Annotated in this window: 46 protein-coding genes and 1 pseudogene (2 of these 47 only partly in view); 37 read left to right on the top strand and 10 right to left on the bottom strand. The window is 29.9% G+C overall.

Going from position 1 to position 57,671, the window contains the following annotated elements; genetic code table 11:
• The 13 genes and pseudogenes from IPM32_12985 to IPM32_13045 all read left to right on the top strand — a co-directional run.
• Positions 1 to 267, top strand: the 3' portion of a protein-coding gene (locus IPM32_12985) for a YjbQ family protein (protein MBK8946165.1). 153 nt of this gene lie to the left of the window's left edge; 267 of the gene's 420 nt are visible here — the last part of the coding sequence; its start codon lies off the left edge, out of view; its stop codon occupies positions 265 to 267.
• A gap of 72 nt (positions 268 to 339) precedes the next feature.
• Positions 340 to 1,194, top strand: coding sequence for a hypothetical protein (locus IPM32_12990; protein MBK8946166.1), 855 nt, complete (start codon positions 340 to 342; stop codon positions 1,192 to 1,194).
• Between the two features lie 143 nt (positions 1,195 to 1,337).
• Entirely contained in the window at positions 1,338 to 2,291 is a 954-nt protein-coding gene (locus IPM32_12995; GenBank protein ID MBK8946167.1) for a YafY family transcriptional regulator, read from the top strand.
• A 41-nt stretch (positions 2,292 to 2,332) separates the two neighbouring features.
• Positions 2,333 to 2,971 (top strand): GyrI-like domain-containing protein, encoded by a 639-nt coding sequence (locus IPM32_13000; protein ID MBK8946168.1) that lies wholly within the window; start codon positions 2,333 to 2,335, stop codon positions 2,969 to 2,971.
• Between the two features lie 63 nt (positions 2,972 to 3,034).
• Entirely contained in the window at positions 3,035 to 3,502 is a 468-nt protein-coding gene (locus IPM32_13005) for a DinB family protein (GenBank protein MBK8946169.1), read from the top strand.
• 186 nt (positions 3,503 to 3,688) lie between these two features.
• Positions 3,689 to 4,561, top strand: a complete 873-nt coding sequence (locus IPM32_13010) for a DUF72 domain-containing protein (GenBank protein MBK8946170.1) — start codon at positions 3,689 to 3,691, stop codon at positions 4,559 to 4,561.
• A gap of 92 nt (positions 4,562 to 4,653) precedes the next feature.
• A complete protein-coding gene (gene tcmP / locus IPM32_13015) occupies positions 4,654 to 5,745 on the top strand; it encodes a three-Cys-motif partner protein TcmP (GenBank protein ID MBK8946171.1) in 1,092 nt (363 codons plus the stop codon).
• A complete protein-coding gene (locus IPM32_13020) occupies positions 5,739 to 6,476 on the top strand; it encodes a phage Gp37/Gp68 family protein (GenBank protein ID MBK8946172.1) in 738 nt (245 codons plus the stop codon). Before tcmP ends, IPM32_13020 begins: the two co-directional genes overlap by 7 nt.
• 186 nt (positions 6,477 to 6,662) lie before the next feature.
• Positions 6,663 to 6,914, top strand: coding sequence for a septation protein SpoVG family protein (locus IPM32_13025; protein ID MBK8946173.1), 252 nt, complete (start codon positions 6,663 to 6,665; stop codon positions 6,912 to 6,914).
• 121 nt (positions 6,915 to 7,035) lie between these two features.
• Positions 7,036 to 7,568 (top strand): annotated as a pseudogene (locus tag IPM32_13030) (transposase).
• Between the two features lie 78 nt (positions 7,569 to 7,646).
• Positions 7,647 to 8,837, top strand: a complete 1,191-nt coding sequence (dinB, locus tag IPM32_13035) for a DNA polymerase IV (protein ID MBK8946174.1) — start codon at positions 7,647 to 7,649, stop codon at positions 8,835 to 8,837.
• Between the two features lie 101 nt (positions 8,838 to 8,938).
• Complete coding sequence (locus tag IPM32_13040; GenBank protein ID MBK8946175.1) at positions 8,939 to 9,421, top strand: transposase; 483 nt, start codon at positions 8,939 to 8,941, stop codon at positions 9,419 to 9,421.
• Between the two features lie 98 nt (positions 9,422 to 9,519).
• Positions 9,520 to 11,184 (top strand): DNA polymerase III subunit alpha, encoded by a 1,665-nt coding sequence (locus IPM32_13045; GenBank protein MBK8946176.1) that lies wholly within the window; start codon positions 9,520 to 9,522, stop codon positions 11,182 to 11,184.
• Between the two features lie 79 nt (positions 11,185 to 11,263).
• Here the strand turns inward: IPM32_13045 and IPM32_13050 are convergent, their stop codons facing one another.
• The gene (locus IPM32_13050) at positions 11,264 to 12,940 is read right to left on the bottom strand and encodes a hypothetical protein (protein MBK8946177.1); all 1,677 of its coding nucleotides are present in this window, start codon (positions 12,938 to 12,940) and stop codon (positions 11,264 to 11,266) included.
• A gap of 218 nt (positions 12,941 to 13,158) precedes the next feature.
• Here IPM32_13050 and IPM32_13055 point away from each other — a divergent pair, with 218 nt between their 5' ends.
• Positions 13,159 to 13,575 carry a DUF2141 domain-containing protein gene (locus IPM32_13055; protein ID MBK8946178.1) on the top strand — a complete coding sequence of 139 codons (417 nt, stop codon included), beginning with the start codon at positions 13,159 to 13,161 and terminating at the stop codon, positions 13,573 to 13,575.
• Positions 13,576 to 13,615: 40 nt separating this feature from the next.
• Here IPM32_13055 and IPM32_13060 read toward each other — a convergent pair whose 3' ends face one another.
• The 5 genes from IPM32_13060 to IPM32_13080 all read right to left on the bottom strand — a co-directional run bounded on the left by IPM32_13060 (position 13,616) and on the right by IPM32_13080 (position 18,694).
• Entirely contained in the window at positions 13,616 to 14,473 is an 858-nt protein-coding gene (locus IPM32_13060; protein ID MBK8946179.1) for a type 1 glutamine amidotransferase, read from the bottom strand.
• A gap of 3 nt (positions 14,474 to 14,476) precedes the next feature.
• A complete protein-coding gene (locus IPM32_13065; GenBank protein ID MBK8946180.1) occupies positions 14,477 to 15,229 on the bottom strand; it encodes an HAD family hydrolase in 753 nt (250 codons plus the stop codon).
• Between the two features lie 16 nt (positions 15,230 to 15,245).
• Positions 15,246 to 16,397 (bottom strand): iron-containing alcohol dehydrogenase, encoded by a 1,152-nt coding sequence (locus IPM32_13070; GenBank protein ID MBK8946181.1) that lies wholly within the window; start codon positions 16,395 to 16,397, stop codon positions 15,246 to 15,248.
• 25 nt (positions 16,398 to 16,422) lie between these two features.
• Positions 16,423 to 17,814: an aldehyde dehydrogenase family protein gene (locus IPM32_13075; protein MBK8946182.1), complete on the bottom strand. Its 1,392-nt coding sequence runs from the start codon at positions 17,812 to 17,814 to the stop codon at positions 16,423 to 16,425.
• A 79-nt stretch (positions 17,815 to 17,893) separates the two neighbouring features.
• Positions 17,894 to 18,694, bottom strand: a complete 801-nt coding sequence (locus tag IPM32_13080; protein ID MBK8946183.1) for a MurR/RpiR family transcriptional regulator — start codon at positions 18,692 to 18,694, stop codon at positions 17,894 to 17,896.
• 569 nt (positions 18,695 to 19,263) lie between these two features.
• On the opposite strand from IPM32_13080, the gene IPM32_13085 reads away from it, so the two are divergent.
• The 12 genes from IPM32_13085 to IPM32_13140 all read left to right on the top strand — a co-directional run bounded on the left by IPM32_13085 (position 19,264) and on the right by IPM32_13140 (position 39,455).
• Positions 19,264 to 21,792, top strand: a complete 2,529-nt coding sequence (locus IPM32_13085) for a metallophosphoesterase (protein MBK8946184.1) — start codon at positions 19,264 to 19,266, stop codon at positions 21,790 to 21,792.
• Between the two features lie 92 nt (positions 21,793 to 21,884).
• A complete protein-coding gene (locus tag IPM32_13090) occupies positions 21,885 to 24,206 on the top strand; it encodes a T9SS type A sorting domain-containing protein (protein ID MBK8946185.1) in 2,322 nt (773 codons plus the stop codon).
• Positions 24,207 to 24,323: 117 nt separating this feature from the next.
• Positions 24,324 to 27,248, top strand: coding sequence for a TonB-dependent receptor (locus IPM32_13095; protein MBK8946186.1), 2,925 nt, complete (start codon positions 24,324 to 24,326; stop codon positions 27,246 to 27,248).
• 19 nt (positions 27,249 to 27,267) lie between these two features.
• Positions 27,268 to 30,243: a hypothetical protein gene (locus IPM32_13100; GenBank protein MBK8946187.1), complete on the top strand. Its 2,976-nt coding sequence runs from the start codon at positions 27,268 to 27,270 to the stop codon at positions 30,241 to 30,243.
• A gap of 20 nt (positions 30,244 to 30,263) precedes the next feature.
• On the top strand, positions 30,264 to 30,788 hold the full coding sequence (locus tag IPM32_13105; protein ID MBK8946188.1) for a hypothetical protein: 525 nt from the start codon (positions 30,264 to 30,266) through the stop codon (positions 30,786 to 30,788).
• A 19-nt stretch (positions 30,789 to 30,807) separates the two neighbouring features.
• Positions 30,808 to 31,860 (top strand): PorV/PorQ family protein, encoded by a 1,053-nt coding sequence (locus tag IPM32_13110; protein ID MBK8946189.1) that lies wholly within the window; start codon positions 30,808 to 30,810, stop codon positions 31,858 to 31,860.
• Between the two features lie 210 nt (positions 31,861 to 32,070).
• Positions 32,071 to 33,372, top strand: a complete 1,302-nt coding sequence (locus IPM32_13115) for a hypothetical protein (protein MBK8946190.1) — start codon at positions 32,071 to 32,073, stop codon at positions 33,370 to 33,372.
• 13 nt (positions 33,373 to 33,385) lie between these two features.
• Complete coding sequence (locus tag IPM32_13120; GenBank protein ID MBK8946191.1) at positions 33,386 to 34,705, top strand: T9SS type A sorting domain-containing protein; 1,320 nt, start codon at positions 33,386 to 33,388, stop codon at positions 34,703 to 34,705.
• Between the two features lie 99 nt (positions 34,706 to 34,804).
• The gene (locus IPM32_13125) at positions 34,805 to 35,158 is read left to right on the top strand and encodes a hypothetical protein (GenBank protein MBK8946192.1); all 354 of its coding nucleotides are present in this window, start codon (positions 34,805 to 34,807) and stop codon (positions 35,156 to 35,158) included.
• 45 nt (positions 35,159 to 35,203) lie between these two features.
• Positions 35,204 to 35,662, top strand: coding sequence for a hypothetical protein (locus IPM32_13130; GenBank protein MBK8946193.1), 459 nt, complete (start codon positions 35,204 to 35,206; stop codon positions 35,660 to 35,662).
• Entirely contained in the window at positions 35,662 to 37,875 is a 2,214-nt protein-coding gene (locus tag IPM32_13135) for a TonB-dependent receptor (GenBank protein ID MBK8946194.1), read from the top strand. The genes IPM32_13130 and IPM32_13135 overlap by 1 nt, the downstream gene beginning before the upstream one ends.
• Before the next feature lie 62 nt (positions 37,876 to 37,937).
• Complete coding sequence (locus tag IPM32_13140; GenBank protein ID MBK8946195.1) at positions 37,938 to 39,455, top strand: hypothetical protein; 1,518 nt, start codon at positions 37,938 to 37,940, stop codon at positions 39,453 to 39,455.
• A gap of 7 nt (positions 39,456 to 39,462) precedes the next feature.
• On the opposite strand, the gene IPM32_13145 is transcribed toward IPM32_13140, so the two are convergent.
• Positions 39,463 to 41,814: a TonB-dependent receptor gene (locus IPM32_13145; protein MBK8946196.1), complete on the bottom strand. Its 2,352-nt coding sequence runs from the start codon at positions 41,812 to 41,814 to the stop codon at positions 39,463 to 39,465.
• 153 nt (positions 41,815 to 41,967) lie between these two features.
• On the opposite strand from IPM32_13145, the gene IPM32_13150 reads away from it, so the two are divergent.
• From IPM32_13150 to IPM32_13175, 6 genes are all read left to right on the top strand, one after another.
• The gene (locus IPM32_13150; GenBank protein ID MBK8946197.1) at positions 41,968 to 42,588 is read left to right on the top strand and encodes a TetR family transcriptional regulator; all 621 of its coding nucleotides are present in this window, start codon (positions 41,968 to 41,970) and stop codon (positions 42,586 to 42,588) included.
• A gap of 17 nt (positions 42,589 to 42,605) precedes the next feature.
• On the top strand, positions 42,606 to 43,640 hold the full coding sequence (locus IPM32_13155; protein ID MBK8946198.1) for an efflux RND transporter periplasmic adaptor subunit: 1,035 nt from the start codon (positions 42,606 to 42,608) through the stop codon (positions 43,638 to 43,640).
• Between the two features lie 9 nt (positions 43,641 to 43,649).
• A complete protein-coding gene (locus tag IPM32_13160; protein ID MBK8946199.1) occupies positions 43,650 to 46,739 on the top strand; it encodes an efflux RND transporter permease subunit in 3,090 nt (1,029 codons plus the stop codon).
• The gene (locus tag IPM32_13165; protein ID MBK8946200.1) at positions 46,729 to 48,039 is read left to right on the top strand and encodes a TolC family protein; all 1,311 of its coding nucleotides are present in this window, start codon (positions 46,729 to 46,731) and stop codon (positions 48,037 to 48,039) included. Before IPM32_13160 ends, IPM32_13165 begins: the two co-directional genes overlap by 11 nt.
• Before the next feature lie 132 nt (positions 48,040 to 48,171).
• Positions 48,172 to 48,579 carry a TerB family tellurite resistance protein gene (locus IPM32_13170; GenBank protein MBK8946201.1) on the top strand — a complete coding sequence of 136 codons (408 nt, stop codon included), beginning with the start codon at positions 48,172 to 48,174 and terminating at the stop codon, positions 48,577 to 48,579.
• Between the two features lie 29 nt (positions 48,580 to 48,608).
• Complete coding sequence (locus tag IPM32_13175) at positions 48,609 to 49,190, top strand: thioredoxin family protein (protein ID MBK8946202.1); 582 nt, start codon at positions 48,609 to 48,611, stop codon at positions 49,188 to 49,190.
• Between the two features lie 4 nt (positions 49,191 to 49,194).
• On the opposite strand, the gene IPM32_13180 is transcribed toward IPM32_13175, so the two are convergent.
• Positions 49,195 to 49,464, bottom strand: coding sequence for a DUF4342 domain-containing protein (locus IPM32_13180; GenBank protein MBK8946203.1), 270 nt, complete (start codon positions 49,462 to 49,464; stop codon positions 49,195 to 49,197).
• Between the two features lie 95 nt (positions 49,465 to 49,559).
• Between IPM32_13180 and IPM32_13185 the strand changes: the two genes are divergently transcribed.
• The 3 genes from IPM32_13185 (at position 49,560) to IPM32_13195 (ending at position 52,883) form a co-directional block, all read left to right on the top strand.
• Positions 49,560 to 49,946, top strand: a complete 387-nt coding sequence (locus IPM32_13185) for a hypothetical protein (GenBank protein MBK8946204.1) — start codon at positions 49,560 to 49,562, stop codon at positions 49,944 to 49,946.
• Between the two features lie 127 nt (positions 49,947 to 50,073).
• Positions 50,074 to 51,933 (top strand): hypothetical protein, encoded by a 1,860-nt coding sequence (locus IPM32_13190; protein MBK8946205.1) that lies wholly within the window; start codon positions 50,074 to 50,076, stop codon positions 51,931 to 51,933.
• 65 nt (positions 51,934 to 51,998) lie between these two features.
• The gene (locus tag IPM32_13195; GenBank protein MBK8946206.1) at positions 51,999 to 52,883 is read left to right on the top strand and encodes a cation transporter; all 885 of its coding nucleotides are present in this window, start codon (positions 51,999 to 52,001) and stop codon (positions 52,881 to 52,883) included.
• A 7-nt stretch (positions 52,884 to 52,890) separates the two neighbouring features.
• Here IPM32_13195 and IPM32_13200 read toward each other — a convergent pair whose 3' ends face one another.
• On the bottom strand, positions 52,891 to 54,696 hold the full coding sequence (locus IPM32_13200) for an L-fucose isomerase (GenBank protein ID MBK8946207.1): 1,806 nt from the start codon (positions 54,694 to 54,696) through the stop codon (positions 52,891 to 52,893).
• A 52-nt stretch (positions 54,697 to 54,748) separates the two neighbouring features.
• A complete protein-coding gene (locus tag IPM32_13205) occupies positions 54,749 to 55,768 on the bottom strand; it encodes a LacI family DNA-binding transcriptional regulator (GenBank protein ID MBK8946208.1) in 1,020 nt (339 codons plus the stop codon).
• Between the two features lie 263 nt (positions 55,769 to 56,031).
• On the opposite strand from IPM32_13205, the gene IPM32_13210 reads away from it, so the two are divergent.
• Together IPM32_13210 and IPM32_13215 are read left to right on the top strand one after the other, a co-directional pair.
• Entirely contained in the window at positions 56,032 to 56,601 is a 570-nt protein-coding gene (locus tag IPM32_13210) for a D-sedoheptulose 7-phosphate isomerase (GenBank protein ID MBK8946209.1), read from the top strand.
• 11 nt (positions 56,602 to 56,612) lie between these two features.
• Positions 56,613 to 57,671 carry the 5' portion of an HAD hydrolase-like protein gene (locus IPM32_13215; protein ID MBK8946210.1) on the top strand. It continues 834 nt past the right edge of the window, so only the first 1,059 of its 1,893 coding nucleotides appear in the window; the start codon lies at positions 56,613 to 56,615; its stop codon lies off the right edge, out of view.

Raw genomic sequence — 57,671 nt, forward strand, 5'->3', positions numbered from 1 at the left:
AACGAAAATGTATCGCCGGATGTTCGCAGAGATATGGAAAAATATTTTAATAATATTGTTTCGGAAAAAATTTCTTATTTTGAACATACTTATGAAGGCGCAGATGACATGCCAGCACACATAAAATCTTCATTGCTTGGACCATCGCTTACAATTCCAATAACAGATGGAAAATTAAATTTGGGTACTTGGCAAGGAATTTATCTTTGTGAGCACAGAGATTACGGCGGCTCAAGAAAAATTGTAATTACTTTAATGGGAGAATAATTTCCATCGATTTTGTTATAAAATTGTGATACTTTTATTTTAATTGTCTTCAAAAAAGAAAGTATTTATAAAATGAAAAAAATATTATCAATTTTTATCACAGTATTTTTATTTGCTAATGTTAACAAATCTTTTGCTCAATGTTCAGATGCCGGAGTTTGTCAACTTAGCTTTGAGCATGAAGAATCTAATAAAAACTATAATGTTGGAGTTTCTTACTCTTTCGGATCAAGCGGTAAGGATGATGATGTAAAATTTCATTCCGCCAAGTTAAACTTTTTCTATCAACCATTTCGCAATACAAAATTAACAGTAATACTACCTTATAATATGCAATCCGGACCATTAGGTGATGTAAGTGGAATAGGCGATTTAATTTTAAGTTTTACCCAAAATATTTTTAGTGATAGAATCCAATCAGCTTCTTTTACCTTTGGCGGAAAAATTGCAACCGGTGACGATAATAAAAAAAAATTACCTCAGATTTATCAAAGTGGATTAGGTACTAATGATTTGTTGCTTGGATTAAATTACTCAAATAGAAATGTTATGCTGGGATTAGGTTACCAAGTTGCCGGAAATAGAAATGATAATTCCGTTACACGCTTAGAACGCGGTGATGATTTTATTGTAAGAGGAAGTTACATTTTTGAGTTTGATAACTTTAATATTTCTCCGCAATTATTATTGATTAAGAGAATTGGTAAATCGAGTGTTTTAGATTTAACAGCTGCTGAAGAAAAATTTATTGAGTTGGAAGATAGTGATCAACTTCAAATTAACTTTCTTGTAAATACCGATTATGAAATTAATAAAGATATGATTATAACAGCAGAAATTGCATTTCCATTTCTAAAAAGAGAAATAAATGTTGATGGTTTAACCAGAGCTTTTTCTGTTGGGATTGGAGTGAATTATTTATTCTAAATATTTACACAATTCATATAATTTTATAATTCCGGTTGCTGTGCACTCCACCGTCAAACATGTTTATCGAAGTTTAACGGAATCTCAATATTAGATAACCCAACAATAACTTCGTTATATAAAATTCAAAAAATAGGCAATCTATGCGCATAGACAGAATGCTTGCGATAACTGTAATTCTTTTAAATCAAGATAGAATCTCTGCCAGAGAATTAGCCAATAGATTTGAAGTTTCGGTAAGAACAATATACAGAGACGTAGATGCAATAAGTATGGCGGGAATTCCAATTACATCTTACTCCGGCAAGCAAGGCGGATTTGGAATTATAGATAGTTTTAAACTCGATCGTCAATTACTTACGATGAAAGACCTTCTATCAATTCTATCTGCTCTCAAAGGAATAAATGTAACTTTGGAAGATAAGGAACTTGATTCGGCAATTGAAAAAATTACATGTTTAATTCCGGATAACAAAACACATTTGCTTGAAGATCATATGCAGCATATCTCAATTGATATTCTTCCTTGGGGATATCAAAAAACTCAACAAAAATATTTGAAATGTATTCACAATTCAATAACTGAAAATAAATTAATTGAGTTTCAATATGAAAATTCAAAAGGGGAAATTAGAAAAAGAAAAGTTGAACCAATGACATTAATATTTAAAGGTTATGCATGGTATTTATTTTCCTACTGTCTTTTCCGTAATGATTATCGCTTGTTCCGTTTATCTAGAATAAAAAATGTTGATATTTTAGATGAAACCTTTGTAAGAAAAGCAAAAACATACAAAGAGTATTTTAAGGAATCTTATCAATCAGCAAAGTTAGTAGATGTTGTTTTAAAATTTTCCAATAAGGTTAAGCAAAAAGTAATTGAGTATTTCGGAGAAGAAAGAGCGGTTATTCAAGAAGATGGAAATATTATAGTAAAGTTTACATATCCTGAGGATGATTATATTTATTCAATGATATTAGGATTTGAAGAGCATGTAGAATTGATTGAACCATATAATATGAGAATGAAATTAAAAGAAAAAACAGAAAAAATTTTAAGTAATTACAAACATGACATAATGGTGTCAAAATCTTGATATATATTTTATTATATAATTGAACAATTTGAGGAATAACCATGAAACATGAATGGAGGAAAAAAGAAAAAGAATTTTACCTACCAAAGAATAAACCTGAAAATATTCAAATTCCGGAATTTAAATTTTTCACCATCGAAGGAAAGGGAAATCCGAACAGTGAAAAATTTTCAAATTATATTGAAGTATTGTATTCACTTTCTTATGCAGTAAAAATGAGCTATAAAAAAGGGATTGAACCGACTAATTATTTCCATTATACAGTTTATCCGCTTGAAGGAATTTGGGATATAAGTGAAAATGCAAAACAAAATTTTAATGGTAAAATTGATAAAGACGAACTTCTATTTAAATTAATGATAAGACAACCGGATTTTGTTAATGAAGAATTTGCAATGATAATTTTGGAAGAAACGAAAAAGAAAAAAACAAATGAACTTTTGAATAATATAAAATATGAAAAAATTAATGATGACAATTCCGTTCAAATGATGCATTTAGGCAGTTATGATAATGAAGCAGACAGTTTTAAAAGAATGGAAGATTTTGCTGCAGCAAACAATCTTAAAAGAGTATCAAAAGTTCATAGAGAAATATATTTAACGGATCCACGAAAAACCTTACCTGAAAAATTAAAAACAGTATTAAGATTTAAAGTTGAAAAAATTATTAAAACATGACACAATGGTGTCACGGCCATAATTTATTTTTGAAAATCACTTTTAACAAAATGAGGAGTTATAATGAAAGAAGGATTAATTTATGAATTGGAATCCCAAAAAAATTTTTTCTTAAAAACAGTTGAATGTTTAGATGAAAATGATTCATCATTTAAACCGCAAGAAGAAATGTACACCGTTGCTCAACATGTTGGACATACAGCAGAAACAATTGATTGGTTTTTTGATGGTGTTTTTGGTGAAAACGGATTTAATATGAATTTTGAAAATTATGCAGAATACATGAAAAAGTATAAATCATTTGATGAAGCAATTCAGTTATTAAATGATGCAACAGCAAGAGCAATAGAAAAAATTAAAAGTTTATCGGAAGCAGAATTAATGGAACCAATTACCGGAGAAGTTATGAAAGGCGCACCCAAAATGGCAGTAGTTGGCGGAATTACAGATCATACTGCACATCACAGAGGAGCATTGGCGGTTTATGCTCGCTTATTAAATAAAGTTCCCCAAATGCCTTACGGCGGTTAATTCTTTTTTCATTCCGGTTCCGTCATCCGTTAGTTAACGGAGGCGGATACCGGAATCTTAAAAACTAAAAATCATTTATCATTTCCGCTCGTCACTGAGCTTGCCGAAGTGAAAGCGGGAATATATTTACTTTTGATATTGTTGTATTCTAAATTAAGTTAGTGCCTCAAAAATTATTTATAAAATATGCAAACCCCAAAACTCTACGTTGGTACAGCCGGCTGGTCTTATAAAGATTGGGTGCCAAACTTTTATCCATGCGAGCAATCAAAAGAACTTAGCTGGCTTACATATTATTCGCGTTACTTTAATATGGTGGAAGTTAACTCAACTTACTATACATATTTAGCTCCGGGAATTGTTAATGGCTGGCTTCGACAAACAGAAAATGCGGATGAATTTTTATTTACCATAAAACTTCATCAAGATTTTACACACAAAAGACAATACGGGGATGAACAAATAAAAGCAGTTCAACAAAATCTTAATATTCTAAAAAATGCAGAACGTTTTGGCGGATTGCTGCTTCAGTTTCCGTACTCGTTTGATTTTAATGATGCCAACATTGATTATTTACGTGAGTTAATACATAAATTTGAAGTTTACGAGAAATTTGTTGAAGTAAGACACAAATCTTGGAATAACAAAAATGCAAAGACAATAACTTTCTGCACAATTGATCAGCCGCAAATTGGCGAAGCAATTGAGTTTAAACCAATTGTGGGAAACAATTCTGCATATATTCGTTTTCACGGAAGGAATGAAGAAGCATGGAGAAAGTCATTAGGTAATTTCGGCAAGAAACAAAGTTACGAAGAACAAAGCGCACGTTATGAATATTTATATTCTCCGGGAGAGTTAGCAGAAATTGATCAAAAATTAAAAGAAGTTTATGATAAAGTAAAAAAAGTTTTTGTCGTTATGAATAACCATCCGCATGGAGATGCAGTTGCAAATGCATTTGAACTTCTTCACCTTTTGAAAGAAAGAGCAAAAATTAAAATGCCGCCTACAATTGTAAAAGCTTACCCGAGGTTAAGAGATATTGTTGCAAACTAATTTTTATTAAAATATACTCAATTGTTATAAGTTGAATTTGAATTATCTAAGTAAAGTTTCTTATTTTAATGTATAATAAATTGAGAGATGTTATGGCAAACAATGACTTTTTTATTGAACCTTTTGATGACGGGACAAAAGTTAAACTTGCCGTATTCAAAGAATATTTAAGAGAATGGTTACCAACATTTACAAAAGGCAATGAAGTTAGTTGGAAAGAAATTTATATTTATGATTTTTTTGCTGGGGGTGGTAAAGACTCTGAAGGAAATTATGGTAGTTCTTCAATTATTATAAATGAATTAAAAAATTATTATGATGCTATAATTGAAAGAAAAATAAAAATTAATGTTTTATTTAATGATATTAATAGTAAACGAATTGATGAATTAAGAGAATTTGTTAATTCCATAGAGCCGAATGCCCCGTATAATATTACTTATTATAATAAAGATTTTAGGGCTTTGTTTGAAGACTTATATAGCGAAATAATTCTTAAGAAAGATACTCCTAGATTAATGTTTATTGATCAGTTTGGAATTAAGAATGTAACAAATGATTTGTTCATACAACTCACTTATTTAAAGCGAACAGATTTTTTGTTTTTTATATCATCATCATTTGTTAGAAGATTTAGTGAAAACAATGAGTTTACAAAGTATTTGAGTATAAATAAAGAAACATTTATTGACTCGGAACCTTTACACAGTCATAGAATCATTTGTAATTATTATAAAAATTTAATTGGTAATAGAGAATATTTTATAGCTCCATTTTCTATCAAAAAGGGATCAAATATTTATGGTTTAATATTTGGATCTTCTCATTCATTAGGTATAGAAAAATTTTTAAGAGTTGGTTGGGGGATAAACCCTACTACAGGAGACGCAAACTTTAATATTGATGAAGAATTAATTGCTGATGGTATTTTTTCATTATTTTCTGATGATAACAAGCCCAAAAAGTTAAAATATTTTGAAAGTATTTTGAAAGAAAAAATTATAAATAAATCTCTTTCTACAAATAAACAAATTTATTATTTTGCTTTTGATTATGAATGTCTTCCTAAACATGCCAATGTAGTAATAAAGCAATTAATTAAAGATAATGTGATTAGACCTATTAAAATGGCTTCACAGAGGATTCATAAATTAAAAGAAGAAAAAATTGAAATTATATCATGAAAAAAACTAAAATTGAATGGACGGAAGAAACTTGGAATCCCACAATAGGATGTACAAAAGTTAGTGCTGGCTGTAAATTCTGTTATGCAGAAACAATGGCAAATCGCTTACAAGCAATGGGAACTTCCGGTTATGAAAATGGATTTAAGTTTTCTTTAATGCCGGAAAGACTTGAACAGCCTTTCAAAAAGAAAAAGCCGACAAAATATTTTGTAAACTCTATGAGCGATTTATTCCATGAAGAAATTCCCAAAGAATTTTTAGATAAAATATTTGATGTAATTGAAAAAACACCTCAGCATATTTATCAAATTTTAACTAAACGTGATAAAAGAATGTTAGAGTATTTTCAAAATAAATCTGTACCTAAAAATGTTTGGCTTGGCGTTACCTCGGAAAATAGAAAAGACGGTTTGCCAAGAATTGATATTTTACGTAAAATAAATGCTTCTGTTAAATTTCTTTCAATTGAACCACTTCTAGAAGATTTAGGCAAAATAAATCTTAAAGGAATTAATTGGGTAATTGTAGGAGGCGAAAGCGGATACAAAGCGCGACCAATGAAAGAAGAATGGGCAATTAATATTAAAGATCAATGTGAAAAAGCAAATGTGCCGTTTTTCTTTAAGCAATGGGGAACTTGGGGTGCAGATGAAATCAAAAGAAATAAGAAAGCAAACGGAAGAAAACTTCAAGGAAAACTTTGGGAAGATTATCCCAAAGTTGCCTAACTCATCAAAGAATACGAACTAAGCAATTTTTTATATTTATTTTGATAATATCAAAATTCAAAATAAATTATTGTAAATTAATGCAAATCTAATTAGTTTAAAATTATATAAATTCATTTAAGGGGGAATTATTAATGATTAGATTGCCATTTATCGGCATATTTATAAAACAAACGGAGAGAGAAAATGAAAATCAACAGAATGAACCCTTATAATGGTAACAGTAAAACTGCTGCTTTTTTCGATTTGGAAACGGATGAAGGAATTGTAATTAAAGGTTTTACTTTGGTAAAAAGTTCAAACGGACTTTTTGCAAGCGCCCCGAGTGAGAAAGGAAAAGATGGAAAATATTACGATAAAGTTTTGCTAACGAATGAATTAAAAAATCAGTTGAATGATATTGCTGTTTCACATTATAACAATCTCCAAAATAATTAAATTATTCTCAATGCCTCGACTTTGTTCAACATAAATTAATTTCATCCCGAGTTCGTCTACTTATAGACGGGAAGTCGAGGATATTATATTGAATTTTACATTTCTTTTATTGCTTAGTTAAATGTCTGAAAAATATCTGAATAAATATCGTATTTCATCAGCAAGATTTGGTTCTTGGAATTATGCACAAAACGGATATTATTTTGTAACAATTTGTACAGATAGAAAAGAAAAATATTTTGGCGAAATTATAAATTCAGAAATTTCATTAAGTAGAATAGGAAAGATTGTTGAAAAATATTGGAAAGAAATCCCGCAACATTATCCATTTGTTAGTTTGGATGCGTTTATTATTATGCCAAACCACATTCATGGAATAATAATAATTGATAAAACTGTAGAGACGCAAAATTTTGCGTCTGTACAACATGATGATAATGTTAATAAATTTGGTCCGCAGTCTCAGAATTTAGGAGCTATAATCAGAGGATTTAAAGCTGCTGTTAAAAATATGCAGTTATTAATGGTATTCAATTTTCTTGGCAACCAAGATTTTATGATCGTATCATAAGAAATAAACGTGAATTATTTAACATCAGAAAATATATTATCTACAACCAGAACAAATGGGAAGATGACGAATATTTTTTATAATTAATTTTTATTTTTTCCTTTTTGCTTCTTTGTTTGACGTTTCACTTTTCACATTTCACATTTCATTTTTAACTATTCATGCGCACAATATTTCATTTAGATCTTGATTCATTTTTTGTTTCCGTAGAAAGAATACTTAATCCTTCATTAATTGGTAAACCGGTTATTGTTGGTGCCGATCCTCAATACGGAAGAGGAGTTGTTGCAGCTTGTTCTTACGAATCAAGAAAATATGGGGTGCATTCCGGAATGCCGATTAAACAAGCTTACCAGCTTTGTCCCAAAGGAATTTATATCAATGGAAGTCATGGTGAATACAGCCAATATTCAAGGGCGGTTAAGCGGATTTTGGAAAATTATGCTCCATTAATTGAGCAAGCTTCGGTTGATGAATTTTATATGGATTTTACCGGCACAAAAAATATTTATGGTTCAATGTATATGCTGGCAGTTAAAATCCAAAAGGAAATTGAAGCTAAACTTCAGCTGCCAAGTTCAATTGGAATTGGAAGCAACAAAACAATTGCAAAAATTTGTTCTGATTATGCAAAACCAAAAGGTGTAACTTATATTGTACCGGGAATGGAAAAGGAATTTTTATCGCCTCTTCCAATTGAAACAATTCCTGGTGTGGGAAAAAAAACTCTACCGGACTTGCATTTAAAAGGAATTTATAAAATTGGCGATATTACAAAACTTTCGGAAGATTATTTGATTGCGGCGTTTGGTAAATACGGCTCGGTACTTTGGAAAAAAGCCAACGGTGAAGGAAGTGAATTTCTCAATCCGCCAAGTGAAAGAAAAAGTGTTTCAAAAGAAAGAACTTATGGCAAAGATGAAAATAATAGAAAGGAAGTTGAGCAGACACTTTTTAAACTATCCGGACAAGTAAGCCAATTAGTGCGCAATAACAATTGGCAAACATCTACAATCAGCATTAAGTTGCGATATTCCGATTTTGTAACTTTAACACGTGCAAAAACAATAAAGTCAACTGATGATGATAAAATAATTTATGAAACTGCTTTAAAACTTTTACACAAAGCAGATACGCGAAGAGTAAGTATTCGTTTAATAGGAATTCATCTTACCAATTTTAATGAATTTGCCGAACAAGAAGAAATTTTTGAAAACGAAGAAATCAAAAGAAAAAAAATGTTTAGAGCAGTTACAAAAATTCGTGATAAATTTGGTTATGCTTCAATTCAATTAGGTGGGATTTTAACAAAGAAAAGAAACGTAGAAGCTCATTATTTTGGGATGAGGTAGAAATAAATAATAAACAAATATTTTAAAACGTAGCCTCAGGCTTTAGCCTGAGGAAAATATTTACAAATATTCCGCAAGCTAAAGCTTGCGTCTACAGAAAAATGAAAAGAAAGATAATAAGGGAAAAGCAGCATAGGCTGCCAAAAGAAATTTATATTGGAGAAAAAGCTGTTGCTTTTACAATTTGCATTAAAAATAATAAAAGACTATTTACTACGGAGAAAATCTACAAAGTATTTGAGAAAGAGTTATTAAATGCACTTATTGAGAATAATTGTTCGGCTTATGTTTATTTGTTTATGCCAGATCATTTGCATTTGATTATCAAGGGAGAAAACGAAAATTCAAATATTAAAAAAACGGTTGAATTATTTAAACAGAAAACGGGTTTTTGGTTAAGTAATAATCTTCCGTATATCAAATGGCAAAAAGATTATTATGATCATATCATTAGAAATGATGAGGATATACAAAATCAAATTAGATACATTTTGAACAATCCAGTTAGAGCAAATATAGTTGAAAATTTGAAAGAATATAAATTTAAGGGATCAACAATTTTTAATTTAGAAGAATGGGAATAATATATCACAAAAAATATTTAACATATAGCCTCAGGCCTTAGCCTGAGGAGAAGCTCACAAATATTCCGCAAGCTGAAGCTTGCGGCTACGAAACAAACATGACTCTCCACATTCACTCAAATTACTCAATTCTTGAAGCAACAATTCCGATAGAAAAATTAATTGCTTCGGCAAAGTTATATGGTGAAAAACATGTTGCTCTTACCGATACAAACGGAATGTACGGTAGTATCAAATTTGCAAAAAAAGCGAGTGAAGAAAATCTCAATCCAATTTTGGGAGTGCTGATTGATGATCCTAAAAACAAAAATTTATTTGCAATATTTATTGCAAAAAATTTAAAAGGATATTCCACAATTTCTCAAATAACTACGAGCAGAAAAATTAAAGATGATTTTTCATTGCAAAAAGTTTTTGATGAAAATTTAGAAAACGTAATTGTAATTACATCTTCAATTGAACTGCTGCAAATTATTTATCAAAATCAAAAGTTAAAACCAAATTTATTTGTTGAATTAATTGCAACAAAAAAAAATAAAAAGAAAACGCGAGAACTTTATAATTTTGCAAGAAGTAAAGATTTACAAATTGTTGCTTCAAACCCGACATATTTTTTCAATCCCGAAGATCATTTGCTGCAAAAAGTTGTAACCGCAATAAAGAAAAACACAACTTTAGAAAATTTAACAGAAGATGAAATTCTTGATGAAGAATTTTATTTCAAATCTCCAAGTGAGCTTGAAAAAATTTGGCGAAACTTACCCGAAGCAATTTTAAACTCAAAAAAAATTGCAAATATGTGCAATGTGGATTTAGAATTTGCCAAACATAAATTCCCAAAATTTGATTTGCCCAAAGGTGAAAATGCTCCAAATTACTTAAGAAAAATTTGTAGTCTAGGACTTTCTCAAAGATATAAAATTATTACAGATCAAGCTTTGTTAAGATTAGATAAGGAATTAAATGTTATAGAAGAAATGGGTTTCTCGCATTATTTTCTTGTTGTGCATGATATTGTTAGAGAAGCAAAATTACGAAGAATGCGGATTCTTGGCCGCGGCTCTGCTGCAAATAGTCTTGTTTCATATTGTTTAGGTTTTACGGAAATAGATCCCATAAAACATAATTTATATTTTGAAAGATTTATGAATAGAGCAAGAACAAGTCCGCCGGATATTGATTTGGATTTTTCTTGGCGCGAACGAGATGAAATTGTAAAGTATGTTTACGAGAAATACGGTTACGATAAAGTTGCAATGATTTCTACAACTGTAACGTTTCGCGCGCGTTCTGCATTTCGTGAAACAGCAAAAGTGTTTGGAGTTTCTGAACGTGAAATTTCACAATATAGTAAATTTATTCCTTGGACAAGTGCGCAAAATCTTGTTCAAATTGCAGAAAAATTTCCGGAATCAAAAAATCTTAATTTCAAAACTGAACCTTGGAAAACCATAATACAAATTGCACATCAGCTTGCATCGTTTCCGCATCATTTAAGTATTCATCCGAGCGGAATTGTAGTAACGGAAAAACCAATCACAAATTATGTTCCGCTTGAATATGCAAAAAATAAAGGACTTGGCTTAATTATTACTCAACCGGATATGTATGGAATTGAAGATTTGGGACTTGTGAAAATTGATTTATTAAGTCAGCGTTCTTTGGAAGTTTTGAAAAATACAATGAATGATTTGGAAGAAAAATATTTTAGAAATGTTCCGTTAACCAATCCCACTATAATTACAATTGATGTAGAGAAATGAATTGTAAAATTGTTTAATTGATATATTGCTGAATTATTCAGATAACAATTTAACCATTTAACAATGCAGAAATTATTAACTATACTAAATTACTTACGTAGGCTTTTCTAAGTTTTTCTTTATCTAACGAACTTACAATTTCTAATTCTTCTTCAGAAACTTTTTCAACATCACCGTAATATTTATTTTGCGAACTATCCTTTTGCACAAACTCTAAAGCCTTCAAGTTAGAAAGCACTTCAAGTTTTTCTACAATTATATTATTGCCATTTTCAAGATCGGCTTTTCCCTCAACTAAATACGGGCCCATAGACATAGTTGATTCCGCATATTTATTATATGTTTTTGGGAAAAGAACTGCATCAAAAGTTCCGCTTAAATCTTCTAAAGTTAGGAATTTCATAATATCGCCGTTTTTGGTTTTTATTCTTTTGGAAGTCATGAACCAGCCGAGCATTTGAATTTTACGATTTCTGTTTTTGTGTAAATCTTTTGCTTTAACAATTTTTGGCGATTCATATATTTCTCTTACAAACTCAAGTGGATGATAAGTAACCGTAAATCCGAAACATTCTTGCTCTAAAATGCAGATTTCAGCGGAGCTATACTGCAATATAGTTTCCACACTTTTTTCCAACAAAGAAATTTCATTTTGAAATAGTGGCAGAGAGTTATTTTTTAGAAGTTCTTTCGAGTGATAATAAATATCTGCCAAACGAATTAGAGTTGGGCGAGTTTTGTTTAAACAATCCATTGCTCCGCATTTAATAAGAAGTTTGGTACTTTCATAAGTTAATTTTGTGCGGGAAATAAAATCAGCAAGGGAAATATATTTTCCTCCAAGATTTCTTTCTTCAACAATTTTTAGTAAAAAATCTTTTTCAATATTTTTTATTGCCATCAATCCAATTTGAATTTCGGAATTATTTCCTTTATATCTGTATTCACTTTGATTTATTGATGGAAGCAAAACTTTTAAGCCCATTCTTTTGCATTCGTTAATGTAAACTCCGGCTGCATAAAATCCTCCGCCATTGTTTAAAACATTAGCCATAAATTCTGCCGGGTGATGAGATTTTAAATATGCAACTTGAAATGAAAGAAGTGCAAAAGATGCACTGTGTGCTTTGCAAAATGAATATCCGGCAAAAGAAGAAATTTGGTGCCACAATTCATTTGCTATTTCGTTGGAAAGTTCTTTGGTTTTACATGATTCAAAAAATCGTTCGTACAATTTTTTCATTGCATCATGCGAGCGCATTTTTCCGCTCATTGCTCGGCGCAAATAATCGGCTTCTTCCAAACTTAATCCCACAACGTGATGAGCAATTTTTATTACATCTTCTTGGTAAACCATAACGCCGTAAGTTTCGCCCAATATTTCTTCCATTTCCGGAACTAGATATTTTCTCAGTTTGGGATTTTTATGGCGCGCTATAAATTCTTGCATCATTCCGCTTTCTGCAACTCCCGGGCGAATTATTGAGCTTGCAGCGGTAAGCATTTCAAAAGTATCGCAATTTAATCTTTGCAATAATGATCTCATTCCCGGCGACTCAATATAAAAGCACCCAATTGTTTTTCCTTCACGAATTAATTTTTTCGTTTCTTCATCATGGAAAAGCATTTCGTAATCGTAAATATCAAAGCCCGGCTTGGGTGTTGAAGGATAAATTGTTGTAAACACCTTTTTTGTCTTTGGAGTTTGCGGTAATTTATATTGTGCCAGATTTATAATGCTTGAATTTTCTATCATTTTGAAATAAAAATATAAATAGTAAACATACGTACACTATATAATTTATTTTTGCAAAAGATGCAAGATATTTTAAAACATGAAAACTTAAAACAGAAACTTAGAACATTGAGCAGAATGATTTAGCAGAATTGAGGATTTTTATAATAAATTGTATACAATTTTTTGAAAATTAAATTTTGAATAAATTGTTACTGTAAATTTTGAAGGTAGTTCAGATGAAAATATTATTTTTATTCCTAATCGTAAATATTTCAGTGTTGGCGCAATCGAGTAAGTTAAATGTTAAAATAATCAATCTTGAAAATAGAGATGGTGATATTTCGATAGGAATATTTAATAGATCAGAAAATTTTCCCAAAAGGGAAACGGGAAAAATGGGTGTAAGTATTCCAATTAATAAATCATGGGTTGAGCATACATTTACAAACTTAGAGAAAGGGAAGTATGCTGTTGCAGTTTATCATGATGAAAATAAAAATGGTGAATTAGATAGAAGTTTATTTGGATGGCCTACCGAAGACTATATTTTTTCTAATTATGCAAAAGGAAGTTTTGGTCCACCAAGTTTTGAAGATGCAAGTTTTTATCTTAAAGATTCCTTGACAATTGAATTAGAATTTGATAAGAAATAAAATATTATAAGAGATTTTAACTTCTACATAAATTTAAACATCAACTTACAGTCAATGGAATAACAATTTTATTAAGCCAATTTACAAATTCTAATTGTCTTATAGAATCATTAAGTACATCATCATCAATTCCATATTTCCAACGTAGATGTTTATTGGAATTATCAGCAAATATTTTTTCTAAATCATTTACATAAATCATTAAATCATCTTTAGATTTAAAGTAATTTTGTTTAATGAGTTTTTCTTCTCTTGCAATAATTAAGCGAGCAATTTCATGAAGATCATATTCCGGATGATATTGTGGCGCCCAAAAAATTCCTTTTTTATGTTTTACTTCCACTGCTTGAACTTTTGTAAAATCATTTGAAGCAAGCCATTTGCCGCCTTCTGGTAATCTAGTAATTTCATCATCATGACTAATAAAACCATCAAAAACTGGCGGTTTGCCTTCGTACATTGGATGATTAAGTCCTTCTTCTGTAAGAAAAACTTTTCGCGCAAGTCCCATTTCTCTGCCTTTAGGATTTGGTTTAACTTCACCACCGGCAGCATATACAGCAATTTGAGCCGCCCAACAGCTTCCAAATTGAGGAACTCCGATTTCATAAGCATCTTTACATAAATCAACCATTTTTGTTACTCTTTCATCATGATCATGATAAACAGTTAAATTACATCCAGGCCATAAAACTCCATTATATTTTTCAAGTTCCTCGTTTTTCGGCAGAACAACACCAGGATCACTTGAATAAAATATATCATATTTTGCATCCGGCAAATGCTGTAAAAGTAATTTTGCATACAATTCACCAGCTCTTGTCATTCCTACTTCATCAAATTGTTCACGACTTGATTTTGGATATCCGTCAATAATTAGAAAATTCAGTTGACTCATAATTTAACTATCCTTTAATTTTTCAATAAGATTTGGTAATTCACTATAATGTTCAAAATATCCGTCAGCTCTTTTTCTATCACTTCCGCGATCTAATGCAGCAAGACATAAAATTGAGTGCATACCCATTTTTTCTGGACCTAAAATATCATTGTGCTCTCTATCTCCAATGTGGATTATTTCATTAAACTCTAAATCCATACTTTTTTTTGCAGCATAGAAAACACATTCAGCAGGCTTTGAGCATCCAACTTCATCAGAAAAAACAAAAGTTGAAAAATATTGGAGAAGTCCTTCATCTTCAAGAAGTTTTCTTAAAGCTCTCCCCGGACTAAAAATTGCATCTGAAATTACACCAAGTTTATAATGTTTGCTTAATTCTTTTATTGCTTCATGTACTCCATCTACAAAATTTGGTCTATATTCCAATTCCATTTCTTCATGAAGTTTTACAAGTTCATCAAATTCATTTGGTGGTAGAATAACATTTATTCCTTTTAAAATAATTTCGAGTCTTTCTTTAACTTTCCAAGTAATATGATGATCGTGCCAAACTTTTCTAAATGCAGCATCTTGTGCATCATAAGATGCATTTACTTTTTCTTGCGATATATTTTGATGTCTATTTACATATTGGTGAACTAACAATCTTCTTTCAACAGCTTTTGTTGGTCTGCCCGCTGATTTTCTTTTTGGTTCATCGGAATCATCAATAAAAACAGTATCCCAAAGATCAAATGTAATTCCTTTGATCATAAATTAATTTCCTCAATTAAAGTAAGTTTTTTATAATTTTTGTAACATCTCCAGTTAAAACCGGTTTTGGATTTAAAGGTTTACACGGATCTCCCATTGCATATTCCTCCAATCCGAAAATATCTTCTTCTTTTACACCAATATTTTTAAGGTCAATTGGCATTCCAACTTTTAATAACCATTGTTCTATAGCATAGATTACAGAATCTGCATTATTATCAACCCCTAAAAATGAACCAAGAGAAGCCAATTTTGTATTAACTTTTTCATCAGTTGCATTAAACTTCATTACTTCCACAAGTACTGCTGCATTTGCTAAACCATGATGTGTATCATAAAACACACTTAATGCATGAGCAATTGAATGATTAATTCCGAGACCTTTTTGAAAAGCAGTTGCGCCCATTGCAGAAGCAAGTAGCATTTCACCTCTCGCAGCAGCATTGTTCCCATCTTCAACAGCAATTGGTAAAAATTTAAAACATTTGTAAATCCCTTCTTTTGCAATTGCATCAGCTATTGGATGAAAAACATCCATTATATATGCTTCTAGATTATGAACAAATGCATCAACACCAGTAGCAGCAGTAAGTTTTTTAGGTAATAATAATGTGACTTCAGGATCAAGCACAGCAATGTCCGGCATCATTTTAGGTGCGAAAATAATTGTTTTTTTATTTGTCGATTTTACAGTTATTACGCTGCTTCTTCCAACCTCACTTCCAGTTCCCGCAGTTGTAGGTATTGCAAAAAATGGTGGCATTTCATTTACAATAAATTTATCTCCACCTTTTGAATCATCTAATTTTTCAAGAGGTTCATCATGTGTAGCAGAAACTTTAATTGTTTTCCCAACATCTATTGGGGAACCTCCACCAAGTGCAACAATGAAATCGCAATTGTTTTGTTTATATATTTTTGTGGCATCAATTACATTTTGTTCGGTTGGATTTGAAACAACATCACTGTAACTAAAAATGTCAATACTTTGTGCAGAAAAATATGATCTAAGTTTTTCTGCTAAACCAATCTTTTCAATTCCTTGATCTGTAACTAATAAGCCTTTCATTAAACCTTTACTTTTTATGATTTTAGGCAAATCAGCAATAGCACCGGGACCATATTCAATTCTGGTTGGGTAATTATAAGTATGTCTTAAAAGTGGCATAATATAGCTCCAAATAAAATTTTATTTAATGTTTGATTTTTAAATGATAAGATTTTGGTCTTGTTAATTGTTCATAACCAACTTTTGAAAGTGAACAACCTCTTCCGGAATCTTTTACTCCAACCCAGCTTAAATACGGGTCAAGATAATCGCAGCGATTCATAAACCAAGTTCCAGTATTAACTTGATTGCCAATTTTAATAGCAGCATCTTGGTTTTCTGTCCAAATAGATGCTGTTAAACCATATGGACTATCGTTCATTAATTTTAAAGCTTCATCATCGTTTTTAACTTTCATAATTCCTACAACCGGACCAAAAGTTTCATCATACATTACATTCATATTATGATTAACATTTAATAATACTTGCGGGGCAAGATAATTTGTATCTGCTTTTGCATTTGGGAACAACGATTCATCAATCATTGCACGAGCTCCTGCATCGATTGCTTGTTTTATATGTTGTTTAGTTAATTCAGCTCCACTTCTTTTTGCAACAGGTCCCAAAGTAGTTTCAGGATCAAGAGGATTGCCTAATTTATAAGTTTTAGTTAAATCAATAAATCCTTCAATAAATTTATCGTAAACAGATTCATGTACGTAAATTCTTTCAATTCCACAGCAAGATTGACCGGAATTAAAGAATGAACCATCCACTAAATTTTCAACAGCAAAATTTAAATCGACATCTGGCATTACATAAGCTGGATCTTTGCCGCCTAATTCTAATCCCACACCAATAAACCTATTTGCCGCAACTTTTTGAATATCATAACCACCCTTTACAGAGCCGGTAAATGCAACAAAATTGATTCTTGGGTCCATTATAACATTTGAAGTATCTTCATGAGTTAAATGTAAATATTGAAATAAACCTTCGGGTAAACCGCTTTTTCTGAATGCATCGTAAAACCTTTCTGCAACAAGTGGAGTTTGTGCTGAATGTCTAAGTATTACAGCATTCCCAGCTAATAAAGCTGGAACAATACTATTAATTGCAATTAAATATGGATAATTCCATGCCGGAACAACAAATACAATTCCCAAAGGTTCTCGTTTTATATATCTGTTAAATCCTTCTTTTTCAGCAATAAAAATATCTTCTAAAGAAGATTCTGCTAAATCCAACATTCCTAAAGTTCGTTCAATAGTTCCTCTAACTTCTCCCGGTGCGTATTTTATTGGTCGCCCCATTTGCCAAGTTAATTCTTCACAAATTCTTTTTTCATTACTTTTAAATTCATCAACAAATTTTGAAATGTAACTTTTTCTTATTTGTAAGGAAGTTCTTTTCCATTCTTGCTGCGCTGTTGCAGCTAAGATTAATGAATTTTCAATTTCATTTGAGTTATGTAATCTGCCTTCATAATAGACTTTTAAATCAATAGGTGAAATAACTTTAAATGTTGATTCCATTACTAAATTCCTTATTTAACATTTTATATAAAATCAATTCCAATTTATCCTTTTAATATTCATTACAATTTGTACAATTTCAATTTTTCTTTTTGCTCGCAAGTTTATTTTTAATTTCAATTAAGACCAACTCCAAAAGAGCTAATTGTGATATTCTTGACTGACATGAAAAGCTTCCTAAAAGATTATCCGGAACACTTGTGTAAAGAATATAATTTGCATAATTAGTAAGTGGAGAAGAAAGAAAATTTGTAAGTGCAATTGTTACTGTTCCATATTCGTGTGCAGCTTTTAATGCAGAAACAATTTCATCAGTTTCTCCGGAATGAGAAATTGCAAATACCAAATCATTACTATTTAAAGTTGGAATAATGCTTTGAATAATCGAACGGTCACTTAAAAAATTACTATAAATTCCTAAAACACTTAAAGAATCGTTGAAAATATATCCCACGCCTGCGGCTCCACCAATTCCAACAATCACCATTCGTTTTGATTTTATTATTTGATCAGCAATTTGTTTTAGAGAATTTATTTCAAGATTGTCTATTGTAAAATCGATTTGTTGCTTTAAATTGAATGAAAAAGTCTGTGTAATATTCTGCGATTTTGAGCTATTATCAATTTCTTTAATAAAACTCTTTCCACTTCTAAGTAATTCCGGAACTAAAGCAGTTTTAAATTCATTAAATGTTTGATAACCAAGTGATCTGCAAAATCTAATTACAGTAGCATCACTTGTTTTACAACGTGAGGCGATACCTTGAGTTGTTAAAAGAACAACCTCATCAATATGTTTTTGCACAAACTCAGCAACAGTTTTTTCACTTTTGCTCAAATTATTAAAACGCTTATTAATCAAGTTTAATGGGCTGTTCATAATGAGTTATAGATAGTTAAAAAATTGTTGAAACACTATTTTATAATTTATTCAAAAAACTTAGGTGGAAATATTATAATGTAAATTGTAGCATATGCAACAAGAAATAGTTGATTATGTTATAATGGCTACAAAGGTAATTATAAAATATTTTAATGTCAAATTTCCAAATCGTGATAAGTTTTTAAAATGAATTTCTTTACAAACATAAAAATCTAATTTGATAAAAATCAACCATCACCAAGTCATAATCCAATATTTAATGAAAAGTTAACAATAACTTAATTTCTTCTTAATATACACACAGAATTGCATTAAAGATTTTCAATCATATCATAAAAATTGTGTCACCTAACAAAAATCTATTTAGCAATTATTTATAATATCTTTTGGCAAATCCCAAAATAAACCTCTTTGTATTCTCATATGATTTCATTTTCGTAATAATTTATTCAAAATTATTTATTGACAATATTAAAAAATATAACTATGTTGAAGTTAAAACAAGTTTTAAAAGATATTGTAGTAAAAACAACATATAAAATCTCACTACGGAATTCAAAAAGTATATGAAGCAATTTTTCAAAATAAATCATCTATTTTTAACTGCTTTTTTTGTTAGCAGCTCAATATTTTCACAAAATGTAATGCAAAATGATATTGTTTCAAATTTGGTTGGTTTATGGGAATTTAATAATTCTTCCAATTTAACTGAAGCAACTATTGGTAATAATTTGGTTCTTAAAGGAAACTGCGTTGCTGTGGATGGGCCGACAGATTCTTCCGGTGCAGTTAGAATTGGTATTGGCAGTTATTTCACTTCAACTCATGGAATCTTACCCAATGGTGGTGGAAACTTAGTTAATGATTATACAATTGTCATGGATGTTAAAATTCCGATGACGGGAAAATGGTATGCGTTATATCAAACAGATATTTCAAATTTAAATGATGGTGATTGGTTTATAAATCCAAGTGGAAATATTGGAATTGGAGAAATTGGTTATACTCCCAAAGCAATTTTACCAAATGAATGGTACCGAATTGCAGTAAGTGTTTCAAATGGAAATCATTGTACTTATTATATTGATGGAAAAAAATCATTAAATGGTAATATTGGTACTTTGGACGGAAGATTTTCACTAAGTTCAAAAGTTTTATTTTTTGCAGATGAAAATGCTGAAGATAATATTTTTGATATTGCTGAAATTCAATTATATTCTACTGATTTATCTGAAAATGAAGTCAGTGAACTTGGTGGATACCAGCATAATATTACTAATTCTTCGATTAAAACTTTTCCATATTTGCAATCACCAACTCTAAATTCAATTTATATTTGTTGGTCTTTTCCGGGGAATAATGCTTTAGTTGAGTATGGACTAACTTCAAGTTTAGGAAATTCCGTGATTCCGGAGAAAATTCCGATTTCCGATGAAAACATATTCTTTAATTGGTATTCGGCAAAACTTGAAAATTTAATTCCAAGTACAATATACTATTACAAAGTAAAAACGGATAGCGCAGAATCGGAAATTTACAAATTTAAAACTCAACCAGATTTTAATGATTCTACTTCTAGAATTCGTTTGGCATTATACAGTGATAACCAAACTAATTTTGCAAAGTTCACAGAAATAAATGATTCGTTGAAAAGTAAAATAAATTCATTGTATGGCCAAAATATTGAAGAAAATTTAAATCTTGTTTTTGATTCGGGAGATATTGTTGGAAATGGATGGTCTTTGCAGCAATATTTACAAGAATATTTAAATCCGCATCATAAAATATCAACATCTGTTCCATATATGGTAAGTATAGGAAATCATGAAGAAGATTCTCCGTACTTTTATGATATTATGAAATATGAAGATTTTGGGGGACCTCAAGGAGAAAAATATTATTCATTTAGAATTGGAAAGGTTTTAATTGTTGCACTCAATAGCAATACTGGTTATAGAAATGATACACAGATAAATTGGCTAAATACTGTGTTATCAAATGCTCAAATCGATAATTCAATTGATTGGATTTTTGCATTTAATCATCATCCCGGACAAAGTGAAATTTGGCCAGATGGAAATACTGCTTATGTTCAAGATAAAATAATTCCTACTCTAAGTAAATATTCAAAAGTTGATTTGCTTACTTACGGACATTCCCACAATTATGAACGTGGTGCAGTTTCTGATTGTAATTTACGCTTAATGTGTATTGGCGGCGCTGGAGGTGCTTTAGATAGGTGGGGAATGTATAATAATCAACAAGATTATTTAGAAATTCAAAAAGCTTTTGACCATCACTGTTATGCAATTCTTGATATTGATGTAGCAAATAAATCTTATGAAATCACAACATACAGCATTGGAAATCCGGATAATCCACTTGACAATGTTGTAATAGATAAATTTTCTAGAAATAAGTTTGATGAAACACCACCTCAAGAACCAATAATTATTTCACCATCTGAAGATGATATTATTTCAAATACGTTTTTGCTTACCTCATCTGAATATTATGGTACTTATGAAATAATGAGTTCACAGTTTCAGATTACAAACAACAAAGGGAATTATGATTCACCAATACTTGATGTAATGAGAAATTATGAAAATATTTATGGCGAACCAAAAGCTCCAAATTATTTGCCAAATGATCTAAATGAAAATATTGATTTAACAAGTTTGGAAGTTTCTGATCTAAATTATAAAGGTGATATTTGGGTTAGAGTAAGATATAGGGATAAGAATTTACAATGGTCTTCTTGGTCTCAAGAACATGATTTAGTTGTTGATAAAGTAAATGAAGTTAAGAAGAATGAATTAGTAAAAATTGATCAATACCAATTGTATAATAATTTCCCTAATCCATTTAATCCTACCACAAAAATTCAATTCGATATTAAAGAAACGGGAATTGTTCAGTTAAATATCTATAATAATTTAGGCGAATTTATAAAAGAAATATATAAAGGGAATTTATCTCCTGGACGATATAGCTATAATTTTGATGCAACGGAATTATCGAGTGGAATATACTATTACAGATTGATTACGAATAAATTTTCTGATATCAAAAAAATGATGGTCTTAAAATAATTGTTTTAATCAGAAATTTGTTTAATTAAATAATGAGAAAGAATTAACTAAAAGCCTTGCTAAATCAATAACTAAATTAAGGAGCATTCTTTATGAAGACAAAGTTATTATTACTTTTTTTATTAACAACAATTAGTATTACACTTGCCCAAACACCAGTGGCACAATGGTCATTTGATGATCCGAGCAATTTAACAAAAGCAGATTTTGGAGATGACTTAATTCTTGTTGGTGTTGATTCTGCTGTTGTTGGTGCTGAAGATGGAGATGGTGCAGTTTCAATCGGTATCGGAAGTCATTACATTGCCAATCCATATATGTTGCCAAGCGGCGCTGATACAGCAAAAAGAGTTAACATTTATTCTATGGTAATTGATTTTAGAGTTTTAGATTTAGAAAGATGGCATTGTTTTGGTCAAACAGATCCCACAAATGAAAGTGATGGTGAGTGGTTCATAAATCCTGGTGATGGAAATGTAGGTGTTGGTTCTTCTGGTTATACAAGAAATTCTATCACACCTGGAGAATGGTATAGACTTGCAATTGTTGTTAACACAACAGATACAAATGATAATAGTGGAGTAAAATATTATTTTGATGGAGTTGCTCAATCAATTTCAAGTACCGGACATGTACAATCAATTGATAATAGATTTTCAATTGGCGGAGCAGATGAGCCAATTCAATTAATACTTTTTGGAGATAATGACGAAGAAGATGATGTAATTGAAGTTTCAAAAGTTTCAATTTATGAACAAGCATTAACACCTGCTGAAGTTGCAGCTTTAGGAGGATATAAACATCAAGAAGTTGAAGTACTTACACCCGTTGGCCTATGGGATTTTGATAATCCTGAAGATTTAACAGTTGCAACAATAGGTTCACCATTAGAATTAGTAGGAACTGCAGATGTTGTTGTAGGACCAAGTGAAGGAAATGGTGCTGTTTCTATTGGCGTGGGAAGTTATTTTAAAGCATTAACTTCAATTGCACCAAACGGTGGTGGAACCAAAGTAAATAATTATGCAATCAGTATTGATTTTAGAGTTAATGAGTGGAGCGATTGGATAAGTCTAATGCAAATAAATCCATTAAATGATGATGACGGTGACTTATTTTTAACTTCTCCGGATTATGATATTGGTGTTGGTCAACTAGGTTATTCGGAATCCGGAATAATCAATCAAGGTGAATGGTACAGAATGGTAATGGTTTCAAAAGCTTATAAACCAGATTCTGTATATGTTGATATTTATTTAGATGGAATTAGAGTTGTTAAAGGTCATATTCAAACTTTAGATAGTCGATTTGCATTAGAAAATACAATTCTTTTCTTTGCAGATAATGATGGTGAAGATAATACAATAGAAATCTCACAAGTTGCTATTTATGATTCATCATTAACTAGTCAAGTAATTGCTGGATTGGGTGGTTATCAGCACGGAACTGTTGAAGAATCAATAGTTGGCTGGTGGAAATTTGATAATCCCGATTCCTTAACAAAAGCAACAATTGGAAATGACCTAATATTAGCAAATAAAGATGGTGCAGAACCGGTTGCCGAAGCTGTTGCTGGCCCAGCAGTTGGTGATGGTGCAGTTAAGATTGGCCCAAGGAATCATTTTATAGCAAATCCTGATATGCTTCCTAGTGGTGGTGGTTTAAGAGTTAATAGATATTCAATTGGTTTTGATTTTAGTGTTGATGCTTTGGGAAACTGGCGTGCATTTTACCAGACTGATTCATTAAATGAAGATGATGCGGAATTTTTTATCAAAAAAACCGGTGAAATAGGTGTGGGTGATTTAGGCTATTCAGATAGTGCTATTGTTGCTCCAGGAGAATGGTATAGATTAATTATCACAGTTGATTTAATGGATACAACAAAAAATGCAATAAAATATTATATCGATGGACAAGCTGTTCCTCATGGAGAAAGCGGCTATCAAAAAATTGATAACCGATTTTCACTAGGTCCGGTTGGATATGCTGATCAATTAATTCTTATGGGTGATAATGATAACGATGATGGTTTAATAAATGTTGCTCAAGTTATTCTTTATAATAGAGTTTTATCTGGTGAAGAAGTTGAAGCTTTGGGTGGTTACGGACACGTTGTTGGAGTTGAGGATACAGAAACATTTGCACCAAGTGTATATTCACTAAATCAAAATTATCCTAATCCGTTTAATCCATCAACAATTATCAGTTACTCTATTGCAAAACCAAGTATGGTCAGTTTGAAAATATATAATATTTTAGGTCAATTGGTTACAACGCTAGTAAATAAAGAACAAAACGCTGGTTCATATCAATATCAGTTTAATGCAAGCAATTTAACTAGCGGAATTTATTTCTATTCAATTAAAGCTGGTGATTTTACCAAAACTCAAAAAATGATGTTAATCAAATAGAAATAGTTAATTTTTTGTCCTCCAAGAACATATAATTCTTGGAGGATTTTAAAAAAAGTTTTTACAGAGAAAATGCATATTAAAATTATTTTGTTCTAATAAACCAATGAGGTTGATTTGCATATTAGAATTTTTTTTGGTGAACTTGCGTTAATTATTTTAGTACTTTTTTTTATTTCTATCAATTTGTTTGCTGGTACAACTGGTAAAATAACCGGAGTTGTTGTTGATAAAACAACTGGTGAACCTTTGCCTAGTGTTAATATAATGATTGAGGGAACTTCCCAAGGAACTGCGTCGGATTTAAGCGGACACTTCACAATTTTAAATGTATCTCCTGGTACACATACGATTGTTTTCAAAACTATTGGTTATGCAGATTATAGAGTAGAAGGTGTTGTTGTTAATGTTGATAAAACAACAAAAGTTGATGCTCAACTTAGTATTTCAACAATTGAAATTTCTGAAGTTGTTGTTAAAGCTGAAAAACCTCCAATTGAGAAAGATAGAACATATTCTTCGGCTGTTGTTAATTCTGATGCGATTCAAGCTCTTCCGGTTACTGAAATGAGTCAAGTAATTACTTTACAACCGGGAGTTGTAAAAAATGGAGACCAACTTCATTTTAGGGGAGGAAGATCAAGAGAAGTAGCATATGTTGTTGATGGTGTATCGGTTACAAATGCTTTTAATCAAGATGGCGGATCAAATGTTTCGGTTGAAAATTCAATGATTGAACAACTTGAAGTTATAACCGGAACGTTTAATGCTGAGTACGGTTCGGCTCAATCCGGAGTGGTTAATATTGTTACAAAGGGAATATCTTCAAAATTAACTGGAAACATTAATGCTTTTACCGGTGATTGGATAAGTGATAAAAGCAATGTTTTTTTAGGTGTAAACAATATTAATCCAATGTCGGAAAGAGATATTCAAGGAAATATTAGCATTCCAATTATTCAAGATAAACTTGGTATTTCAGTTGTTGGTAGATATAATTATTACGAAAGTATAAATTGGTATGAGAAACGTTTTAATTCAATAGATGGTTGGAAAATTGCTGCATATGAAAGATGGTTTAAAGAACAAAGAGCTGATGAGGCAGATGCATCACAAGCAATTTACATCCCCGATTCTTTAAAAACCGGCGATGGAACAATGGGTCCATTATCAACAAGCGACAGATTTTCTGGGAACATAAAAATTAATTACTATCCATTTGAAAGAGTTAAAATTGCTTACCAAGCTTTCGGAGATTTCTCAGAAAGAAATGGTTATTCTGAAACAATTGGTGGCAGTGGAATTAGTAACGAAGATTTAAGAAGATATCAACCAGATGGAACAAGTAAAAAGCAATCTTATAGCCACAGTCATTTTTTAACATTAAGACATACCCCAACTGATAATTTTTATTACAATATTTCCGGGTCATATCAGTATAACAGAGATGATGAATGGTATGATAAGTCGAATAAAATTGCGTTTTATCCTGGGGATTCCGGAATTCAACCAATTGGATATTCAAGTGATGGATTTTCAATAGGTAATACTGATGGGTTCTATGATAATGCTAATGGAAAAAATTATCGAAAGCAATATTTAATCAATGGTGATTTGAATTGGCAAATTGATAAATATAATTTTATTAAAGCGGGTTTTGAATATAAACAGCATCAAGTTAATACATATTCATGGGGATTTATTTCAACACCGGACTGGAACACAAAGAAGTGGATAAATTTTGATCCGGACCCTACTTTAACTTTTAATGACTATTGGAACATAATGGTTGATTATTGGAAAAATTGGGAAGATATTTATGATACTGTTAGATACAGAAAATATTATGAAAATGAATATACACTTTGGCGTGATTATACCATAACACCGAGTGAAGCAGCGGCATACTTACAAGATAAAGTTGAGTTGGGTGAAATTATAATAAATGCAGGTTTACGTTTGGATTTATTTATTCCGGATGAAAAAGTGCCAAAAAATTATAGAGTTGAGTCATCGCAACTTGCTTCAGAAATTAATCTCAAGGATGCTTCAACAAAAGTAAATTTAAGTCCAAGATTTGGAGTATCTTTCCCAATTTCAGCCACTGGAGCATTCCATGCAGCTTATGGTCATTTCTATCAAATGCCAAGTTTTGAAAAAATGTTCAGTGAGCCAATTTATGTGCTTACGCCGCTTCAACTTAATGATATGAAACTTGGGAATTCAGACTTAGAACCTGAGAGAACAATTCAGTATGAATTAGGGTTACAACAACAAATATTTACCGGAATTACAGCTGATGTTTCTGTTTATTATAAAAATATGGATAATCTTTTAGGACTCGAATATTTAACAACAATTGATAATGTAAGATTTAGAAGGTTTATAAATAGAGATTATGGAAATTCAAAAGGTTTAACAATTGGTGTCAATGCTTTTGGAAGAGATTTTATAAATGGGAGTTTGAATTACACATATTCTACTGCAAACGGAAGTGCTTCGGATCCGGAATATGTTGCTCTTGTGCAATCATCAACTCAAATTGGCGGGGAAACAGTAGAATTTCTTGATAGGCAAGTTATTCCTTTAGATTGGGATCAGACACATACACTAAATGCGCTGGTGGATTTTAAATTTACAAATAGTTTATTTATTTCTGTTATTGGAACTTATTGGACTGGTCAACCATATAGCCCCGAATTTGTTGAAAAATATGATATTTTAGTTAGAGAATATGATAATGCTGATACCAAACCGGTACAATGGAGTGTTGATTTAAAAGCGAGATATGATTTTAATGTTGAATGGTCAACAATAACAGCTTTTATTCAAATTGATAATTTATTTGATCATCTAAACCAAAATTCTGTTTATGTAACAACAGGAAATGCATATAATAATGCCAGGCTTCCAAATGTTGAGGAAACTTTGGTTGAAAGATTAGATCAAGCGGGATTATTCACTCTTGATGAAATAGATAATAAGCCGCAATGGTTTTCTAGTCCAAGAAAAATTAGACTTGGCTTTACTCTCAATTTTTAAATATGGAGAATTGGAATTTATGCTATATAAATTTATTCCTAAATTATTTTTGATAATTTTATTCCAGACTTCAATTATTACTTTTACACAATCGGTTGATGAAGAAAAAAACAAACCAATTTATTTACAGCCTCAAACAATTACCGGATCGAGAGGTTATACTGGAGTTTTTAATAAAATTGAAAAAGCTCAAGCTGAAGGAAATGCTAAGTATTTTAGATTTACTGTTCATGATGGGAATTTAATTACCGGTGGAGTTATAAATTCCGGATTATTATCATATCATTATGTTGGCGGCACTCCAACAATTGCATGGCCTAAAGGACCAAAGTCCGTTCCAATTCTTCATGGAGCAGTTTTTTTTGTAGCTGCTGAAGTTGAAGACGAATCCGGAGACACAATCCATATAGTTTCAGATAATTTTAGACGTGGCAGCGTTGAGGCATCACTTGATGAATCACATTGGTGGTCTTTTATGCCACTTGGAAAATATTTTAATAATGATCAGCCGGGAGCACTTGATCCAGATATGGGAGGATTAAGCGAAGATGTCGGAATTGATGAAACACCAAATACTGGAGATTTTGGAGAAGGTGATGGAATTTTACAACAGGAAGAAGATTTTAATTTAAATGAACAATTAGATTTAAATTTGCAAAATGGCGTTGGCTGGTTTGCAATTAGCCATAGAAAAGAAACATGGCCTCAATATTGGCCAACTGGTTCATACCCTGGTGATGATAGAGAACCTGGCGAAGAAAGACCCGGCGTTCGATCTGGAAGGTGGAATGGTGAATTTGGCGCTTATGTTCGCGCAGACCAGGAATCTTACTATGTAATGGATGATAGAGAAAATGATGAATTTAATTATTTTCCATTTGAAGATTCTGAATCTAAATTACCTTGGCCAAATGGAAGAGGAGGTTTAGGTGTTAAAGTATCTGTAAGAAATTATCAATGGTCGGCCAGACTTGCAGAGGATTTGATGATTTCGATTTATGATATTGAAAATGAAGGAAAAGAGTTAAATAAATCAACTGTTGGAATGTATGTTGATCCAGATTTAGGGGGATCATTAGAAGGTGATGATGCAAATTTTGATGAAATAGATGACATAACTTATGCATTTAATAAAAAGGGACTTTCAACACAAGGATTGCCAATTGGATATTTTGGATTTGCTTTCTTGGAAAGTCCGGGATTAGTTGATGGAAAAGATAATGATCTTGATGGCCGAACAGATGAAAGTCAAAATAATGGTATTGATGATGATGGAGATTGGATAGGCTGGGTTGATGTTAATTTAAATGGGAATTGGGACTGGGAAGATATTGGAGTTGATGGAATTCATGGGACGAGTGATTATGGTGAATATGACGGTACGTTACAACCTGAAGAAGATTTAAACAATAATGGAATTTTAGATAACGAACCTATTAATAATGATGTAGGCTCTGATGGACTTGGGCCAGATGATGAAGGTTATTTTGGTCCGGATCCAGATGGAACAGAAACAAATGGAATTCCAGATCAAGGTGAACCAAATTTTGATTTTACAGATAATGATGAATCTGATCAAGTTGGATTAACTTCATTTTATTTAAGAGATTGTGATAATACAATGGGCGATGATGAAACATATTGGAATGTAGAAATCAAACCTGGAGTTTTTAATATTCGTCCGGGATATCAACGTGATATAGCATTTAGTTATGGAAGCGGTTATGTTAAATTTGCCGGAGAAGAAAGAAAACATAGATATGCAATTGCATTGGTTTTCGGAAATAATTCAACTGATATTCTCCGAAATAAAAGAACAATGCAAGTAATTTACGATGCTGATTATAATTTCTCTAAACCTCCAAGAAAACCAATTGTGTCAGCAACATCCGGCGATGGGAAAATTATTCTTCATTGGAATAACGATGCCGAATTTTCAAAAGATCCTCTCTATGGGCTTGATTTCGAATGTTACTATATTTACAAAAGCACCGATCCGACTTTTGATAATATAAAAACAATTACGGATGCTTATAATAATCCAATACTTATGTCGCCAGTTGCAATCTTTGATAAAAAGGATGGATTAAAAGGAATTCATCCTGTAAATATTGGTGCTGAACTGGGACCAGAAAGTAATTTGGGTGTTTCGTATAATATGGGAACTGACAGCGGATTAAAACATTTCTACGAAGATACAGATGTTACTAATGGAAGAACCTATTATTACGCCGTTGTTTCAGTTGATCAAGGTTATCATGATTCATTTTATCCGAATATTTCTTCAAAAGAAGGATTGGTAAATGCATCTCCAACTGAATGCTCGGCAATTATTCAAACAGATTTATTAGGAAGAGCAGTTAAGACTGATAAAAATACAGTTATTGTTACACCGAATGAATATCCAGCTGGATGGGTTGAACCATCATTAAGTGAAAAAGGTTTTGAAAAAATTTCTGGTTTTGCAACCGGACAAGTTGAAATAGAAATTTTTAGTCCAAAGGAAATAAAATCTAATACAACTTATTCAGTCAGATTTACTGATGATGGACTTCAAAAAAAATATGATAGTTCTTTTACTGGTCATACTACCAGAGCAATAATTTTTAATGAAACTACAAATTCAATTATAAACAGCATTGATGATCCAGATAAAAATGAAAAAATTGATGAATTTATTGCGGATGGTTTTAGAATAAAATTAAATAATGATTCAGTTGCATTTAATACTGCTGAGTGGGTTGTAGGAAATTCGAATTTAAAAGTTACTTCAAGCACACTAGAATTAGGAAGTGACATGGTTGCTCGAGATTATGAAATTAGAGTATTTGCACCAGTTGATACGATTACTGGTGCTGGGGCGGATACTTCAGTGTATTCAAATATTACTCCAACAAATTTTCAAGTATGGGATGTTACAAATCCGGATAGCTCATTTAAAATTGACTTTCGATTTAGAGATGGAAATCAAACTGCTAACAAAAAGGCAGTTTAAGTCACGGAGATAAACTTCAATTGGTTTCTAAATATAATCAAGCGCAAAGAACTTGGTTTTTTGATATAAATGTTCCGGGTTTTGATACTTTGGAAGCTGGGGAGATTAAATATCCAGAAGAAGGTGACGTTTTAAAAATTACTAGTAAAAAACCATTTGATAGAAATGACAAATTTACTTTTACATTAACTGGAAATTATATTGAACCAAGTAAAGTTAAAAAAGAACTCAATAAAATTTATGTAGTTCCGGATCCATATATAGCTGTTAGTTCACTTGAAAGAAAAGTTATAAATGTTGATGAAGGAAGAGGTGATAGAAGAATTGATTTTGTGAATTTACCAAATGAGTGTTCTATTGAAATTTATACAACTTCTGGAAGATTTGTGAGAGAATTATTTCATTCTTCAACAAATTCGAATGCACGAATGTCTTGGGATTTGAGGACAAAAGATGGATTAGAAATTGCTCCTGGAATTTACTTCTTTGTTGTTAAAGCTCCGGGAATTGGGCAAAGTACTGGTAGATTTGCAATTATTAAATAATAATTTTACTGGAATTTATATGAAAATTATTACAAATATAAATAAAGTTATCTTTTTTACTATTATATCAATCCATATTATTATTGCCGGTGAAAATCCCGTTAAGACCTCAACTAATGTTGACGGTATTGGCACAGCTTCTATGACTTTTTTAGAAATAGGAATTGGTGCAAGAGCAATGGGAATGGGTGGCGCTTTTGTAGCTGTTGCAAATGATGCTTCGGCTACATATTGGAATCCGGCAGGAATTGTTTGGGCGGATAAAGTTCAAGTAGAAATTAGCCATAATGAATGGTTTTTGGATTCCAAACTTCAATCATTGAGCGGCGTTATTCCGCTGCCACAATTTAATTCATCAATGGCGTTAAGTATTGTAACTTTAGGATTTGATGAACAAGCTGTAAGAACTGTTGAACGTCCAACCGGTACCGGAGAAATGTATGATGCGCGAGATTTTTCTGTTGCACTTTCTTGGGCTACCGCGGTTACCGATAGATTTTCGTTTGGACTTTCTGCAAAATATTTAACTTCACGAATTTGGCATGAATCTGCAAATGCATTTGCTCTCGATTTTGGAATATTCTATAACACAGAATTAAAAGGTTTGCGTTTGGGTTTTAGTATGGCAAATTTTGGTACCGGGGTAAAATTTGAAGGAAGAGATTTGGATTCAACTATTGATCCCGATGAAGAAGTTGAAAATTTTGACAGAGCACCTGCACAATTAAAAACTGATTCATATCCACTTCCAATATTATTTCGTGCAGGTATTTCTTATGAATTAAATCTTGATGATTTTGGAAATGCAATTTTTGCTGCTGATTTACTTCACCCAAGTCACTCTCCGGAAGCTGTAAATGTTGGATTGGAATATGGTTTTACAAATATGTTTTTTGTAAGAGCCGGTTATCAAAATCTTTTTGATGATACATCAGTTGACGGTTTAACTTTAGGTGCAGGAATTGATTATTATAATTCTGAAAGTGGTTTTGGAGCAAGATTCGATTATTCTTGGGCAGATTGGGGAAATTTAAAAAATGCGCAAAGATTTTCTGTTGGAATTGTTTTTTAATTTTTTTTTTGTAGGTAAATTATTGAAAAAATATTTTACAAAGCGTAAATGAATTTTAACAAATATCTGACAAAAAAAAATACATTAATTTCTTTAAGTCTTATCGTTTTATGTTCTATATTGGTAATTATTTTCACCAATCGGAGTGCCTCAAATCTTGAAATCCTTGCAAAAGTTGAAAACAAAATTATTACATCTGAAGATTTTTTATTGAACTTTGAATTTGGTTTCCCGCACTTAAAAATTGGAAAAACAATTCAAGAACAGAAAAAGAATTATCTGCAATTAATGATAAATGAATATTTATTTGCGCTAGATGCTGAATCAAAAAACCTAAGTCTCTCTCCGGAGGTAAAATATCAAACAGAAAAAATTAGAAGGGAATTATTATTAGAAAGTATAATTGAAAATGATGTAAAGAAAAACATTAAAGTTAGTAAACAAGAAATTAACGAAGCAATTAATAAATCAAAAGTAAGTTTTAAGTTTTTTTTCTGGCCGGAAAATGATTTTAATAATGCTGTTATTATCAAAGAGATGTTTGAAGAAAATGGAATTGAGGGAACATTTAGAAAATTAAGCACAATAAAATCAGATTTTCATTTTGATTTTACAAAATATATATCAGATTACAAATCATGGATTGATATTCCAGAAGAAACATTTAACGCAATAAAAGATCTTCCGGTTAATAAATTTTCAGATCCAATTTTTATTGATAATATGTTTTACATTTTTCAGATGCTAGATATTAGACGTGAAGCAATAAGAAATGAAGAATATTTAAGCAAAGCTCCATCATTTCAAAAAGTACTTTATAATTCTAAACTTCAAGATGGTGTTTCAAAGTATGTTGATAAACTAATGACGCCGAAAAATATTAAAACAAAAGCGCATGTATTTAATATTTGGGCCGAAGCTATTATTGATTGGCATAATTCACAGAATAAAAATACTCAAAATTATTTTGAATGGACGAAATCAAATTTGAAATATCCTTCTGTGCAAAAATATTTATTTTATAAAGATTCTACTTTGGTAAGTTACAATGAAGGTAACTTTACTCTCGGTGAATTTGAAAAATATTTTTACTGGGATAAAATTTCTGATGAATTTGAAACAAAAAAACAATTTAAAAATCATTTAAATTTTTTATTGGGAATTTCAATCAGAGATTATTTTATGCAGCTTGAAGCTGAAAATAAAAATTATGATGAATTACTTTGGTTTGAACATCAATTTATGAAATGGACTTCCAAATTTGCTTTTGAGGAAATAATGAAAAATTACGTTGCAGAAAACTCAAATGTAAATATTAAAGAAAAAATTAATAATGATTTGAACTTGTTAAAATCGAAATATGATATTTATATTAATTATGAAATGCTCGATACTCTGCAAATTAACAGTTCGCAAAAATCAAAAGGAAGTTCTCTGCAGCTTATGAAAGTTGGTTTTAATAGACTTGCCGAACCAATTGTTGATGGTTATTGGAATTCAATTATAAAATGATATTTTAATTTTTATGAATTTGAAAATTCTATTTTTACTTTTTATAATTACTGTAAAAGCAAATTTTGCACAGAATAATAATTTATTTCACAAAACTTCAAATGAAGAAATAATTCAGATCGGGCAATGGAATTCAAGCGGAAAAATTACATCACTTTTTGTTGAAAATAATTACGTATTCCTCACTAACGAAAATAAAATTCAAATTATTGATATTTCTACAATAAGTAATCCAGAATTAAAAAGAGAATTCAAACTCAACTCTTTATTTATTAGTGAAGATATTACGGGAAATTCTGAAAAAATTTTTGTCGCAAATAATAGAACAATATTTGCTTTTGATATAAGCAATCCTTTAAATCCGGATTCAATTTCTTCAATAAAATTAGATGCAATAGTTAATGATTTATTATTTGAGAATAATTTCCTTTATGCAATTGCTTCATATGATTTTTATGTTTTTGATGTAAGCAATAATGAAATAAAAACTCTGGGAAAATTTTCACTTCCGGAATCTACTTTAGGACTAACACGATTTGATGTTGAAGGAACTTTTGCATTTATTGGTTCGTGGGCACAAGGTTTGTATGTAATTGATATTGAAGATCCGCAAAATCCAAAATTGCATGGAAGATTTTTAGAAAATTCAAATTTAATTTATGCTGAAGAACAATTTGCGTATGTGGCAGATTCCGAATTTCTATATCTACTTGATATTACTGATTCAGTTATTCCATCAAATATTAATAGTGTGAACATGTTTAGTAATCCAAATGATTTAATTTCAGATGATGTGAATCTTTATGTTACTACTAACAATGAATTATTAGTTTATAATAAGAATGAATTAAATCTAATTACAACATTTTCGCTTAATGATATTGGGAAACGAATTCAAATTAATAGCGGATATATATTTATTGCAAATAATGAGCAAGGATTAAAAATATTGAAATTAGATTCACAAACTTCTATTGATATTTCGGAATTAACAAATTATAAATTTGAACTTGAGCAAAATTATCCAAATCCGTTTAATCCGGTAACGAATATTAAGTATACAATTCCACTTAATTCAGTTATACCTAACGAAATGAAAAAACTGAGCGATTTCTCGTCACAAGTTCACTTAACTGAAAATGACAATGTGAAGATTTCTTTAATTGTATATGATTTGTTAGGAATTGAAATAAAAACATTAGTAAACACAAAACAAAAGCCGGGTAATTATGAAGTTGAATTCAATGGCTCGGGATTACCGACTGGTATATATTTCTACAAATTCCAGGCGGGCAATTTTGTTGTCACAAATAAGATGATACTAATCAAATAAAAAATTCTTCGATTTAAAACTTTAGAAATTTCAAGTTATTATATAATTGAAATTGTTTATCTTAAACTGCATTGTTTTATTAGAGAAAAAAAACTAAATTTGAATATGACATTTAATCCTTTTAAAATAAAAGAAAAATCTGCAATTCTATTTTTAGGAATATTTTTATCGTTTTTATTCCTATCGTTTACTCATTCGCATGAATTTAATTTTATTTTAAATTCCCCAAACTCAGTTTCAACCGAAAATAATAATCATCACGATCCGTTTTTAGATAGTTCACTAAATTGTACCATTCATAGTTTTAATAATTCTATTGGAATTGATTTTACTAGTACATCATTTAGTGATCTAAATAATATATCAAATTATAGAATTTGTGAATACGAATCTTCACATTACAAATCATTAAATTATAAATCCAACCAATTAAGAGCACCTCCAACAAATTAAGTAAGTCAACAAACTTTAACTTATTTAATTTAAAAAGGAGATGCCATGAAAAATCATTTTTTTAAAAGTGTATTATTTTTTTCTTTTCTATTAGTCTTTATTTCTTGCAAAGATGATGATCCGATAACTCCGGCAGAAGATCATTTTGAGGCAATTGGAACTATAATTTATGATGCGACTGGAGCAGTTGTAGTATCAATTTTAAGAGGTCGAACAGATGATACATTACAAATAAATAATGGGGAATTATCAGACCACTTTGAAGTTAAATTTTATGATGAAAATGAAAATATTATAAATCCACCGAATAATGAAAATATAAAACTTAGTTATGAAATTGGTGAAAATACAATTGCAAGTTGGTGGCAGCATGAAGGTGAAGAAGGAGGTTTTGAATTTCATTTAAATGGATTAAAACCCGGTACGACTACGTTGGAATTATTTATTGTTCATGAAGGTCACAATGATTATAGATCGGGATTAATTCCTTTGATTGTAAAGTAATGATAACTTATATAAAAATATTTTTATTTACATCATTAGTTTTTGCTGTACAAAGTACAACCTTTGGCAAAAATGTAAATATACACATTATTGTTCTTGATTCAGAAAACAATAAAGTTGTACCAAATGCAATTGTAAAAATTGTAGAACTATCAAAATCATTTACGTGTAACGATAATGGTGAATTATCAATCCCAAAATTGGATTATGGAATTTATACATTTGCAATTCATCACATTAGTTATGAAGAAAATGTTTCAAATATTACAATTGATGAAAATTCAAATAAGAAAATTGTTTTTTATTTAATTCCAAAAACAATTCAACTTGATCCGGTTGTAATTGCTGATTATAAATCCTACTCAACTTTTGATGATTTGAGAGAATTATCAAATGTTCTAAAGGGAAAAAATTTGCAAAAACAATTAGGATTAACACTTGCTGCAACTTTAAAAAATGAAGCTGGTCTATCGATGAGATCGATGGGACCAGCTCCTTCAAGACCAGTAATTCGCGGATTAGGTTCCAACAGAGTTGTTATAAGTGAAGATGGAATTAAAACAGTAGATTTATCAGCAACTTCTCCGGATCATGCAGTAACAATTGATCCATTTACAATTGAAAGAATTGAAGTACTTCGCGGACCAAAAATTTTAACACAAAGTTCTACAACAATTGGTGGAATTGTTAATACAATTAGAAATGAAATTCCTAAAGTTCAGCATGATGATTTAATAGGTTCCATTGGTAGTTATGTTGAAACAGTAAACCAAGGATTTCTTGGTTCAGCAATGATAGAATACCCAATTTCCGATTTTTCTTTTAGAACGGAAATAAGCAAAAGAAAAACAAATGATTTAAAAACTCCAATTAAGAAATTGAAAAATTCGGATTCTGAAAATTTGAATTATAGTTTTTCCGGAAGTTATTTTCCAAGTTTTGGTGTTTTGGGAATTTCATATAGAAATTTTGAATTAGATTATGGAGTTCCTGGTGGATTTGTTGGAGCTCACCCAAAAGGTGTTGATATAGAAATAAAAAAAAATCAATTTAATATTTTAAATGATATAAAAATTGATAATGAAAATTTTGAGAATATTGAAATTGCATTAAGCAGAGTTTATTATCGTCATAAAGAATATGAATCAAGCGGGGCAATTGGTTCAGAATTTGAAATAGAAAATTATATTGGTAAAATTGATCTGAATATTAAAAAATTTACAATTTTTACAAATGGAATTCTGGGATTAAATTTTGAATATGAAAATTTTAATGTTGGTGGATTTGTGTTTACACCACCCTCAAAGCATTATAATTTATCAACTTATCTATTTGAAAATTTTGATTATAAAAAGATAAAATTCGAATTTGGAGCAAGATATAATTTTGATCAAATTACTCCAGATAAAAATAACCCAGATTCAAAAATTGGTTTTATTAGAAAAAGAATATTTAACACTTATTCACTTTCAGCTTCTGCCTTATACGAAATATCTAATATAGTTTACATTGGAACAAATTTAAGCAAATCTTCAAGAACGCCAACTGTGGAAGAATTATTTTCTCAAGGTCCGCACTTGGCTGCATATTCCTTTGAAATTGGAAATCCAAATTTAAAAGATGAAAGTGGATTTGGAGCAGAAGTTTTTATCTATCATAATTTTCAAGACTTTTATTTCAATTTAACATTTTTTAGAAATGATTTAACAAATTATATAATTCCGCGAAATATTGGAGAAACCAATTATGCAACTTTTCTTCCAATTTACCAAACCAGCGGTGTTGAAGCAATTTTACAAGGATTTGAAAATAGAATTGACTGGAATATTTGCAATTGTCTAAAAATTTCAAACACTATAAGTTTCACAGAAGGAAAATTTAAATCGGATGGCTATTTACCTCAAATTCCACCGTTAAAAGGATTGCTTGAAATTACATATAAAAGTGATTATTTAAATTTTGGAGTTTCTAACGAATGGGCTTTGGCACAAAATAATGTTGATGAATTTGAAGAACCAACAAAAGGTTATTTTGTTAATAATTTATTCTTGCAATATTCGTTTTCCTTAAATGGTTTAATAAATAACATTTCTTTTAACGTTGATAACATTTTTGATCAAGAATATAGAAATCATCTTTCAAGAGTAAAATCAATTCTTCCGGAAGCTGGAAGAAATTTCAGACTATCCTATAAAATGTATTTTCATATGTGATTTTTATCATTTTATTTAAGTAAAATATACGATATTTTATCTTAATTAAAGATTAAAAAGTAATGCATATTCTTTTAGCTATTGTATTATATATATCATCCATTAGTTTCGCACAGAATTCAATTCAGCATGATAATTTTAATATAATCTCACCAATTAATAATCAAGTATTTTCATCTGGGAAGCGCGAAAGTATTTTGTGGTATAGTTCTGAAACTATTCTTTTAGATATTGAATATTCGGAAAATATTAATAATTGGGTAAAAATATTTAATAATATTAATTCAGATATTAGTTACATAGGATGGAAAGTTCCAAATAATTTATCGCAAAAAACAATTTCATTAAGGATTATAAATTCACATACAGGTAAAATAGTAGGAATTAGAAAAAATATTTTCATTCAAAATAATTTTAAATCAATTGAGTTACAAAAATCTAATTCTAATAGTAAAAAATTAAAGATATTGCCCCTTGGTAACTCAATTACTTTTGATAAAAGATCAAGACAAACAGATTTTAGAATACCAGAAGATAGAACAGGTTATAGATTACCATTATTTGTTCTTTTAACAAATAGAGGTATTACATTTGATTTTATCGGAAGTGAACATGCAGGGAGTAATTTCTTACCCTTGGGTTTTGAAGAAAATGCTGGATTCCCAGGGATTCGCGATTCTCAGTTAACAAATTTACTCCAAAGTGGAATTCTAAATATGAATCAGTATGGAATTTATGATACTTTGACAATTGGACCATATTTAGAAACTTATTTACCTGATATTATTTTATTACATATTGGTACAAATGGTAACGAACAATTAGATGGAATATTTTCAATTGATGAAGAAGAAATACTTGACGAAATAGCAAGAGTTGAAAATAAACTTGCAAAACCTATTAATGTTATTTTTTCGAGAATTATTGATCGTTCTCCAAATAAAAATTTTGTTAATACATTTAATAATAATGTTGAAAATATGATATTGGATAGAGTTTATAATCCATTAAATAATGCTTATCCCGACCTAATACATATGGTTGATATGGAAGATAGTGCAAAAATTATTTATGAAATCGATATCATGGGAACAATAGGGAATGGAATAAATGGAGATATGAATGATGAACTTCATCCAAACAATAAAGGCTATGCTAAAATGGCAAAAGTTTGGTTTGATGGTATAATAAATATCCTTCCAAAACTTAATGCTAGAGTCTTCCTCGAAGGTGCTTATTCCGGATTATCAAATATGCAAAGTAATAATAATTTTTTTGTTACAATTCCTCATGATCAACCATTTAAACTTTTCCCATGGTATTTTGATGGTACTGAACATGTAGCACAAATTCCGGAAAATGTAATTGATTGGGTTTTAGTTTCTTTACGTTCAGGTGAAACAAAATCATCAACCAAAGCACAACGTGCCGGATTCATTAAAGAAAATGGAACAATTGTAGATTTAGATGGGGAAAGTCCATTGGCATTTGTAGTTGATGAAGGAAGTTATTATGTGGTTGTTGAACACAGAAACCATTTGCCGATTATGAGTTCTGAAAAAGTTTTAATTCAACCTTAATTCAAAATCAAAATTCAAATCTAATTCCAAATGATGGAATTATTGGCCACAATAAAATTTCTTCTGAACTTGGTTTGCTTAAACCGGGATTGTCAAATTCATATCTTTGCACATTTTTAAAATTAAAAACATTACTAACATCTAAAAATGTATTGAGTCTAAATTTATTAAAAACAAAAATTTTACTAATTCTTAAATCAACTCTTTTGTAAGCCGGCAAATCTGCAGAATGAATTTCTCCGGATTTCCAATCCCAAATTCCGGTTTGCTCATCTTTAACAGCTGTTTTTGGAGTATAAGGAAAACCGCTTCCGTAATATGCTTTTAAACTCAAATTCCAATTATTTCCAAAAGCAAAATTTGTAACAAGAGAAATTGTATGAGTTTGATTTGTGTATCTTGGATATTCTCCATAATTATCATTTAACTTATTTTCATTGGCTTGCATATATCCATAACTAAGCCAGCCGTAAAAAAAATCATAATTTAAAATTGCATATAAATCTATGCCTTTAGAATTTCCAATTGCATCATTTTCCCTTGAATAAGTTAATCTTTCAAAAACTCCAAATTGTGATGAAATTAAATTGCTGTAATCTTTGTAATAAGTTTCAAGTTTAAGTTTGAAAAAATAATTATCGGCAAAATTAAATTGCTTTTCTAAACCTAAAATGTAATGAATTGATTTTTGCGATTGTGTATTTGTATCTGATGAAACTGAAGAAGAAAGTTGAGCATAAATTGGCGATTGATAAAAAAATCCCCACGCAGCTTTGAGCAAAGTACCGTCTTCAAATTTGTAAGCTGTATTTATTCTTGGCGAAAATGTTAATTCTTTGTTAATATCAAAATAGTCAATTCTTCCGCCAAGATTTACAGTTAACGAATTTGTAAAACTAAAAATATTTTCCAAATATGCTGCAAATTTATATGAACTAACATCAATTGGTTTTTCATTTCCATAAGAACCAATTCTTGTTAAAGTATCTTTTATTACGGGATTTGTATTATTGCGATTTCCAATGTAAGTCCAAAAATCATTTGCATTTTGTTCGTAATTAATATTTTGAAAACTGAATCCGTTTTGAATTTCATAAAATGAATTTAATTGATAATTCAATTCTGATTTGAACTCGAGAGTTTTAATTCGCAAACTATCATAAGTCAATCTAATTGTTTGAAGACTATCAAAGTTATTATAATTAATATTTTCAAATCTGTTAAACAATCTATTTTCTTCATCAATTTGATCATAATAAGAAATTTCAAAATTCAGTAAAGTTTTTGAGGACAAAATATTTTTACTTTTTACATCCAACAAAGTGCTGAAATAATTTGCAGTATTTATTTCATTTTCAATTTTGGTTGAATAAATTCTTTCCGGTTTGTAAGAAAAATCATCGCCGGCATGAATAAACTCAAACAGCAATTTATTTTTTGGAGAAAGTGAATATGAAACTACACCTTGCAAATCATAAAAAGATGGTTTTACAGATTTAATATCTTCGTAATCAATTAGAGAAAGAACATATTCCATATAACTTTTTCGCACACCAAAAATGAAAGAACTATTTTCTGAAATTGGTCCTTCGATATATCCATCTAAAAAAGCTAAACTTAAAGATGCTGCACCGGAATATTTTACTTTATTCCCTTCACGATATTCAATATTTAAAACCGAACTCATTTTATCGCCGTATTTTGCAGAAAATCCTCCGGTAATTATGTCGACTTTTTTCATCAAATCTACGTTGAAAATTCCAACACTTGCGTTTGCTGCTTCTTTAATATGGTAAGGTTCGTAAACTTGAGTTCCGTTAACTAAAACTAAATTTTCATCTTGATTTCCGCCGCGCACATTAAAATCAGCTTTGAATTCATTATTTACAACAACTCCCGGAAGAGCTTGTACAGATCTTAAAATATCCGGCATTGCAGAAGAAATTTCTCTTATTCTTTCGGATTGTAAAGATAAATTACTAAGCTGAGTTAATTCACTTGGGTTTAAAGAATTTGAAAAGACTGTAACTTCTTGAAGATTTATACTAATCGGATTAAGGAAGATAAAATTTATTTCATCACTTTTTAGATTTTCCAATTTTATTGTTGAAGTTTTGTAACCAACATAACTGAAAATTAATTCTGCCGATTGTGAATTAGCTTTAATCGAAAAATTTCCATCTGCATCAGAACTTGTGCCCAAAGAAGAATTGTTAACTCCAATATTTGCAAAGGGTAGTGGCTCATTAGTTTGCGAATCAAGAATAATTCCATTTATGAATATTGTAGAATCATTTGATTGTGCAATTTGAAAACTATTAAAAATTATAAATGCAAATATTCCGATTAAAAATTTCACAAAAATCCTTTTTCTTTTTATCAATTAGAAGAAAATATGAACTAAAAAATAAAACATTATCGGATAAAAACGATTTAAATCATTATTTATAAAATAAAATTTGACAAACATACATGAATGTATGTAAATTTGCATCAAAAATTTTTAGTTAAAATGAAAAAAACAAAAGAAGAAGCAGAATTTACAAAACTCCAAATTCAGAAAGTTGCAATAAAAGTTTTTATTAAAAACGGTTACAGTGCAACTCGTTTGGAGGATATTGCGTCTGAAGCAAATGTAACACGTGGAGCTATTTATCATTATTTCAAAAATAAGCGGGATATTCTTTTAGCAATTCATCAAAATAATAGAGAAAGAATTCAAAAAATTATTGATGAACTTGTCTATAAAGAAAAAGATCCGATTGAAATTATTCGCAAGGGATTTTTGCAAGTTTATGAACATTTTGAAAATGATGAAGATTTTAAAGATGTAGAAGAATTATTTTTTAAAATTGAATTTGCATCAATTATTCATCATGATGAAATAATTAGAGATTGTTTTCACAATGATTTGAAGAATCATAAGGACAGAATTTTTGAGATAATTAATAAAGGTCAACAAGAAAAAAAAATTAGAAAAGATATTAATGCAGAAAATCTTGCAATAATAATTATGACATTTCACTTAGGATTATCTATGCTTTGGTTTAAGCGAATAATGGATTTTCCTATAACTGAAATGGCAAAAAATCAAATTGAAGTTTTATTAAACGGAATTGCAATTAACAAATAATCTAAACAGAGGAATTAATGAAAAAAATTATTTTATTGTTTTCAGTAGTGCTAATCGGAATAAGTTTCTTTTCCGGTTGTGCAACAGAAAAAAAAGAAGCAAAAAATATGGAACAAATTTATAAGGAAGAAGGAATTCCGGTTAGAGTTAAAGAAGTTGTAAAATCTAATTTTACGAAAGAGCTTACTTACAATTCAATTTTATCCGGAATTGAAGAATCTTCTGCAAGCGCAAGCATGGGAGGAAGAATTGAAAAAGTTTTAACTAAAGTCGGCGATTTTGTAAAAAAAGATCAAATCCTTTTTACATTCCCAGCTGATGCTCCAGGAACTCAATATTTTCAAGCTCAATCAGCATATGAAAATGCAAAAAGTACTTATGAAAGGTACAAGACTTTGCATGATGTTGGCGGAGTTTCTGCACAAAATTTGGATAATGTAAAAACTCAATATGAAGTAAACAAAGCAAATTGGGAAACTGTTCGAAAAGTTGTAAATGTTCTTGCGCCAATAACCGGTTATGTAACAAAAGTTTCAGTTGTCGAATCTGAAGATGTAAAAAAAGAAACTATTCTTGCAACTGTTGCTGATTTACGCAAACTTAAAGCTAGCATTCAAGTTTCTGAAGAAGAAATAAATGATGTTAGAAAAGGTGGAAAAGCTTATGCAGAATGGCAAGGTTTGAAAATTTCCGGAATAATTTCACAAGTTGATATGGCAATGGATCCGATGACACAATCATTTAATGCAGATATAATTTTTGAAAATCCTAATGCTCAATTTAAGGCAGGAATTACCGCAGATATTACAATTGTGAATGAAGAAACTGGTTCAGAATCAATTACTCTTGAAAGAAAAGATTTAATTAAAAAAGGAAATGATTTTTATGTTTATGTTTTTCAAGATGGAAAATCTGTACTGAAAAAAGTTGAAGTTGGTAAATCAAGCGGTATTAATGTTGAAATATTATCGGGAATAAATGAATACGAAAAAGTTATAACAGAAGGTCAGACATTTTTAGATAACAACTCAAAAGTTAAGATTATTAATTAGGAGAACGTAATGAAAATTTCTGATTTATCTATAAATAGACCAATAATGATGAGCATGTTTTTATTGGTTCTGGTGCTGTTCGGAACAATTTCTTACTTTTCGCTAAAGTTGGATTTAATGCCGGATGTTGATATTCCATATGTAACAATTCAAACTATTTATCCAGGTGCTGGTCCTCAAGAAATTGAAACTCAAGTTTCGAAAAAAATAGAAGATGCTGTTTCATCTGTAAGTCAAATTAAATCATTAACTTCTTATTCTTTAGAAGGAGTTTCAATTGTTGTTGTTGAATTTGAACTTGATAAAGATATTGATATTGCAAATCAAGAAGTGAAAGATAATATTGATGGAATAATCAGCAATTTACCAACTGATATAAAAACTCCAGTAATTAAAAAAATTGATTTTGGTGCACAACCAGTAGTCGATTTGGTTATTTCTGGCGATAAATCTCCAATTGAACTTTATGAGATTGCCGAGAAAAAATTAAAAGATAGATTTTCTCAAATTGATGGTGTTGGAAATGTAAATATTCTCGGCGGTCAGCAGAGAGAAATTCGTGTTGAGCTTGATAATAGAATTGTATATCAAAATGTGCTTTCACTTCCACAATTAAATCAATTGCTAAGTGCAGAAAATATGGATATTCCTGGCGGACAAATTCAAAGGGAATCACAAGAATATTCTTCACGTGTAAAAGGAAAATTTTCTTCAATTGATGAAATGAAAAAACTCCAAATTCAAACTTTATTCGGACCAAAAGAATTAGGCAAATTGGCAAATGTAAAAGATGATGGGAAAGAAATAAGAATACGAAGTACATACTTAAATAACATTGCAAAAACCAAAGATGAAAATGTTGTATTCTTATCCTTAATTAAAGCTGCTGATGGAAATACTGTTGAACTTGCAAAATCAGTTTATGAACTTTTACCTCAATTAAAAGAAGAACTTCCAAAGGGAATTAATTTGGAAGTAATAACTGATAAATCAGAATTTATAAGTGCTTCTGTTGAAGACACACTTGGTAACATTTGGATGGGAATTATTCTTACAGCATTAGTACTTCTATTTTTCTTGCATGATATTCGTTCAACAATAATTGTTGCGTTATCAATGCCGTTTTCAATAATTTCTACATTTTTATTAATGGATTTATCCGGATTTTCTCTTAACGTAATGTCTTTGATGGGATTATCAACATCAATTGGAACTTTGGTTGCAAACTCAATTGTTGTTTTGGAAAATATTTTCCGTCATAAAGATATGGGCAACAATAGAAAGGAAGCCGCTGCAAAAGGAACTTCGGAAGTATTTGTTGCTGTAATTGCATCTACAATGACAAACATTGTTGTATTTGTACCGATTGCAAATATGTCAAGTTTAATTGGACAATTTTTTAGAGAATTTGCATTAACTGTAACTTTTGCAACAATATTTTCAATTGTTGTTTCTTTTACATTAACTCCAATGTTAGCATCATTGATATTGCCCGAACGTGATACAAAAAAACATAAAATTGGTGAAATGTTAGAAAAGATGTTTAAAAGTTGGGAAGTTACTTATAAAAAAATGTTAGCTGTTGTAATTAAAAATAGAGTAAATAGTGCAATCACAATTACAATATCCATTTTGTTTTTCTTTTTCAGTTTATTTGTTGCATCAAAATTAAGTTTTGAATTTATGCCGTCGCTGGATGAAGGAATGATAAATATTCAAGTTGAACTTCCGCAAGGATATAATTTGGAAGAAACTGCAAATTTATTGAATGAAACCGAAAAAAGAATAACATCACACAAAGAAGTTAAACATGTTCTTACTCAAATGGGAAAGATTAGCGATCTTGATCAAGGAACTAATATTGCGTTGATGAAAATTGAATTAGTTCCAGCAGAACAAAGATCAATTTCTACAAAAGATATGGTTAGTAATTATATGAGTGAATTATCAACAATTCCTAACGCTATGTTTAGAATATCTTCTGTACAAAGTGCCGGAAGCAGCGGTGAGCCACCAATTACATTTTTCTTAAAAGGTGTTGATAATTCTAAACTTGAAGAAATTAAACAAGATTTGTTTGCACGAATGAAAAATATTCCGGGATTAACAAATTTAAATACAAGCTCTCGTTCGGGAAAACCGGAAATTACTTTAATTCCAAAGAGAACAAAATTGGCAAATTCTGGATTAACAGTTTATGATTTGGCAATGACTTTGCGCGCTAGTATGGAAGGATTAACCACAACTAAATATTCTGAAAATGGTGAGGAATATGATATCCGCGTAACACTTGCCGATGAATCAGTTGATTCACCGGAAAAAATTGGAAACTTAACAATTGTTTCACGAGCTGGAAAATTTAAAATGAATCAACTTGCAGAAATTAATTTTACAGATGGATACAGCAGAATCTTACATCGTGATAAAGCAAAAACAATACAATTTACGGGAGATGTTGCAACCGGTTATGCACTCGGTGATATAACAAATTCAATAGAAAATGAAATTGAAAAAACAAATTTACCAAACGGATATTCAGTTAAATGGTCCGGTGCTGCAGAAATGATGGGCCAAGCAATAATGGATATGGGTTTTGCATTTATGATTGCATTTATTTTAACATTTATGCTCTTAGCTGCAATTTTGGAAAGTATTACACAACCGATGATGATTTTGGGCACAATTCCACTTGCACTTATTGGTGTGTTTTTAGCAATGTATATTTCGGGATTAAATTTAAGCGTTATGGCAATGCTTGCAATAGTTATGTTAATTGGTATTGTGGTAAACAATGCAATTTTAATTTTAGATTATACAAATGTTTTTATCAAAAAAGGAATGTCCGTTAAAGAAGCTTTATTGGAAGCAGCACCTACAAAATTAAAACCAATATTAATGTCAACAATTGCAATTGTTCTTGGTATGGCTCCTATGGCTTTGGGAATTGGTTCTGCCGGAAAAGAATTTAGACAGCCAATCGGCGTTGTAAGTATTGGCGGATTAATTGTTTCCGGAATTTTAACAATGTACATAATACCAGCTGTTTTGGAATTAGTTCACAGAGAAAAAAAAGTTGTTGAGGTAAAAAATGAAAAATAAATTATTAATAATATTCACATTTATTTTTGCCGCAAAATTTAATGCGCAAACTTATGATATAAATTCTTTTTTGGATTTAGTGAAAAAAAATAATAAAGATATTCAAATTGCCATTAAAGATTTGGAAATTGCTGAAACTCAAGATGCGCAAGCTAGAGCTAATGCTTATCCACAAATTTCTGCAAAAGCTGGTTATAATAGAAATTTAAAAGATGCATTTTTATTTGTTGATTTTGGTTCATTGATGGGTGAATCAACCGGAGCTCCATCAAAATTTAAAATTAATTATAAGAACGAATTTAGTGCACAAGCAATTGTATCTCAGCAAGTATTCAATTTTTCTGTTTTCAATGCAATTAAAGCAGCTGAACAATATCAGAAATTGACTGATTATGTTTTTGATGCAACTCTGCAAGGAATTCTTAACGGAAGTAAAAAAGCTTTTTATCAAACTTTATTATTAAAGAAAGTTCATGAAGTGAATAAAGAAGCTACTAAAAATGCAGAAGAAAATTATTTACTTATGAAAAAGAAGTATGATACCGGACTTGCTTCGGAATTTGAAATGCTTCAAGCAGAAGTTCGTTGGCAAAATAATATTCCTTTGGTTACACAATCGGAAAGAAATTATAATTTGGCTGTTAATAGTTTGAAATTATTAGCTGGATTAAAACCAGAGGAAAATTTTGAAATTATTGGTGAGCTCAACAAAGTTGAAGATAAACCTCAAATGTTAGAACTTCAAGATGTTTTAATAAATCGTCCGGATTATAATGCTTTGCTTTGGGAAAAGAATTTACGCGAGACAAATGTTGATGTTGAATATTCTGGTCATTTACCTTCACTTTACGCAAGTTTTGCATATCAATTTTCTTCGCAATCTGATTATTTTCAATTTGATAGAGTTAATAATTATTTAATTGCCGGATTGACTTTGAACATTCCAATATTTACCGGATGGAATACAAGTGCAAAAGTTCAAAAGGCAAGAATTGAAGCTGAGCAATCTGAATTAAAATTATCAAAAACTGAAAATGAAATTTTTATTCAAATTAAAAATTTGGATTTAAAATTGAAAGAAGCTGAAAACAGAATTGTATCTGCAGAAACAACTTTTAAAATTGCAAAAAAAGCATTTGATATTGCGAAAATAAGTTCGGAAAATGGATTAGCAACTCAGTTGGAATTGAAAGATGCAAGTGTTGGTTATGATCAAGCTCAGCTTAATTATTTTGCTGCAATTTATGAATATTTAGAATCTTATTTTGATTGGGAATTAGCTGTTGGAATTACAAAATAGTTAACCATTATTTTTACTAAATAAAGGACTGAAGTTAACTTTAAAAAATCAGTCCTTTTTCTATTTTTATCGGAACAAAGTTTTAGTAGTTTTGTAATAGAATGAACTCACACATCATTTATTGGAGTAACTTTGCAAATCACAATTCAAGATAAAAGTAATTATTTTAGAGGGCTTTTAGTTTTAGTTGGGCAAGACAGAATAATTCACAATGAAGAAAAAAATAAAATATTAAATCTTGGTAAACTTTTCGGATTTGAAGAAAATTTTGTTAATGAATCTATAAATAATTTACTCGAAAATAATTTTATAAATTTTGAACCACCGAAATTTTCATCAAAAAAAATTGCACAAAAATTTATTAAAGATGCTGTAAGCATTGCTTTAATTGATGATGATCTTCATTTGCATGAATTGCAATGGATTAAAAGTGCAATAGAAATTAATAATGTTGAACAAGATTATTTTGAAAGTTTGTTAAAAAATAATTCTAACACTTCTTCTGATATTTCTTTTGAAATATCAGAATTGGTTAAGTAAAATTAAAATAGTTTAGGAAAGGAATCATAATGTCATTTACTTTAGAATTGGGTAAAATAGCCCCGGATTTTTTTCTTCCGGCAACAGATGGAAAAAATTATTCTTTATCACAATTTACAGATGAATATTTAGTAATATTTTTCACATGTAATCATTGTCCTTATGTTATTAACTCTGATGAAATTACAAGAAATACCGCAGAAAAATTTGCTGAGAAAAATGTAAGATTTGTTGGAATAAATTCTAACAGTAAAAATACTTACGCAGAAGATAGTTTTGAAAATATGATAATTAGAATGAATGAGAAAAATTTTCCGTGGATTTATTTGCGTGATGAAACTCAAGAAATAGCAATAAAATACGGTGCTTTACGCACTCCACATTTTTTCGTTTTTGATAAAGAGAGAAAATTACAATATACGGGAAGGGGAGTTGATAATCCGAGAAATCCACAATTAATTACAAGTAATGATTTAGAAAATGCGCTTGATGAATTAACAAGCGGAAATGAAATTACAAAAAAAATAACAAATCCAATTGGCTGTAACGTAAAGTGGGATGGAAAAGATCCGCACTGGATGCCGCCGGATGCTTGCGATTTAGTTTTCTAATAAATTACTTTTTTACTTCATAAACTTCTGAAGTTTGGCTTTCATCTTTTTTGATAATTTCCACAGAAAATTTTGCCATAACTCCAGCTAAAACTCCTATAAGCGTTATATATGGCGCAGCTAAAGATCCAATTGCGCCAACTAAAAGTGGAACCTCCAAATATTTTTCTCCATGTTGATCTCTAACAATAATTCGTCTCAAATTTCCTTCTTTAATTAAGTCTTCAATTTTTGATAAAAACTCATTAAAATTCATTTGGAATGTATTTGCCATTTTGTTTTCTCCCTTTTGTTATTAGATGCTTAAAAAATACATTTTGTTCCATTTTGTTAAAGAAATTTCTATATTTCTTCAAAATAAAAATTTAAATGACAACTTATCTTAAAATAATCAATTTTGTTTTACTTTTAATCTATTCCACTTATGTTTTTAGAACTGCATTACCATTGCTGGATTATTTAATAAATTATACTTTTATCATAACTGAACTTTGTGAACAAAAAGATAATTTGGATAATATGTGTATGGGTAAATGTCATCTTCAGAAAGAAATGAAAAAACAAGTCGATACGGAAAGTAAACAAAAACAATTTGTTATTTTAGAGAAGTTTAAAATTGATCACATTTCATTTTCACAACATCAAAATAGGTTAAATCCAACATTTATAAATTTTATCAAAATTGATTGTACTTTTTCTAATTTCTTAAATATTGAACCATTATCACCTCCACCCAAATTTTCTTCTTTTAGTTAATAAAATAAAAAATCAAATGATTTACTTTACAAAGTTCATTAAAAATTGAAATTTTGTTTTTAAGATTTTGTGCAATTTGTTTTAAAAATTTATTTGATGAGAAATAATTAACTCAGAGAGGATAAAAGTGTTTAATAAATATATTCTATTCTTGTTTTTATTTGTTTCAACACAAATAATCTCACAAGAAAATTTAACTGATAGTTTAAAAAATTATTGGCTTCAACAAGTTGAAATTAATTCAAAAAGATTAAATTTAGGAGAAGCAAATAATAGAATTTCCAAAGATAATTTAGAAAATGTTTTAGGCACAAACGGTTTTAGTTTAATCCGCAAAGGTGTTTTCTTTGCTCAAGATGTTTACGCAGACGGATTGAAAAAGGGAGATATTAATGTTGTAATTGATGGAGAAAGATATCATTCAGCTTGCCCAAACAGAATGGATTCACCATTAACTAGAGTTAATCCGCTTGATTTAGAATCAGTAAGTTTGAATAAAACAAGTAGCAATATTCAATCAGGATTAGGTGGAGTTGTTAAATTTAACAGATCATCAATTTCAGAAATAATGAAAATTCAAGCTGCAATTTCCACATTAGCTGGAGCACAAAATGGATTTGATCTTGCAACATCAGCAGATTATTCAAATCATAGAATTTCTTTAAGATATGCAAACGGTTCCCCATATGTTGATGGAGATAAAAATTCATTTTCAGATAGTTATGGATTTAAGGAAAATTACAATTTTAAATTAGTCGAAGCTTCAGTTCGTGGTCAATTAAATTCTATATCTTATGGTTTTTCAGCCGCTTATACAGAAAATGTTTCATTCCCATATTTACAAATGGATGAAAGATTTAACAGAGTTTATAGCGCTTATTTAAGGTATGATGATCATAAAATCTATTTCAATTATACAAATCATGTTATGGATAATGATTTGCGAATTAATACAATGTTAATGAAAACAACTGCAAAAAATTTAACTATTGGAGCAATTGGAAATTTTTATGAAGTGATTTTCAGAAATTGGGATGCGAATAATTTCTTCCATAATGCAATGATGCATATAGATAATGATTTAATTCCAAATGTAAATTCTTACAATGCAAATTTGTTCAAATCAATTGATTTAGAAAAAATAAGATTGTATGGAAAAATTGGATTTTCTTATCAAATGATTGGCGACAAATCAAGAGAGGAATTTTATAAAAAGTATTTTGAAGAAGTTAATCTTTCCAGATTTTTCCCAACTTTTAGTTTAGGATTATCACACTTATATGCAATTAATAATAGTTTTGGAATAGGTGGAATGATAGAAGTAAATAGTGAAAGTCCTGAAACAGAAAGCCTTTTTATTTCAGTTCAAAAACCGATGGGAAAACCTTCTTGGACGGGCAACTCAAATTTAAAGCAACCTTTCAAAGGTACTTTAAGAGGTTCAATAACATATGAAAATGTGAATCTAGAAATGTTCGGATCAAAAGTTTGGAATTATAATAATTTAGCAAGACAAACAGTAATGCAAATGCCGTTTTTAACTTATACTAATGTAGATGCTTTATTGTTGGGTTCAAACTTAAACGTGAATTATAAATTTATCGTTGTTGATGCATCATATATCTGGGCAAAAAATTCAACAAATAATTCTCCGTTGGCTGAAATGCCTCCATTAAAAATAAGTACAAAAATCATTTCACCGGAATATTACGGATTTGTTACTTATCTTAAACACTTATATAATAATGCACAAATAAGAGTTGATGATTTATTAAATGAAACAAAATCCGGTGCATGGAATAAATTAGATATTGGATTAATGTATAATTTTAACGGAATTGAGATTTCTCTTGATGTTGAAAATTTATTGAATGCAAATTACTATCAACATTTATCATTTATGAGAGATCCATTTGCGGCTGGAAATAAAGTATATGAGCCTGGAAGAATATTCAGAATAACTTTTAAAACAAATCAAATTTTATAATCTTAAAATTCTCACTCATAAAAAGTATTTTGTATTTTTGTGAGTGAGAAAGAAATTATTTATAGATGTCGCATAATCATCATATTAATCACAACGAGTTTAACCGGAAATTTAAATTTGGAATTGTATTAAATTCAATTTTTATTATAGTTGAAATTATTTTCGGATTAACTTACAATTCATTAGCACTTATTGCCGATGCCGGACATAATCTTAGTGATGTTTTAGGTTTGATGATTGCATGGATTGCAAATTATCTTATTCTTAAAAAACCGACAAAAAATTTTACTTACGGATTCAAACGAACTTCAATTTTAGCTGCTATGTTAAACGCACTTTTATTAATATTTGCTTTAGGAATTATTCTTTGGGAAGCAATTGAAAGAATTAAATCCACAGAAATTGTTGATGGAAATATTGTAATTATTGTTGCCGGAATTGGTGTAATTATAAATGGAATTACAGCACGTTTATTTTTAGAAGGTAAGGACCAAGATTTAAATATAAAAGGCGCATATCTTCATATGCTTACCGATGCGATAATTTCTGCGGGAGTTGTTATATCTGGATTACTAATTATGTTAACTGATTTTTATTGGCTGGATTCAGTAATTAGCATTTTAATTGTAATAATTATTTTTAACGGAACTTGGAAATTATTTAAAGAATCAATGATATTATCTATTGATGGAGTTCCAGGAAATATAAATTATGAAAATGTTAGAAAATTTTTATTAGACAAATTTGAAATAGATTCATTACATCATTTACATATTTGGGCATTAAGTACATCAGAAACTGCATTAACAGTTCACGTTATTCCAAATGCAAATTCAAATTCAAATTATGATAAGCTAATAAAAGATATAAATGAAGGATTGCTGTTTGAGTTTGGGATAAATCATACAACAATCCAATTAGAAAATTTAAATTGCAAAAAAAAATGTTAGAATAATTTTATCCGTAAATTGGACCAAAATTTTTACAAGCTTCAAAATCTGCAGATTCTAAATTGTTCGTTCCAAAAGCATTCCATGCACTAGGTCTAAAAATTCTTTCTTCAGAAACATTATGCATATTAACCGGAATTCTTAACATTGAAGCAAGTGTAACTAATTTATCTCCAATATGTCCGTAACTTATTGCACCGTGATTTGCACCCCAGTTTTTCATAACAGAATAAACATCAACGAATGCACCTTTTCCTGTTAAAATTGGCGCAAACCAAGTTGTTGGCCAAGTTGGATCTGTTCTTCTATCTAAAACATTATGAACTTCTAAAGGTAAATCTACTGTATAACCTTCTGCGATTTGTAATACAGGACCTAAACCTTTAATCATATTTATTCTGCACATTGTAACCGGCATTTCTCCAGAAGTTAAAAATTGCGAAGAATAACCGCCGCCTCTAAAATAACCCAAATTTGCCGGACACCATTTTGTTGCTTTCAAACATTCTTCAACATCATTTTGAGTTATTTCCCAAAATGGTTTCATAACAGAAATTCCATTTTGTTTTTGCCTTCCGGTTCCATCTAAAGTTGTTGATCCGGAATTTATTAAATGAATAATTCCGTATTTAGCTTTTCCGGTTAGCTCATAATTTGAAACTCTTTTTACAGATTCCGGACTCCAAAAAGTTCTTACATCAGAAAATATTTGTGCTGTATTTGTTAATAAATGTCCGAATAGCATTGAAATTCCATTTAAACTATCATTTTCTGTTGCAACAGTAAAAGCTTCTCTAATGCCATTCCAATCAAATGATGAATTTAAAATTGTTTCTGAAAAATCGCCATTTGGGAAGTGATCTGTCCAATGTCTTTGTCCTTGAAATCCAGAAACAATTGCATTATTTCCCATTGATTCTTCTTCAAATCCAATTTCTTTTAATTTGGGATTTCCGATCATCAAATCTCTCATGATGATTGTCATTTTTACAACGGTTTCCCAATCCTTATCTTTTTGCTCACGCGAAACTTGTTTTTCTTTTTTATTTATATCTTCACCTTCAATACAATTTTCTTTTGTCCACTTTAAAGCATTTTCAAATTCTGATTGATCAAATATTCCTTCGTCAATTCTTCTAATCAATTCAGTCATATCAACGGTTGAAGTTCTCATTCCAAGATAATTTTGCAAAAAATCTTGATCAACAATTGATCCCACAATTCCCATTGAAACACCGCCAATTGCTAAATATGATTTATTTTTCATTTCAGCAACGACTAAACCAGCTTTTGCAAATAATAAAAGTTTTTGCTTTACATCTTCTGGAATTGTTGTATCAGTTGAATCTTGTACGTTCCTTCCATAGATACTGAATGTTGGCAGTCCTTTTTGACTATATCCGGCAAGTGCAGCAGCTAAATAAACAGCGCCGGGTCTTTCTGTTCCGTTAAATCCCCAAATTGCTTTTGGAATAAGAGGATCAATATCCATAACTTCAGTTCCGTAACACCAAGCTGGCGTAACTGTTAAGGAAACACCAACTCCTTCTCTTGTAAATTTTTCCGCAGTTAAAGCCGCCTCAACAACTCCACCGATTGTTGTATCTGCAATTACACATTCAACCGGCATTCCGTTGGAATGTTTTAAATTTTCAGTTAAAAATTTTGCTGCAGATTTTGCCATGTTCATCGTTTGATCTTCTAAGGATTCTCTCACACCGTTTCTTCTTCCATCAATTACCGGACGAATTCCAATTTTAGGTAATGAGCCTTTCAATCTAATTTCTGCTTTTGAATTATTTTCAAATGTCATTTTCAAATTTCCCAATATTTTTCAATAAGTTTATTTCTGTAGTGTAAAAATATCAATTTAATGGTTTAGCGGTTGATTTTCTTATTTCAAATTTTGTATCAACACAAATTGTTTTTGGATTAGTAATTTTATTTGTTTCAATTTGTTTTAGCAAAAGTTTAAAAGCTTTCTCGCCAATTTTTTGTCTGTAATGAGTAATTGTTGTCAATGGAGTTGATAGATAAGGTGAATAAAATCCATCGAAAAAAGCAATAATGGAAATATCTTCCGGAATTTTTAAACCTTTTTCAAAAATAGCTTTAATAGCTCCTAAAGTAACTAAATCTCCACCAGAAGAAACAATTGCAGTGGGTAATTCTGGTAATTTTAATAATTCTAAAGTTGCTTCATATCCGTGTTCAAATTCAAATCCTTCACCAACAATGTATTTTTCATCAACTTTTAAATTAAATTCATTTAACGCTTGTTTATAACCGGCAAGTCTGTTTTTAATTGTGTAGATATTTTTTTGTCCTCGTAAAAATGCAATTTTTGTATGACCAAGTTTAACTAAATGAGCAACGGCTTTTACAACAGATTCAGCATTATTTGTAATAACAGAATCAACTTCAATTCCATCAAAAATTCTGTCTATCAATACAAATGGAATTTTCTTTTCAACTATGTCAACAATATGGTTTTTACTGTCTTGTACGGGAGCTAAAATTATTCCATCAACACCTCTGGATATTAATTGATTTAAATAAACAATTTCCTTTTCTTGATCTTCATCGGTGTTGCAAACAATTACTGTATATCTCTTTTCAAAACCTAATTGCTCAATTCTTCTAGCAATTCTGGCAAAATATGGGTTCAAAATATCCGGAACAATTAATCCGATAGTAAAACTTTTTTTCATTCGTAACGCACGTGCGGTAAAATCGGGAATGTAATTTAATTCCTTTACGGCTTTAATTATTTTATCATGTGTTTTTGCAGAAATTTTAAGATTTTCTTTTCCGCGAAGTACTCTTGAAACTGTTGAAGGATGTACTCCAACGAAAGCAGCTACATCTTTTAGAGTAGGTGCCATAAAATGAATTCCCTTAAAGTTTAAAAGTAAAATTATTAAAAACCGTAAACAATTGCAGAACAATCGTTTGTCAATATCTAAAAATCAATATATAATTTTAAAATCAATAATCAAAATTGAATTCATTAAGAATTTTTATTCTGTTTGTAAAAAAAATCAAATTTATTTATGTTGTTTAATTTAATCATATTATCTAAATTTAGCATAAACAATCGTTTGCATAAATTAATAGAAATTATTTAATAAATTGAAAATTAAAAATCATGAAAAAAATAATTGAGCATGAATTACTTTCTCATAAAATTGTTATTGAAGAAGTTATTGAATTATTGAAACCTGATATTGAAAAAGCTTGCGAAATGGTTTTAAATGTTTTGGATTCAAAAAATAAAATAATTTTGATGGGCAATGGCGGAAGTGCAGCAGATGCTCAGCATATTGCTGCTGAGTTTACAGGAAGATATAAAGTTGAAAGAAAAGGTTTGCCAGCAATTGCTATTACTACTGATACTTCAGCATTGACTGCTATTGGAAATGATTATGGCTATCAACACGTTTTTGAAAGACAAGTTGAAGCCCTTGCACAACCTGGGGATTTAGTAATTGGAATTTCTTCTACAGGAAATAGTGAAAATGTTGTTAATGCTTTTTCAAAAGCTAAAGAAATGAATTGTAAAACTTTGGGCTTAAGCGGAAAAGGCGGTGGAAAATTTAATATTAAATGTGACTTAAATATTGTGGTACCAAGCAATGATACTCCTAGAGTTCAAGAAATGCACATTTTAATAGGACATATAATGTGTCAAGTTGTTGATGAACATTATAAAATGTAGTAGAAATATTTATGAAAATATCCGAAATAAAAAAAATATTTAGTGATTTTGAAAACTTAAAAGTTGGAGTATTTGGCGATTTCGCTTTAGATATTTACTATAATTTAATTCAAAACACCGGAGAAAATTCTATTGAAACCGGAAAACCGGTTTTGTATGGATCTTCTATAAAAACAAACTTAGCTGCTGCCGGAAATATCGTTAACAATTTAATATCACTTGGCATAAAAAATGTTTTTGCATTTGGATTTATCGGGAATGATATTCTTGGTCGCGAAATTTTATTTCAGCTAAAAGAAAAAAATGTAAATATTGATAGTATTTTAAGCATCAACAATATTTGGGAAACTTTTACTTATATAAAACCACTTGAAAATAAGGAAGAAATTTCAAGGATAGATTTCGGTTCTTTAAACTTTCCGGAAAAAGATTACACGGATATTCTAATAAATAAACTCAGTAAGAAAATTCATGAATTGGATGTATTAATTGTAAATCAACAATTTAAAAATCCATTAGTTAATGATTACATATTTACAAAATTGAATGAAATTATAAAAGAAAATACACAATGCAAAATAATTGGTGATTTAAGAAATGATTTATTCCCATTGGAAAACTCAATTTTAAAAGTTACTTCTTTTTTAATCTCGAAAGAATTAGGAGAAGAAAATTTTGATGAAAATGATACAGATACGGCAATTTTTAAATTGAGAAAATTATTCAAAAAAATTAAAACTCCGCTTTTAATGATTAGAGGAGAAAGCGGTTTAATATATTTTGACGATAAAAATATTGAAACCGTTCCGGGAATTTATTTAACCGGTGAAATTGATAAACTTGGATCTGGCAATGCATGCGTAAGTACATTTGCTGCTTGCTTAGGAAGCGGAGCATCAATTAACAAATCTCTTGAAATTGCTAATTTGGCATTCGCCATTATTGCAAAGCAAATAAAAAAAATCGGTTCAGTTACTCAAGTAGAAATTTTAAAATTAGCTGAAGAAAGTTATTACAACTATGATTTAGCTTTAGCATATGATCCGCGTAAAGCAAAATATTTTGAAAAT

This window comes from Ignavibacteriota bacterium (genome assembly GCA_016716225.1).
Classification (GTDB): domain Bacteria; phylum Bacteroidota; class Ignavibacteria; order Ignavibacteriales; family Melioribacteraceae.

What these genes read in the sequence shown, in the direction of transcription:
- IPM32_12990 (MBK8946166.1), top strand. Translation starts at nt 340, where the DNA reads ATGAAAAAAATATTATCAATTTTTATCACAGTATTTTTATTTGCTAAT.
- IPM32_12995 (MBK8946167.1), top strand. Translation starts at nt 1,338, where the DNA reads ATGCGCATAGACAGAATGCTTGCGATAACTGTAATTCTTTTAAATCAA.
- IPM32_13000 (MBK8946168.1), top strand. Translation starts at nt 2,333, where the DNA reads ATGAAACATGAATGGAGGAAAAAAGAAAAAGAATTTTACCTACCAAAG.
- IPM32_13005 (MBK8946169.1), top strand. Translation starts at nt 3,035, where the DNA reads ATGAAAGAAGGATTAATTTATGAATTGGAATCCCAAAAAAATTTTTTC.
- IPM32_13010 (MBK8946170.1), top strand. Translation starts at nt 3,689, where the DNA reads ATGCAAACCCCAAAACTCTACGTTGGTACAGCCGGCTGGTCTTATAAA.
- tcmP (MBK8946171.1), top strand. Translation starts at nt 4,654, where the DNA reads ATGGCAAACAATGACTTTTTTATTGAACCTTTTGATGACGGGACAAAA.
- IPM32_13025 (MBK8946173.1), top strand. Translation starts at nt 6,663, where the DNA reads ATGAAAATCAACAGAATGAACCCTTATAATGGTAACAGTAAAACTGCT.
- dinB (MBK8946174.1), top strand. Translation starts at nt 7,647, where the DNA reads ATGCGCACAATATTTCATTTAGATCTTGATTCATTTTTTGTTTCCGTA.
- IPM32_13040 (MBK8946175.1), top strand. Translation starts at nt 8,939, where the DNA reads ATGAAAAGAAAGATAATAAGGGAAAAGCAGCATAGGCTGCCAAAAGAA.
- IPM32_13045 (MBK8946176.1), top strand. Translation starts at nt 9,520, where the DNA reads ATGACTCTCCACATTCACTCAAATTACTCAATTCTTGAAGCAACAATT.
- IPM32_13050 (MBK8946177.1), bottom strand. Translation starts at nt 12,940, where the DNA reads ATGATAGAAAATTCAAGCATTATAAATCTGGCACAATATAAATTACCG.
- IPM32_13055 (MBK8946178.1), top strand. Translation starts at nt 13,159, where the DNA reads ATGAAAATATTATTTTTATTCCTAATCGTAAATATTTCAGTGTTGGCG.
- IPM32_13060 (MBK8946179.1), bottom strand. Translation starts at nt 14,473, where the DNA reads ATGAGTCAACTGAATTTTCTAATTATTGACGGATATCCAAAATCAAGT.
- IPM32_13065 (MBK8946180.1), bottom strand. Translation starts at nt 15,229, where the DNA reads ATGATCAAAGGAATTACATTTGATCTTTGGGATACTGTTTTTATTGAT.
- IPM32_13070 (MBK8946181.1), bottom strand. Translation starts at nt 16,397, where the DNA reads ATGCCACTTTTAAGACATACTTATAATTACCCAACCAGAATTGAATAT.
- IPM32_13075 (MBK8946182.1), bottom strand. Translation starts at nt 17,814, where the DNA reads ATGGAATCAACATTTAAAGTTATTTCACCTATTGATTTAAAAGTCTAT.
- IPM32_13080 (MBK8946183.1), bottom strand. Translation starts at nt 18,694, where the DNA reads ATGAACAGCCCATTAAACTTGATTAATAAGCGTTTTAATAATTTGAGC.
- IPM32_13085 (MBK8946184.1), top strand. Translation starts at nt 19,264, where the DNA reads ATGAAGCAATTTTTCAAAATAAATCATCTATTTTTAACTGCTTTTTTT.
- IPM32_13090 (MBK8946185.1), top strand. Translation starts at nt 21,885, where the DNA reads ATGAAGACAAAGTTATTATTACTTTTTTTATTAACAACAATTAGTATT.
- IPM32_13100 (MBK8946187.1), top strand. Translation starts at nt 27,268, where the DNA reads ATGCTATATAAATTTATTCCTAAATTATTTTTGATAATTTTATTCCAG.
- IPM32_13110 (MBK8946189.1), top strand. Translation starts at nt 30,808, where the DNA reads ATGAAAATTATTACAAATATAAATAAAGTTATCTTTTTTACTATTATA.
- IPM32_13120 (MBK8946191.1), top strand. Translation starts at nt 33,386, where the DNA reads ATGAATTTGAAAATTCTATTTTTACTTTTTATAATTACTGTAAAAGCA.
- IPM32_13130 (MBK8946193.1), top strand. Translation starts at nt 35,204, where the DNA reads ATGAAAAATCATTTTTTTAAAAGTGTATTATTTTTTTCTTTTCTATTA.
- IPM32_13135 (MBK8946194.1), top strand. Translation starts at nt 35,662, where the DNA reads ATGATAACTTATATAAAAATATTTTTATTTACATCATTAGTTTTTGCT.
- IPM32_13140 (MBK8946195.1), top strand. Translation starts at nt 37,938, where the DNA reads ATGCATATTCTTTTAGCTATTGTATTATATATATCATCCATTAGTTTC.
- IPM32_13150 (MBK8946197.1), top strand. Translation starts at nt 41,968, where the DNA reads ATGAAAAAAACAAAAGAAGAAGCAGAATTTACAAAACTCCAAATTCAG.
- IPM32_13155 (MBK8946198.1), top strand. Translation starts at nt 42,606, where the DNA reads ATGAAAAAAATTATTTTATTGTTTTCAGTAGTGCTAATCGGAATAAGT.
- IPM32_13160 (MBK8946199.1), top strand. Translation starts at nt 43,650, where the DNA reads ATGAAAATTTCTGATTTATCTATAAATAGACCAATAATGATGAGCATG.
- IPM32_13165 (MBK8946200.1), top strand. Translation starts at nt 46,729, where the DNA reads ATGAAAAATAAATTATTAATAATATTCACATTTATTTTTGCCGCAAAA.
- IPM32_13175 (MBK8946202.1), top strand. Translation starts at nt 48,609, where the DNA reads ATGTCATTTACTTTAGAATTGGGTAAAATAGCCCCGGATTTTTTTCTT.
- IPM32_13180 (MBK8946203.1), bottom strand. Translation starts at nt 49,464, where the DNA reads ATGGCAAATACATTCCAAATGAATTTTAATGAGTTTTTATCAAAAATT.
- IPM32_13185 (MBK8946204.1), top strand. Translation starts at nt 49,560, where the DNA reads ATGACAACTTATCTTAAAATAATCAATTTTGTTTTACTTTTAATCTAT.
- IPM32_13195 (MBK8946206.1), top strand. Translation starts at nt 51,999, where the DNA reads ATGTCGCATAATCATCATATTAATCACAACGAGTTTAACCGGAAATTT.
- IPM32_13200 (MBK8946207.1), bottom strand. Translation starts at nt 54,696, where the DNA reads ATGACATTTGAAAATAATTCAAAAGCAGAAATTAGATTGAAAGGCTCA.
- IPM32_13205 (MBK8946208.1), bottom strand. Translation starts at nt 55,768, where the DNA reads ATGGCACCTACTCTAAAAGATGTAGCTGCTTTCGTTGGAGTACATCCT.
- IPM32_13210 (MBK8946209.1), top strand. Translation starts at nt 56,032, where the DNA reads ATGAAAAAAATAATTGAGCATGAATTACTTTCTCATAAAATTGTTATT.